This window comes from Pedobacter psychrophilus (assembly GCF_001652725.1).
GTDB lineage: Bacteria > Bacteroidota > Bacteroidia > Sphingobacteriales > Sphingobacteriaceae > Pseudopedobacter > Pseudopedobacter psychrophilus.
Genome location: NZ_LWHJ01000022.1, coordinates 692,059 through 749,729, shown reverse-complemented (window position 1 = coordinate 749,729; position 57,671 = coordinate 692,059). Strand labels below are relative to the sequence as shown.

The 57,671-nt window shown below is 32.4% G+C and carries 51 protein-coding genes and 2 tRNA genes (1 of these 53 running past the window's edge); 14 read left to right on the top strand and 39 right to left on the bottom strand.

Annotation, left to right across the window (positions count from 1 at the left end):
• Positions 1-71 precede the first annotated feature (71 nt).
• From A5893_RS08155 to A5893_RS08130, 6 genes are all read right to left on the bottom strand, one after another.
• A complete protein-coding gene (locus A5893_RS08155) occupies positions 72-674 on the bottom strand; it encodes a lipoprotein signal peptidase (RefSeq protein ID WP_068822039.1) in 603 nt (200 codons plus the stop codon).
• Complete coding sequence (locus tag A5893_RS08150; protein WP_068822038.1) at positions 674-1,060, bottom strand: TraR/DksA family transcriptional regulator; 387 nt, start codon at positions 1,058-1,060, stop codon at positions 674-676. Before A5893_RS08150 ends, A5893_RS08155 begins: the two co-directional genes overlap by 1 nt.
• Positions 1,061-1,062: 2 nt before the next feature.
• Entirely contained in the window at positions 1,063-4,488 is a 3,426-nt protein-coding gene (gene ileS / locus A5893_RS08145; RefSeq protein ID WP_068822037.1) for an isoleucine--tRNA ligase, read from the bottom strand.
• Positions 4,489-4,681: 193 nt separating this feature from the next.
• Complete coding sequence (locus A5893_RS08140; protein ID WP_068822036.1) at positions 4,682-6,715, bottom strand: S9 family peptidase; 2,034 nt, start codon at positions 6,713-6,715, stop codon at positions 4,682-4,684.
• 45 nt (positions 6,716-6,760) lie between these two features.
• Complete coding sequence (locus A5893_RS08135; RefSeq protein WP_068822035.1) at positions 6,761-7,126, bottom strand: VOC family protein; 366 nt, start codon at positions 7,124-7,126, stop codon at positions 6,761-6,763.
• Positions 7,127-7,149: 23 nt separating this feature from the next.
• Positions 7,150-7,827, bottom strand: a complete 678-nt coding sequence (locus A5893_RS08130) for a C40 family peptidase (RefSeq protein WP_068822034.1) — start codon at positions 7,825-7,827, stop codon at positions 7,150-7,152.
• Positions 7,828-8,145: 318 nt separating this feature from the next.
• Here A5893_RS08130 and guaA point away from each other — a divergent pair, with 318 nt between their 5' ends.
• From guaA to A5893_RS08115, 3 genes are all read left to right on the top strand, one after another.
• The gene (guaA, locus tag A5893_RS08125) at positions 8,146-9,678 is read left to right on the top strand and encodes a glutamine-hydrolyzing GMP synthase (RefSeq protein WP_068822033.1); all 1,533 of its coding nucleotides are present in this window, start codon (positions 8,146-8,148) and stop codon (positions 9,676-9,678) included.
• 159 nt (positions 9,679-9,837) lie between these two features.
• Complete coding sequence (locus tag A5893_RS08120) at positions 9,838-11,088, top strand: ABC transporter substrate-binding protein (RefSeq protein ID WP_068822032.1); 1,251 nt, start codon at positions 9,838-9,840, stop codon at positions 11,086-11,088.
• Positions 11,089-11,090: 2 nt separating this feature from the next.
• Positions 11,091-12,254, top strand: coding sequence for an RsmB/NOP family class I SAM-dependent RNA methyltransferase (locus A5893_RS08115; RefSeq protein ID WP_068822031.1), 1,164 nt, complete (start codon positions 11,091-11,093; stop codon positions 12,252-12,254).
• Here the strand turns inward: A5893_RS08115 and A5893_RS08110 are convergent.
• The 3 genes from A5893_RS08110 to A5893_RS08100 form a co-directional block, all read right to left on the bottom strand.
• A complete protein-coding gene (locus A5893_RS08110; protein WP_068822030.1) occupies positions 12,244-12,894 on the bottom strand; it encodes a nucleotidyl transferase AbiEii/AbiGii toxin family protein in 651 nt (216 codons plus the stop codon). The genes A5893_RS08115 and A5893_RS08110 overlap by 11 nt on opposite strands.
• Position 12,895: 1 nt before the next feature.
• Positions 12,896-13,399, bottom strand: a complete 504-nt coding sequence (locus A5893_RS08105; RefSeq protein ID WP_068822029.1) for a helix-turn-helix transcriptional regulator — start codon at positions 13,397-13,399, stop codon at positions 12,896-12,898.
• Positions 13,400-13,526: 127 nt separating this feature from the next.
• Positions 13,527-13,600, bottom strand: a tRNA-His gene (locus A5893_RS08100).
• Positions 13,601-13,750: 150 nt separating this feature from the next.
• Between A5893_RS08100 and rnhA the strand changes: the two genes are divergently transcribed.
• Positions 13,751-14,221, top strand: coding sequence for a ribonuclease HI (rnhA, locus tag A5893_RS08095; RefSeq protein ID WP_068822028.1), 471 nt, complete (start codon positions 13,751-13,753; stop codon positions 14,219-14,221).
• Here rnhA and fbp read toward each other — a convergent pair.
• From fbp to A5893_RS08055, 8 genes are all read right to left on the bottom strand, one after another.
• Positions 14,218-15,237 carry a class 1 fructose-bisphosphatase gene (gene fbp / locus A5893_RS08090; protein ID WP_068822027.1) on the bottom strand — a complete coding sequence of 340 codons (1,020 nt, stop codon included), beginning with the start codon at positions 15,235-15,237 and terminating at the stop codon, positions 14,218-14,220. The two genes, rnhA and fbp, sit on opposite strands and share 4 nt — an antisense overlap.
• 27 nt (positions 15,238-15,264) lie before the next feature.
• Complete coding sequence (locus A5893_RS08085) at positions 15,265-15,759, bottom strand: metallophosphoesterase family protein (protein WP_068822026.1); 495 nt, start codon at positions 15,757-15,759, stop codon at positions 15,265-15,267.
• Positions 15,759-16,421 (bottom strand): tRNA1(Val) (adenine(37)-N6)-methyltransferase, encoded by a 663-nt coding sequence (locus tag A5893_RS08080; RefSeq protein ID WP_232456824.1) that lies wholly within the window; start codon positions 16,419-16,421, stop codon positions 15,759-15,761. The genes A5893_RS08085 and A5893_RS08080 overlap by 1 nt, the downstream gene beginning before the upstream one ends.
• A 296-nt stretch (positions 16,422-16,717) precedes the next feature.
• On the bottom strand, positions 16,718-17,116 hold the full coding sequence (locus A5893_RS08075) for a hypothetical protein (RefSeq protein WP_157687526.1): 399 nt from the start codon (positions 17,114-17,116) through the stop codon (positions 16,718-16,720).
• A 171-nt stretch (positions 17,117-17,287) separates the two neighbouring features.
• A complete protein-coding gene (locus A5893_RS08070) occupies positions 17,288-17,689 on the bottom strand; it encodes a hypothetical protein (RefSeq protein ID WP_068822023.1) in 402 nt (133 codons plus the stop codon).
• 93 nt (positions 17,690-17,782) lie between these two features.
• Positions 17,783-18,508 carry a polyprenol monophosphomannose synthase gene (locus tag A5893_RS08065; protein ID WP_068822022.1) on the bottom strand — a complete coding sequence of 242 codons (726 nt, stop codon included), beginning with the start codon at positions 18,506-18,508 and terminating at the stop codon, positions 17,783-17,785.
• A gap of 33 nt (positions 18,509-18,541) precedes the next feature.
• Positions 18,542-20,101: a peptide MFS transporter gene (locus A5893_RS08060; protein ID WP_082911369.1), complete on the bottom strand. Its 1,560-nt coding sequence runs from the start codon at positions 20,099-20,101 to the stop codon at positions 18,542-18,544.
• A 12-nt stretch (positions 20,102-20,113) separates the two neighbouring features.
• The gene (locus tag A5893_RS08055; RefSeq protein WP_068822021.1) at positions 20,114-21,493 is read right to left on the bottom strand and encodes a peptide MFS transporter; all 1,380 of its coding nucleotides are present in this window, start codon (positions 21,491-21,493) and stop codon (positions 20,114-20,116) included.
• A 157-nt stretch (positions 21,494-21,650) separates the two neighbouring features.
• Between A5893_RS08055 and A5893_RS08050 the strand changes: the two genes are divergently transcribed.
• The gene (locus tag A5893_RS08050; protein ID WP_068822020.1) at positions 21,651-22,013 is read left to right on the top strand and encodes a hypothetical protein; all 363 of its coding nucleotides are present in this window, start codon (positions 21,651-21,653) and stop codon (positions 22,011-22,013) included.
• On the opposite strand, the gene A5893_RS08045 is transcribed toward A5893_RS08050, so the two are convergent.
• Both A5893_RS08045 and A5893_RS08040 read right to left on the bottom strand, forming a co-directional pair.
• Complete coding sequence (locus A5893_RS08045; RefSeq protein WP_068822019.1) at positions 22,014-22,925, bottom strand: hypothetical protein; 912 nt, start codon at positions 22,923-22,925, stop codon at positions 22,014-22,016. It lies immediately after the preceding gene.
• An 8-nt stretch (positions 22,926-22,933) separates the two neighbouring features.
• Positions 22,934-24,112 carry an acetyl-CoA C-acyltransferase gene (locus A5893_RS08040; protein ID WP_068822018.1) on the bottom strand — a complete coding sequence of 393 codons (1,179 nt, stop codon included), beginning with the start codon at positions 24,110-24,112 and terminating at the stop codon, positions 22,934-22,936.
• Between the two features lie 281 nt (positions 24,113-24,393).
• On the opposite strand from A5893_RS08040, the gene A5893_RS08035 reads away from it, so the two are divergent.
• The gene (locus tag A5893_RS08035; RefSeq protein ID WP_082911378.1) at positions 24,394-26,403 is read left to right on the top strand and encodes an HD family phosphohydrolase; all 2,010 of its coding nucleotides are present in this window, start codon (positions 24,394-24,396) and stop codon (positions 26,401-26,403) included.
• An 88-nt stretch (positions 26,404-26,491) separates the two neighbouring features.
• Positions 26,492-26,578: transfer RNA gene (locus A5893_RS08030), tRNA-Ser, on the top strand.
• Positions 26,579-27,057: 479 nt separating this feature from the next.
• Here the strand turns inward: A5893_RS08030 and A5893_RS08025 are convergent.
• The 19 genes from A5893_RS08025 to A5893_RS07935 form a co-directional block, all read right to left on the bottom strand.
• Entirely contained in the window at positions 27,058-28,221 is a 1,164-nt protein-coding gene (locus tag A5893_RS08025) for an alginate lyase family protein (RefSeq protein ID WP_068822016.1), read from the bottom strand.
• Positions 28,222-28,360: 139 nt separating this feature from the next.
• Positions 28,361-30,208: a RagB/SusD family nutrient uptake outer membrane protein gene (locus A5893_RS08020; protein ID WP_068822015.1), complete on the bottom strand. Its 1,848-nt coding sequence runs from the start codon at positions 30,206-30,208 to the stop codon at positions 28,361-28,363.
• Positions 30,209-30,223: 15 nt separating this feature from the next.
• A complete protein-coding gene (locus A5893_RS08015; RefSeq protein ID WP_232456823.1) occupies positions 30,224-33,436 on the bottom strand; it encodes a SusC/RagA family TonB-linked outer membrane protein in 3,213 nt (1,070 codons plus the stop codon).
• A 28-nt stretch (positions 33,437-33,464) separates the two neighbouring features.
• Positions 33,465-34,715 carry a glycoside hydrolase family 88 protein gene (locus tag A5893_RS08010; RefSeq protein ID WP_068822014.1) on the bottom strand — a complete coding sequence of 417 codons (1,251 nt, stop codon included), beginning with the start codon at positions 34,713-34,715 and terminating at the stop codon, positions 33,465-33,467.
• 47 nt (positions 34,716-34,762) lie between these two features.
• Entirely contained in the window at positions 34,763-35,329 is a 567-nt protein-coding gene (locus A5893_RS08005) for a DUF5017 domain-containing protein (protein WP_068822013.1), read from the bottom strand.
• A 12-nt stretch (positions 35,330-35,341) separates the two neighbouring features.
• Entirely contained in the window at positions 35,342-36,820 is a 1,479-nt protein-coding gene (locus A5893_RS08000) for a T9SS type A sorting domain-containing protein (protein WP_068822012.1), read from the bottom strand.
• Between the two features lie 260 nt (positions 36,821-37,080).
• Positions 37,081-38,136, bottom strand: coding sequence for a T9SS type A sorting domain-containing protein (locus tag A5893_RS07995; protein WP_082911368.1), 1,056 nt, complete (start codon positions 38,134-38,136; stop codon positions 37,081-37,083).
• Positions 38,060-38,617: a polysaccharide lyase family 8 super-sandwich domain-containing protein gene (locus A5893_RS07990; protein WP_068822010.1), complete on the bottom strand. Its 558-nt coding sequence runs from the start codon at positions 38,615-38,617 to the stop codon at positions 38,060-38,062. The genes A5893_RS07995 and A5893_RS07990 overlap by 77 nt, the downstream gene beginning before the upstream one ends.
• Before the next feature lie 9 nt (positions 38,618-38,626).
• On the bottom strand, positions 38,627-40,255 hold the full coding sequence (locus A5893_RS07985; protein ID WP_068822009.1) for a chondroitinase family polysaccharide lyase: 1,629 nt from the start codon (positions 40,253-40,255) through the stop codon (positions 38,627-38,629).
• Positions 40,256-40,423: 168 nt separating this feature from the next.
• A complete protein-coding gene (locus A5893_RS07980) occupies positions 40,424-42,145 on the bottom strand; it encodes a hypothetical protein (RefSeq protein WP_068822008.1) in 1,722 nt (573 codons plus the stop codon).
• A gap of 54 nt (positions 42,146-42,199) precedes the next feature.
• Complete coding sequence (locus A5893_RS07975; RefSeq protein WP_157687524.1) at positions 42,200-43,687, bottom strand: polysaccharide lyase 6 family protein; 1,488 nt, start codon at positions 43,685-43,687, stop codon at positions 42,200-42,202.
• Positions 43,688-43,694: 7 nt separating this feature from the next.
• Positions 43,695-44,579, bottom strand: a complete 885-nt coding sequence (locus A5893_RS07970; protein WP_068822006.1) for an alpha/beta hydrolase — start codon at positions 44,577-44,579, stop codon at positions 43,695-43,697.
• Between the two features lie 132 nt (positions 44,580-44,711).
• On the bottom strand, positions 44,712-44,972 hold the full coding sequence (locus A5893_RS07965) for a helix-turn-helix domain-containing protein (RefSeq protein WP_068822005.1): 261 nt from the start codon (positions 44,970-44,972) through the stop codon (positions 44,712-44,714).
• A 1-nt stretch (position 44,973) separates the two neighbouring features.
• Positions 44,974-48,792 (bottom strand): hybrid sensor histidine kinase/response regulator, encoded by a 3,819-nt coding sequence (locus tag A5893_RS07960; RefSeq protein ID WP_157687523.1) that lies wholly within the window; start codon positions 48,790-48,792, stop codon positions 44,974-44,976.
• A gap of 346 nt (positions 48,793-49,138) precedes the next feature.
• A complete protein-coding gene (locus A5893_RS07955; protein ID WP_068822003.1) occupies positions 49,139-49,354 on the bottom strand; it encodes a hypothetical protein in 216 nt (71 codons plus the stop codon).
• A gap of 16 nt (positions 49,355-49,370) precedes the next feature.
• Entirely contained in the window at positions 49,371-49,751 is a 381-nt protein-coding gene (locus tag A5893_RS07950; RefSeq protein ID WP_068822002.1) for a DoxX family protein, read from the bottom strand.
• 53 nt (positions 49,752-49,804) lie between these two features.
• Entirely contained in the window at positions 49,805-50,209 is a 405-nt protein-coding gene (locus A5893_RS07945; protein WP_068822001.1) for a VOC family protein, read from the bottom strand.
• Between the two features lies 1 nt (position 50,210).
• On the bottom strand, positions 50,211-50,633 hold the full coding sequence (locus A5893_RS07940) for an SRPBCC domain-containing protein (RefSeq protein ID WP_068822000.1): 423 nt from the start codon (positions 50,631-50,633) through the stop codon (positions 50,211-50,213).
• A gap of 76 nt (positions 50,634-50,709) precedes the next feature.
• On the bottom strand, positions 50,710-51,132 hold the full coding sequence (locus tag A5893_RS07935) for an SRPBCC family protein (RefSeq protein WP_068821999.1): 423 nt from the start codon (positions 51,130-51,132) through the stop codon (positions 50,710-50,712).
• A gap of 105 nt (positions 51,133-51,237) precedes the next feature.
• On the opposite strand from A5893_RS07935, the gene A5893_RS07930 reads away from it, so the two are divergent.
• Complete coding sequence (locus A5893_RS07930; RefSeq protein ID WP_068821998.1) at positions 51,238-52,233, top strand: GlxA family transcriptional regulator; 996 nt, start codon at positions 51,238-51,240, stop codon at positions 52,231-52,233.
• A 10-nt stretch (positions 52,234-52,243) separates the two neighbouring features.
• On the opposite strand, the gene A5893_RS07925 is transcribed toward A5893_RS07930, so the two are convergent.
• On the bottom strand, positions 52,244-53,344 hold the full coding sequence (locus A5893_RS07925; RefSeq protein ID WP_068821997.1) for a DUF5700 domain-containing putative Zn-dependent protease: 1,101 nt from the start codon (positions 53,342-53,344) through the stop codon (positions 52,244-52,246).
• Positions 53,345-53,502: 158 nt separating this feature from the next.
• On the opposite strand from A5893_RS07925, the gene A5893_RS07920 reads away from it, so the two are divergent.
• The 6 genes in view from A5893_RS07920 to A5893_RS07895 are tightly spaced (at most 59 nt apart) and all read left to right on the top strand, a layout consistent with a single transcriptional unit that may run on beyond the window.
• On the top strand, positions 53,503-54,189 hold the full coding sequence (locus A5893_RS07920; RefSeq protein WP_068821996.1) for a VIT1/CCC1 transporter family protein: 687 nt from the start codon (positions 53,503-53,505) through the stop codon (positions 54,187-54,189).
• A gap of 59 nt (positions 54,190-54,248) precedes the next feature.
• A complete protein-coding gene (locus A5893_RS07915) occupies positions 54,249-54,842 on the top strand; it encodes a 2,3-bisphosphoglycerate-dependent phosphoglycerate mutase (protein ID WP_068821995.1) in 594 nt (197 codons plus the stop codon).
• Complete coding sequence (locus A5893_RS07910) at positions 54,839-55,168, top strand: hypothetical protein (RefSeq protein WP_068821994.1); 330 nt, start codon at positions 54,839-54,841, stop codon at positions 55,166-55,168. Before A5893_RS07915 ends, A5893_RS07910 begins: the two co-directional genes overlap by 4 nt.
• A gap of 48 nt (positions 55,169-55,216) precedes the next feature.
• Complete coding sequence (locus A5893_RS07905; protein ID WP_068821993.1) at positions 55,217-56,176, top strand: CvpA family protein; 960 nt, start codon at positions 55,217-55,219, stop codon at positions 56,174-56,176.
• A 47-nt stretch (positions 56,177-56,223) separates the two neighbouring features.
• Positions 56,224-57,243 carry a patatin-like phospholipase family protein gene (locus A5893_RS07900; RefSeq protein ID WP_068821992.1) on the top strand — a complete coding sequence of 340 codons (1,020 nt, stop codon included), beginning with the start codon at positions 56,224-56,226 and terminating at the stop codon, positions 57,241-57,243.
• Positions 57,243-57,671: the 5' portion of a class I SAM-dependent methyltransferase gene (locus tag A5893_RS07895; RefSeq protein ID WP_068821991.1), read on the top strand. It continues 264 nt past the right edge of the window; only the first 429 of its 693 coding nucleotides appear in the window; the start codon lies at positions 57,243-57,245; its stop codon lies beyond the right edge, outside the window. The genes A5893_RS07900 and A5893_RS07895 overlap by 1 nt, the downstream gene beginning before the upstream one ends.

Genomic DNA, 57,671 nt, shown 5'->3' with positions numbered 1-57,671 from the left:
ACTAATGAAATAAAAAAAGGCGTTCCAAAATATCTTAGAGCGCCATTTTAAATTATTTCAGTAAGGTTTATTTACTCTTCTACAACTTCGCTATTTATAGAGGGTTGCTCTTTAACTTCCTCTTTAAAATATCTTTTTTGATAAAGTAAAATACAAACTACACCAATAGAAATTGCAGAATCAGCAATATTAAAAACCGGTCTAAAAAATATATATTCTTCACCTCCCCAAATTGGAAACCATGTTGGAAAGTGGCCTTGTAACAACGGAAAATAGAACATATCTACTACCCTACCATGAAATATTGATGCGTAGTCATAAATTTTACCATAAAAAACAGAATCTATAATATTGCCCAATGCGCCAGCAAAAATAAATGCCACATTCATAATTAAACCTCTATGATATTTATTTTTTATCAGGTAGATTAAGCCATAACCAATCCCGGCAACTGCTAAAATCCTAAAAAGAGACAAGGCTAATTTTCCTGCTTCACCGCCAAATTCCATCCCAAAAGCCATCCCGTTATTTTCGGTAAAATGGATGATGGCAAAGTTTTTAATCAAGTGAAATTCTTGTCCGATAAACATATTAGTTTTAACCCAGGTTTTTAGAGCTTGGTCGGCTAATAAGATGATCAGAATAGCAATTATTGGTTTATTATAACCCTTCATTAATTTTGCTTTAATTTTGCTTCCATGCTTAAAGTAGCATGAGGAACGGCTCTTAAGCGCTCTTTTTGGATTAATTTACCAGTCTCTCTACAAATTCCGTAGGTTTTATTTTCTATTCTTACCAATGCAGACTCTAAATTATCAATAAATTTTTTCTGTCTTGATGCTAATTGATTAATAGACTCTTTCTCTAAAGTAGCAGAACCATCTTCTAAAGTTTTGTAGGTACCAGCAGTATCATCAGTCCCGTTTTTATTTGGACTGCTCAAAGAACTTGTTAAATTATTCAATTCCTCTTTTGCACTATTTAATTTATCGGTAATTAATTCTTTAAACTCTTGTAATTCTTGATCTGAGTAACGCGTTTTAGTATTAGTATTTTCCATGTTTAATCTTTTAAAATTGTAATATTAATGTTGGTATCTTCTATTTCAATTGAAGTTTCTGAATCGATTTTCTCCTGTAATAACAAAGAGTTAGCCAGTATTTCGGCGCAAATATAAGTTAAATTATTATTCACTGCTTTGGCAATTAATTGGTTGTTTTCTAATGTGACTTTAATTTTGTCAGTAACTTCAAAACCAAGCTCTTTCCTTAAGTTTTGAATACGATTTACTACCTCTCTGGCTAATCCTTCTTCTTTTAAACTTAATGAAATATTAACATCTAGTGCAACAGTCAATTTCCCTAAATTGGTCACTTGCCAGCCTGGTACGTCCTCAGCAATAATCTCAACATCTTCTAATAAAATATCGTAGCCATCAATTTGTGTACTTTCGTTTTGCTCTAATTCTGAAATTTGGTTATCATTCATAGAAGCAATTTTATCAGCCACAGACTTCATATCCTTACCTAGTTTTTTACCTAAAGATTTAAAATTTGGCTTTATTTTCTTTTTGATGATTCCCGCAGTATCGTTAATATATTCTATTTCCTTGATGTTAGTTTCTGATAAGATCAGCTCTTTAACTTTATCAACTTTATCTTGAAAAGCATTATCCAATACCGGCAATAATATTTTACTTAAAGGCTGACGAACATTGATACTCACTTTTTTGCGAAGTGAGAGTACCATTGAAGATATATCCTGAGCCAATTGCATTCTTTCCTCTAAATCTTTATTCACCAAATCGGAATGGTAAACAGGGAAATCTGCCAAATGCACTGATTCAAAATTGTCTTTATTTGTTATCGAGTTTAAATCGTTAAACAACCTATCAGAAAAGAAAGGTGCAATTGGCGACATTAACTTACTTATCGTGATTAAACAAGTATATAAAGTTTGGTATGCCGATATTTTATCCTCGGTATAATCTCCTTTCCAAAAACGGCGGCGACATAATCTTACATACCAATTGCTTAAATGCTCATCTACAAAATTTTGGATTGCCCTTGCCGCTTTTGTAGGTTCAAAATCGTTATAAAAAGCATCAACATCTTGTGATAATGTATTCAGCAAAGAAATTATCCATTGGTCAATTTCTGGTCTTTCGGCTAAATCAATATCCGCTTCTTGATAAGTAAACTTATCGATATTGGCATAAAGCGTAAAGAATGCATAAGTATTATAAAGCGTACCAAAAAACTTCCTACGCACTTCATCCAACCCATCGGTGTTAAACTTTAAATTATCCCAAGGAGAAGCATTACTTATTAAATACCAACGTGTTGCATCAGCACCATACTGTTCTATCGTAGCAAAAGGATCAACACCATTGCCTAAACGTTTAGACATTTTATTGCCGTTTTTATCTAACACCAATCCGTTAGAAATTACATTTTTGAAGGCAACTCCTTTATTATGGTTTTTCTCGTTTACTTCCTTAATTTCATCGCTAGTTTCGCTCAACATTGTGGCAATGGCATGTAAAGTAAAAAACCAACCACGAGTTTGGTCCACTCCTTCTGCAATAAAATCTGCAGGATAAGAGTTTTCAAATTCCTCTTTATTTTCGAAAGGATAATGCCATTGGGCATAAGGCATGGCACCACTATCAAACCAAACATCAATCAGGTCTAATTCTCTTTGCATTTTTTTGCCTTTCGGCGATATTAAAACAATATCATCCACATAAGGGCGATGTAAGTCTAATTTTGAAGTACCGAATGATTGAATGATTGAATTCATTTTAGAAACCTCTTCCTCAGATAGTTTACCGCTATTCAATCCTTCTATCATTTTATCATTCAGTTCTTGGATTGAACCTATGCATTGTTCTTCTGCACCATCTTCCGTTCTCCAAATTGGCAAAGGAGTTCCCCAATATCTTGATCTTGATAAATTCCAATCCACTAAATTTTCCAACCAATTTCCAAAACGACCCGTTCCGGTACTTTCTGGTTTCCAATTGATGGTTTTATTGAGTGCTACTAATTTATCTTTAACAGCTGTAGTTTTGATGAACCAACTATCTAAAGGATAATATAAAATTGGCTTATCGGTACGCCAACAATGTGGGTAACTGTGTTCGTATTTTTTTACATCAAAGGCTTTATTTTCTTCCTTCAACATGATGGCAATTAAAACATCAGTCGGTTTAAAATCTTTATCCGCCCTTATTTCATCGCTATAATATTCTTCTTTTACATATTTACCTGCAAAATCCGTCACTTCATCCACAAACTTTCCTTGCTTATTTACCAAAGGATGCTCATTTCCATTTTCATCACGCACCATCACAGACGGAACGCCAGCTTCTTTGGCAACCCTAAAATCGTCCGCACCAAAAATAGAAGCCGTATGTACAATTCCGGTTCCATCTTCTGTTGTCACAAAATCAGCTGGAATTACCCTGAAAGCATTTTTTTGCAAATTTTCATTGGTTACATAAGGCATCAATTGCTGATAGCGCAAACCTAATAAATCAACACCTTTGAATTCAGCAGTTAATTCCCAGGGGATTAATTTATCACCACCAACATAATTCTGGAAAGAAGCATTTTCAGCTTCCTTTTTAAAATATTTGCCTACTAAATCTTTAGCTAAAACCACAGAAATTGGCAAAAAGGTATATTGATTAAATGTCTTGATTTTTACGTAGTCGATGTTTTCCCCAACTGCCAAAGCACAATTAGAAGGTAAAGTCCAGGGAGTTGTTGTCCATGCGATGATACTCGTATTTTCTTCTGGAGCATCAAAAAGCAAAGGCATTAACGGATGCAATTGCTCTGGACTTATTTTAAATTGAGCTACAATGGAAGTATCCTTCACATCGCGGTAAGTTCCAGGTTGATTTAATTCATGAGAACTTAAACCTGTACCGGCTGCGGGAGAATAAGGTTGAACGGTATAACCTTTGTATAAAAATCCTTTTTGGTAAAGTTGCTTTAAAATCCACCAAAGCGATTCTATATATTCATTTTTATAGGTAATGTATGGGTCTTCCAAATCTACCCAATAACCCATTTTTTCAGTTAAATCGTTCCAAACATCTGTATAACGCATCACCTCTTTACGGCAAGCATCGTTATATTCATGTACAGAAATCTTTTTACCGATGTCTTCTTTAGTGATGCCCAAAGATTTTTCTACAGCCAGTTCGATAGGTAAACCGTGAGTATCCCAACCGCCTTTACGTTTAACCTGAAAGCCTTTTAAGGTTTTATAGCGACAAAAAATATCTTTAATGGTACGAGCCATCACATGATGAATCCCCGGCATCCCGTTAGCAGATGGCGGACCTTCATAAAATGTATATGGCTTATTAGACGGACGGTTTTGGATACTTTTCTCAAATATTTGATCTTTTTTCCAATCCGCTAAAACGTCTTTACCTATTTGCGATAAATTTAATTGCTTATATTCTTTATACATCAGCTGTTCTCTCTCAAATTTAAGGTTGCAAATTTACGGATTTGTAATGGAAATTTTAGTGAAATTTTAAGGTTTTAATTGAGCGAATTGGGAAAATTTTGGTGTAGCTTAAAGAATAGAAATTATCATAATAAAAAAGGATGATACGCTAAAAATATCATCCTTCTTCAATATAAACAATTTAGAAATTTTTCTACAAAGTCTCTTTTAACCAGCTAAAAAATTCCCTTTGCCAAACAATTCCGTTTTGTCCAGATAAAACCCAATGATTTTCTTCTGTAAGGTAAAGCAATTTGCTTTTAATTCCCTGCAATTGTGCTGCTTGGAAAGCTTCTAAACCTTGTTCTACTGGAACTCTATAATCTCTGCCACCCTGCACTATCATTATTGGCGTATTCCATTTATTGACAAAATTCACAGGATTAAAATCTTGATAAGATTTAGGTGCATTAGCAGCCCAAAACGGACCACCAATATCATGATTGGCAAAAAATAATTCTTCGGTTGTGCCATACCAACTTCTTAAATCAAACAAACCATCATGTGCTATAAAGGTCTTAAACCTATTTTCATGAATTCCGGCTAGCATATAAACCGAATAACCTCCATAACTTGCACCTACACAACCCAATCTATCTTTATCTACGTAAGGTTCTTTGGCCAATGCATCAATTGCAGAAAGGTAATCTTTTATGGCTTGTCCGCCCCAATCTCCGCTAATTTCCTTGTTCCATTCTACTCCATGTCCCGGCATTCCTCTTCTATTTGGTGCAACAACAATATAACCTTGTGCAGCCATCAATTGGAAATTCCATCTTACCGAATAAAATTGGGAAAGTGCAGATTGCGGACCTCCCTGGCAATATAAGAGCGTTGGATATTTTTTTGCCGGGTCAAATCCCGGAGGATAAATTACCCAAGTCAACATATCTTTGCCATCTGTGGTTTTAATGGTTTTCGCTTCAACTTCGCTCATTGCAATATCGGCGTAAGCTGCTTTATTAACTGTTGTGAGTTCTGTTAAAGTTCCTGTTTTTAAATCTACTTTAAATAACTCTGCCGAATGATTCATATCGGTTCTAGAAACTACCATAGTATTGCCAACTTGACCAACGATACCGTTAATATCCCATCTTCCGCTAGTTAACATCTTTATATTTTTTCCAGTAGTTTGGCTTAAATCATTACCTAAACTAATCTCAAAAATCTGTTCGGTTCCGTCTTTTACTGCTAAAAAATAGATTTTAGATTTATCTGCACTCCAAACGAAACTGTTTACAGTTTCATCCCAATCTTTGGTTAAATTATAGCATTGGTTTAGTTTATAATCATAAATCCTGATGTCGTTTTTATCGGTTTCATAACCATCTTCAGCCATACTTGTCCAAGCTAAACGAGAACCATCATAATTGTAAGCAGGTTGTGTATCATAACCTACCATTCCGTCAGTTAGATTTACGGTAATCTGATGCCCAATTTCATATCGAAAAATATCTGTATTGGTACTTTGGGCATAATCCTTACCGTATTTTTTCTTGGTTACATAAACAATGCTCTTACTATCCGGCGACCAAATCACGTCTTCCAAGCCACCTGATGGCTTTTGCGGACAATCATAAGGTTCATCTTTCATAATATCAGTTTCTGTACCTATTTTGCCATTTTCATAAGCTGCAAAAAAAACATGAGAGAATTTTCCATCTTCCCAAGTATCCCAATGGCGATAATTTAAATCTTCATAAACGTAAGCATCAGATTTTGGCAAATCTTTGTATTTATCACTCGCTATATTTTTTACGATAGCAACATCTTTAGTGTATAAAATATATTTGCCATCCGGCGATATTCGCACATTTTCTAGACCATCTTTAAAGTTTGTCAACTGTTTTGCACCAGTTCCATCGGCATTCATTTCCCAAAGTTGACCTTTATAAGAGTAAGTGGCTCTTCCGGTTTTTTCATCCACTTTTACCACAGATTCGCTACCTAAAGAATTGGTGATTTGTTTAGAAGCACCACCTAAAAGCGGAATAGAATAAAGATTTCTTTCAGATTTATTGCTTGCTAATTCAAAGTTTGAAACGCCGTAAATCACAGATTTTTTATCAGCTGATATAGTTTCGCCACTTACTCTACCTAATTTCCAAAGCATTTCTGGAGTTAGGTTTTTTTGAGCAAAAATTGGAGTTGTGAAAAGCAATAAACTATAGACGAGGATTTTTTTCATGATATATTATTGAGGTTATAATTTAATTGATAATGTAATTTTTAATTATGTTTTTAGTTTGAAGTGGGGATTATAAATTAGTCCGATAACATTTCCAAAAGGGTCTTTCACAGTTGCAGTCATTAATTCGCCGCCAACATTGTAAGGTTTTTCATTTTCTGTTGCTCCCAATTCAATCAAATGGTCGTAAGTTTCTTGAATTTTATCAACTCCCCAGTAAGCAACTACACTTTCCGCTTTATCAGTCGTTGGGTTTTCTTCTGGCTGTAATCCTAATTCGTAACCCCTGATATCAAATCCAACATAATATGGTTCATCAAAATATGGAGTTGTTTCAAATGCTTTTGAATACCAATCTTTTGCTTTATTGATATCTCCAACTTTATAAATGGCAGTTCTTAATCCTAACATATTTCGTTTTTTTTATTTAATAATCAATTAATTACTCTTCTAAATCCAATCAGTCTTTTTTGATAGTAGCTGTTCATTTTTGTGATTGTAACACCTTTAACTTTTCCTGAGGTACAATGGATAAACTCAATAGGTTGCCCTTTTCCAGAAATAACAATTCCTAAATTACTTACTACCTTTTTAACGGAATCAGTTTTAGAAAACAAGATGATATCACCTTCTGCAACATCGGCGAAAGCCACATTTGTACCAACAGCAATGTAAGCGGCGCTATATCTTGGTGTTATGATCTTAAAATTATCAAAAACATAATTTACAAATCCCGAATTATCGAAACCTTTAGATGGATCTTTAGAACCTGTTACATAAGGTTTGCCAATTAAGTTTTTGGCAAAATCAACTACTTTTTGTTGATTGATTGTAGGTTTAATTAAAGGTTTAGAAACTAAAGAATCTTTTTTAACTATTGCAGTATTGCTAATTAAAGAGTCTTTTTTGACAGCAATTAAAGTAGAATCTGGTTTTAGACTATCAATAGTTTTTGCTGTGGTATCTTTTTTAATAAGGATAAATCTTTTTGCTGTGTCTACAATACTCTGTTTTGCAGCAATTTTATTTTTTCTGTGATTAGATGGATTGCAAGCTGAAATGGAAACGCATACAACAATTATAAAATTGAATTTGGTTTTGTAAAATTTCATTAAATGATATATCTAATATTTTAAAATAGTTATAAATTATTTGATGATAATCCACCCCCAACCCCCGCCATCGGGTTACATCTATATTAGTGTTATAATAATTATTACTTTATTTTTTGCGTTAACGATAGTAGCGGCATCCTTTTTTTGCTTTTTAAAATATCATGCAAATTGCAAAAAAAGATACAGCGGATAGCGTGTTAAAACGCCTAAATAATATAAAAACCTTTTGTTATCAACTAATTTAAAGCTATAAAACAATTTTTATCTTATTTCTAAATTTATCTCCAGCCCTTTGGTAAATTTTTATCTTTGCAAATGCAAGAGAAAATCCTGATCCTAGATTTTGGTTCGCAATATACCCAATTGATTGCAAGAAGGGTACGTGAGCTAAATGTTTATTGTGAAATCCATCCCTATAATAAAGTTCCAGAAATTGATGAATTAACCAAGGGAGTAATTTTATCTGGAAGTCCTTCATCTGTAAGAATGGAAGGCGCACCACAAATAGATTTTAAACAATTTCATGGCAAACTACCCTTATTGGGCGTTTGTTACGGAGCACAATATATAGCACAACACTCTGGCGGCAACGTTGCCCCTTCAGAAATTAGAGAATACGGAAGGGCAAATCTAGAATATATCCACACCAATAATCCTTTAATGAAAGAGTTGCCAACTCGCTCTCAGGTTTGGATGTCGCATGGAGATACAATTAAAGATATTCCGGCAGATTTTGAGATTATTGCCAGTACGGATAGCGTAAAAGTTGCAGCATTCCAGATAAAAAATAGCCAGACTTATGGCATCCAGTTTCATCTAGAAGTTACCCATTCTACAGATGGCAAGCAGTTGTTGCAAAACTTTTTGATAGATATTTGCGGTTGTGTACAAGATTGGACTCCTTTTGCTTTCGCCGAAGAATCTATAGATGCTTTAAAAGAGCAGTTAAAGGATGATAAAGTGGTTTTAGGATTGTCTGGAGGCGTAGATTCTTCTGTGGCAGCCTTACTTTTACACCAGGCTGTTGGGAAAAATTTGCATTGCATTTTTGTGGATAATGGTTTATTACGAAAAGATGAGTTTGCATCCGTTTTAAGTTCTTATAAAGATCTAGGTTTAAATGTTAAAGGTGTAGATGCCAAGCAAAGATTTTATGATGCTTTAGCAGGATTATCTGACCCAGAACTAAAAAGGAAAGCCATTGGAAGGGTTTTTATAGAAGTATTTGATGATGAGGCTCATCAGATTTCTGATGTAAAGTGGTTGGCACAAGGGACTATTTATCCGGATGTAATTGAGTCTGTTTCTGTAAATGGTGGACCTTCGGCAACTATAAAATCGCACCATAATGTTGGGGGTTTGCCCGATTATATGAAGCTCAAAATTGTAGAACCATTAAAATCTTTGTTTAAAGATGAGGTACGCAGGGTTGGAAAAGCTTTAGGTTTACCCGATGATATTTTAGGTCGTCATCCTTTCCCTGGTCCGGGTTTGGCCATCAGGATTTTAGGAGATGTTACCCCAGAAAAAGTAGATATCTTACAACAAGCCGATTATATTTATGTGAAGAATTTAAAAGATTCTGGCTGGTATGATAAAGTTTGGCAAGCCGGAGCGATTTATTTACCCATACAATCAGTTGGGGTAATGGGCGATGAACGTACTTACGAAAACGTGGTTGCGCTTAGGGCGGTAAGCTCTGTTGATGGCATGACGGCAGATTGGAGCCATTTACCATACGATTTATTAGCCAAAATTTCTAACGAAATCATTAATAATATAAAAGGAATCAACAGAGTAGTTTATGACATAAGCTCAAAACCACCAGCGACTATTGAGTGGGAATAAAAATAGTTTTAATCCCGTCATGTCGACGTTAGGAGAAATCTCATTAAGGTTTCATTCTAACTGACAAATGATGTTTCCTTTTTAGATAATCGTTAGTACAAAAAACATAATCCTCAAAATAAGGCGTAATTTTTGGTTACGATATATTTATTTGTTAAAATGAAATTTAGAATCGTAATTATATTAGCAATAGGAATGTTTTTGGGTGCTTGTTCGCCAAAAACAACGCCTGTTCAAAAAAAACCAATACCTTCAGAAACTCCCGATATTCCTCGACAAGAAAATCCTAAAACAGAAAAACCTATAGAAGAAAAACCAAAAATCATTAAAGAAGAAAAACCAGAAATGGTTATTTCTATGATTTTACCTTTCGATTTGTATAACTTCAATTATAAAACAGCTAGTTTAAATGATTTAGATAAAGCAGAGATTGCTATCGATATCTTTCAAGGATTTAAAATGGGGATTGATTCTGTTGCAAAAAATAATGGGAATATCAATTTTAAACTTCAGATTTTTGATTCTAAGGATGATCCCACCTCTTTAGGAGCTTTAGCTTCAAGGGCAACTATAAAAAACTCAGATTTAATTATTGGTCCTGTATTTCCAAGTGGGATTAAAGCTTTTTCTGTTTATAGTAAAAACATGAAGAAGCCAATGGTATCTCCTTTAGCAGCAAGTGATCCGATAATTTTCAATAATCCTTATTTAATTTCCGTTAATAATTCCTTAGATCAACATGCTTTTACAGCCGCTGCTTTCATCAAAAAAGAATTAAATCCTAAAAAAGTTTTGATTATTAGAAGCGGACAGGCAGACGAATATAAATATGTAGTTCCTTTTAAAAAAGGAATGGACAGTTTAGGGAAAGGCATACAAGTTTCCGAAATTGGGATCAAAGCAGTTGGCTACCCTAATGTATATAAATCGCTTAACCCTGTTGGATTAAACGTTATTGTGTTGCCGTCAACGGATCGGGTTTTTCTAATTACGTTACTAAATGAATTAGATAAACTGACTTCAAACTTTCAAATAGCAATTGTTGGACATCCCGGATGGGAGAAAGCCACATTTTTAGATGCAGATTTATTAGAGCGACTAAATACTTATATCACCTCTTCTTACCAAATAGAAAAAAACTCATCCAGAAGTGAAAATTTCATCAAATATTACCGTTCTAAATTTCAATTAAACCCTAGTGAATATGCTTATAAAGGTTTTGATATTGGTTATTATTTTGGAAAATTGATGGATAGACAAGGTAAAAATTTTATGGAAAATCTAACTAAAAACACTTTCGATGGTATTCATAATGATTTCCATTTTGTTAAGAATGCAAAATACGGCTACTCTAATATAAGCTTAATGGTGATGAAATATCAGTTTGGAAAACTAGAGAAAGTAGATTAGACATGAAGGCAATCCATCAACTATCAACTTTCCAAAACATCCTTTCTCAATATCCTCAAGAAGAACCTTTAAATCGTTTTTTAGCTGTTTATTACAAACAAAATAAACAAATGGGTTCTCGCGATAGAAAAATTGCAAGCCGACTAGTTTACAATTATTTTAGATTGGGCAATATACTTTCAGATTTGCCAAAAGAAGATCGTTTAACCATTGCAGAATTTTTATGCAATTCTATTCCCAATTCTTTTTTAGCACATTTTAATTCTGAATGGAATGCAAAAACTGAATTGCCTTTAAAAGAGAAAGTTGAAATTATAAAAACTGAATATCCAGGTTTTAACTTAGCTGATGTTTTTCCATTCCATCAGCATTTATCACCAGAAGTTGATCAGGAAGAATTTTATCTATCTTCTTTTATCCAGCCAGATTTATTTATCCGTATTAAAAAAGGAGAAGAAAAGCAAATTCAAAAGGTTTTGGCTTCCGCCGATGTTAATTACACTTTAATAGATCAACAAACGATAGCTTTCCTCAACGGTACAAAACTAGAGGAAATTCTCCCCGATAAGGGAAATTACGAAATACAGGATTTATCATCACAAAAAGTTGGCGAATATTTTATGCCCGATAAATGGGATAAATGGTGGGATTGCTGTGCAGCATCTGGTGGTAAATCTTTAATGCTTCATGATCAGCAACCTGATATTAAATTGCTTGTTAGTGATAACAGGGAATCCATTTTAGAAAATTTACAACATCGTTTTGCGCTAGCAGGAATTAGAGGATATCAACGAAAAGTTTTGGATTTAACACAAAACAATAATCAGGTTCTACATGATTATGCGTTTGATGGAATCATTTTAGACGCTCCTTGCAGTGGTTCTGGCACTTGGGGGCGTACTCCAGAAATGATCGCTCAATTTGCAGAATATAAAATCAAATTTTATAGCGAATTACAATTTAAAATTGCTGCCAATGTGATACCATATCTTAAAGTTGGTAAACCTTTAATTTACATTACCTGCTCTGTTTTTAAAGAAGAGAATGAGGAAAAAGTTGCCAAACTTTGTAAAGAATTTGACTTAGAAATAGAAAGTGAGAAATTGATAAAAGGTTACCATATTAAAGCGGATACACTTTTTGTAGCAAGGTTAATTAAGAAATAGAAAGTTTTACTGCTTCTTCAAAATCTTCTTTAATAAATATCCATTCTTTATTTTTTAAACAGATGGGAGTTAAATCATTCTCGGCTTCATTAAAATTTGTAAAATTTTTTCTAATCAAATCTTTATCATGAGTCCATTCAAATCTTTGACGATGTAATTCAATCATTTTATCAATATCGTATTTAGATAAAACCTCATGTAAATCCCAAAAATCTTTCTTCCTTCCCCCTCTTTGTATGATATCTACTTTCATAGCTATAATTTCCTCTAAACTTGCTATTCTTAATCCGTCATCTTCAATTGAATTTTGAAAAAACGGATCCATTGAATAATAAATATCAAGTTTTACTACCTCATTCGCAGATTTGCCAACAAGATAAGATTTGCCAAGTCCTGGATTTCCTCCAAAGTCACCAAATACATAAGAAAATCTTTTTTTTAGCATTGCATCAATTTTATCAAAATTTATTGAGCCATAATTAGCATCTGTAAAAAGATCTATGTCAACGGACATTCTATGCCCAAGATGTAAACTCATCCCTGTTCCACCCACTAACCTAAATTCATTTAGTTCCTCCGCTTTCATTAAAGAAACCAGCGTATCTCTCAAAAGTGTTTCTACTGTATTCCAATAAAACATTTTAACTTATATTAAGATGTTGAAGGACTTTTAAAGATTTTTCTATGGTATCAAATCCAATAGTTTCTTTAACTTTTTTCAATCCATAAAATTTTATGATTTCGGCTTTTTCAATTTCGTTTCCTCGTTCAAAAACTCTTTTTATTATTGTTTTAAACTGTTTATCCCAATTTATTTTATCAAAATCAGTATCCCAAAATAGAGCTTTTCTAAATAATGAAAGATTTGGAGAATTTAAGTTTTCTATTTTTAGCTTTTCCTTTTGTATCTCATAATAAGCTTGCAAAACAAACATTGTCCCTTCTGAAAGATTCAATGCTTTATCAATTTTAAGGGATAGACCCGAAGTAATACCACGCCTTCCTTTAGTTATTTCGTTTAAAGTTTGCGGATATTCTTCCAAAATAAGAGCAAATGGAGCTTTTCTTAACTTTCTTTTTTTGAGTTCTCTTTCTAAAATAATTCCTGGGTGAATTCCTTTATATTTTTCTATCAGAGTTTCCATTATCAAATATAAACAAATTTGTTTATAAAATTTTTAGTTATAAATTATAGTAAGTTTTAGATGGATTTAAAATTTAAGCATAAAAAAAGCCTTTCTAAAAATTTAGAAAGGCTTTTAAAATTTAAAGGGCGGACGATGGGGCTCGAACCCACGACCCCCGGCACCACAAACCAGTGCTCTAACCAACTGAGCTACGACCGCCATTTGTTTTAGTGGAGTGCAAAAATAAGTTATTAATCAAACTATGCAAACTTTTAATTTCTTTTTTATTGCTCATAATCGTATTTATTTGATTTCATGAGCAATACAAATTAATAGTTCCCAAAATTGCCTAAATTTTTATATTCGTAAATGATTTCAATTTTTACGGATGGTGCAGCAAGTGGTAACCCAGGACCTGGAGGTTATGGTGTGATTTTAAAATCGGGAGATCATTATAAAGAAATATCCGAAGGATTTAGGCATACCACCAATAATAGAATGGAATTGATGGCTGTTTGTGTTGGACTGGAAAGCATAAAAAAAATCAATCAAGAAATTACCGTTTTCTCTGATTCTAAATATGTTATCGATTCTATTGAAAAAAAATGGGTTTTTGGTTGGGTAAAAAAAGGTTTTGCTGGCAAAAAAAATAAGGACCTTTGGTTAAGATATTTGCAATCCCATAAAATACATCAAGTAAAATTTGTTTGGGTTAAAGGTCATGCTGGCCATCCAGAAAACGAAAGATGCGATGAACTTGCGGTCATCGCATCTAAAGGGAAAAATTTAAATATCGATAGTGTTTTTGAAATGGAAAATAAATCTCAAAAATTGCTTTAAACAGTTTTAGAAATCTCTCTTGGCGAATATTCTGCCATAAATTCTTCGGCTTTTAACACCATATCTTCCGATCCTATAAAAATAGATTCTCTTTGGTGTATTTCTGTGACTTCTATATCTAAAATCCGATCATAACCATTTGTAGCCCTACCTCCTGCTTGTTCAATAATAAAAGCTAGAGGGTTACACTCGTAAACCAATCTTAACTTTCCATGTGGTGCGCTTGCCGTAGTTGGATAAATATAAATACCACCTTTTATTAAATTACGGTGCAAATCTGCTACCATAGAACCAATATATCTGGAAGTGTAAGGGCGTAATGTTGCATCATCTTCTACCTGGCAATATTTAATATATTTTTTTACTCCTTCAGGGAAATGAACATAATTCCCTTCATTCATACTGTAAATAATTCCGCTTTTTGGAACTTTTATTTCAGGATGCGACAAACAAAATTCGCCAATAGATGGGTCTAAAGTAAATCCGTTTACACCTTTACCCGTTGTATAAACCAACATAGTTGATGAACCATAAACAATATATCCAGCCGCAACTTGCTCTGTTCCTTTCTGTAAAATATCTTCTAACTGACCAGGACCTTCTTTAGATTTTCTCCTATAAATAGAAAAAGTTGTTCCTACGGCAACGTTAACATCAATATTTGATGAACCATCTAAAGGATCAATTGCAACTGCATATTTAGCATTTTTAGAAACCGTTTGGTTTAATAAAACCACTTCCTCATTTTCTTCGGAAGCTACCAAACAGCATTCGCCACCAGAACTTAGTGCTGATATAAATTGCTCATTTGCATAAACATCCAAAATCTTTTGTGCTTCTCCTTGTACATTTATACTCCCAACCTCACCTAATTTATCGGTTAAGCCAGCTTTATTTATTTCTCTATTTACCACCTTGGCGGCGATACCTATGTCTCGTAAAAGTCTTGATAATTCGCCTTTGGCATACGGAAAATCCGCTTGTTTCTCAATAATAAATTGTCCTAATGTTTTCAAATGATTTTACTTAGTGTAATTAATACGCTATCTATCAGCTAATTCTATGGCCTCTAATGTATGTATTTTTTTTTCGGATATGCAAAATCTTATCAATGTTCTTGTTTTATGCCAGCCATGTTTTCCCGCTGCACCGGGGTTTATATGCAAACATTGTATTTTCTTATCATAAATTACTTTTAAAATATGCGAATGCCCGGATATAAAAAGTTGTGGTGGCTTAGTGTAGATTTCTGCTTTAACTTTTGGGGCGTATTTATCTGGGTAACCACCAATATGAGTTATCCAAACATCAACATCTTCACAATTAAATCTTAAATTTTCTGGGTAAACTTGTCTGATATCAGCTCCATCAATATTTCCATAAACGCCTTTAAGCGGTTTAAAAGCAGCTAATTTATCGGCAAGTTCTAAAGTCCCGAAATCGCCAGCATGCCAAATCTCATCACTATCATCAAAATATTTAAAAACTGCATCGTCTAAATAACTATGAGTATCAGATATTAAACCTATTTTTTTCATTAAAATATGGTAAAAAAGTTTTTGAGTAACGCTTGATATTGTAATGAATATACGCTTTGAGAAGAGTAGATACAAAAATCCTCGAAAATTAATTCTAAAGGTTTTTCATCACTAAAGCTGATGATATGCCTAATGTGGGCCTTATCTGGATATGATTTTATCTTGATGCAATTGATAGGAAATAGATGATAAGAAGGAGCTAAATTTTGAAGCATCAAAGAAATATCTATAGGTACAATTAAAGTCAAATTCCCAGAAGGGTTTAAATGGTTTTTTGCTTTTGATATTAAATCGATAAAAAATTGCTCGTTGGTGTGTTTAGAAATATTATTATTTGCCTTCGGCGATTTTAATGCGTTTAAAAAATAAGGCGGATTAGAAACAATTAAATCATATTTTTTTGATGGATTTAGATCGAAATATTCTAAAAAACTATGATGATGAGCTTTTAATTGTTGATGAAATAAAGAATTTTCGAAATTCTGATTTGCTTTCTCAAAAGCTAAATGATCAATATCTATGGCATCAATTAGAATATCATGAGAACGTTGCGCCAACATTAAAGCGATAACACCTGTGCCAGTGCCTATATCCAAAACCGATTTCACATTTTCTAAATTTGCAGATGCACCCAATAAAACGCCATCCGTATTAATTTTCATCGGGCAGTTTTCTTGATCTATTACAAATTGTTTGAAATGGAAGAGGGACATTGGATTTTTTTTGAAGGATTTGTGTTTAACGGTTTGCAGGTTTAAGAATTTGCGGAATTACTTGCAGAACCTTTGTCAACCTGAGATGAAGATAGTAAAAAGAGGTGAAGAAATTTAAAGCAGTCGCCCCGCAATTTTTTAAACCTGTTGTTAGCTGTAGGTTTTTATTAGTCGATTAAAAAGTAAATTAAATATGTTGAAATTTAAAAGTGATATAGAAGAAATTAAATTTTACAACGTAGCAACTATGATTGTTTTATGTATTTTATTAATTCTAAAAGTCCTAAACCAATTCCAATGAATAAACTTATTCTTGCAAACCATTTAGTATATGGATATTCTTTTAATAGTTTTTTTGCTAATTCAAGGTCGGTTTTTGATTTTTCAAAGTCTAAGATTTCTCTTTCAGATTTTAATTTTAGACTTTCTTTTTCGATTTCTAAATGTTTAATCCATCCGCCTTCATTAATAACTTCATTACCAAATTTGGTCGGAGCAAAAATTAAAGAGTTGTCGTATGGTTTGTATATTAACTTAAGTTCAGTCATTAAATATATTATTGAACTCCTTTTTTCCTCAGGCATAATATATTCATTGGAAGAAGAAATTTTTTTTAATAATTCGTCAACATCTTTATCGTTCATTGTAAAGAGATTTAGTTGGGTTAAACTTACAGCTAACGTTTTGCTAATTTGCGCAGAAATGGCATTGCTTGCAAAACCATTGTCGCATTGCACTAAATTAAGTAAATAACTGATGAATTAACGTAAACCACTGTCAGCCATTTTTGTGCAAATTTGCTGTTAGCTGTAGTTTTATTTAATGCTTAACTCTAATTGATTTGCAAATAAAGAAATTTTTGAGTCGTTAGTTTCAAACTTAAATTTGTTTTCTTCAATTCTTAAACCATAAATATTTCCCCAATCTTTTTCGCTTTCAGAGTCAATTGAAGGTTTAAAGTCCTTCAAACTAATAATTCCGTTCAATTGTTCGACTTCTTTAAATTTTATTTGTCCTTTTTTGTAACAAGTCCATTCATTTTCTTTCGGTTTACTGTAATATTTGCTTTCTGGCCAAATACTAAATTCCAAGTCGATTATTAATAGAGATTTATTTTCAAAATATTCAATTCCTAAAAGCCAACTATCTTCGAGGTCAATTCCTTTTATATGAATTTTTCCATTTTCGGAAATTATTGTGTCTTCTGGCAGTTCCATAAAAATTACAGCTAACTTGTATATATCGGGGGTTTAATAACTGATTATTAACACTAAAATCACAAAATCAGATTTAAAAAATCACTCCCTCCCCTACTTATAATTTCTAAACCAGCTATTTATTTTAAGTTGTATTACCCCTAAAAAAGCTTCTTTAAAAATACCGGAACTCATTTTAGAGGTTCCTTCGGTACGATCTGTAAAAATAATGGGGACTTCTACTACTTTAAAACCATGTTTAATAGCAGTAAATTTCATTTCTATCTGAAAAGCGTAACCTACAAATTTAACTTTATCAAAATTTATGGTTTCTAACACTCTTTTTTTGTAGCATTTAAATCCTGCGGTTGCATCTTGAATGTCAATTCCTGTAATAAAGCGTACATAAACAGAAGCAAAATACGACATTAAAACTCTGCCCATTGGCCAGTTTACAACATTTACTCCTTTAATATATCTAGAACCTATGGAAACATCTGCACCTTCTACACATGCACTTCTTAGACGAATTAAATCTTCTGGATTATGAGAAAAATCGGCATCCATCTCAAAAATGTAATCATAATCATGGGCTAAAGCCCATTTAAAACCATGGATGTAAGCAGTACCTAAACCTAATTTTCCCTTTCTTTCTTCAATAAATAAATGGCCGTTATATTCCCCCTGCAATTGTTTCACTATTTGCGCAGTTCCATCGGGCGAACCATCATCAATTATTAAAATATGGAAAAGATGGGGCAAAGAAAAAACCTTACGAATGATTTTTTCGATGTTTTCTTTTTCGTTGTAAGTGGGGATGATGACTAAGCTATCGGGCAAAATGGTGATTTTTATTAGCCAAAATTACAATTATTAATGAATACCATGCATCCACTTGTTTAATTTTGGAGTAAGTAATAAAAGTAATATCGCAAAACCGCCAACTACAAACACTCCCCAAATTAAATAAGTGTTGGTATAATTAACTAAAGTTTGTTGTGGTGATAAAGTCTGCGAACCTCCTTTTGATGCGGTTAATGTACCTATAACGCCAGCTAATTTATTTCCCAAAGAAATGGATAAAAACCAGGCGCCCATTACAAAACCAACTATTTTAGCAGGAGAAAGTTTTGTAATCATTGATAATCCGACTGGAGATAAACACAACTCGCCCACGGTTACCAAGAAATAAAGTACTGCTAAAAAAGCCATTGGAACCAAACCTTGAGCATTTGCAAAAAACTTTCCTCCTAAAACTATCACTAAGAATCCTGCTGCCAGGAAAAATAAGCCCAAGAAAAACTTCATTGGCGTACGAGGTTCTTTTCCTTTTTTATTTAAGGTAATCCAAATCCAGGAAAATAAGGGTGCTAAAACCATGATAAAGAAAGGATTAAAACTTGTGAATAACGAAGAAGGAATTTCACTGCCGCTAATTATCCTATCAATATTTCTATCTGCAAAAAGTGTTAAAGAACCACCCGCTTGTTCAAATAAAGCCCAAAATATGGCGTGGAAAAAAAACAATACAATTACCACTAACAAACGGTGGCCAGCAACTTTATCTGGGTTTCTTAATGCCTCATAAAGTAGATATCCAATAATGATGATACTGATTATCAACATCAAAGTACTCATCAATTCGTTTTGATCCAATAAAAATGCACAGATAGGAATCATGATCAATGTTCCGATGAAAACCACAGCATCCCAACTTAAACCCAATGGCTTTTTAGTTTTAAACTCAATAACATCAGGCTTTAAGCCAGTATCTTTCCCCAGAATTTTACCGCTTAGTAAAAAGACTGCAACACCTAAAGCCATCCCAATACCTGCTAAGCCAAAACCATAGTGCCAGTTAATTTGCTGACCAACGTATCCACAAGTTAAAGTAGCTAAGAAAGAACCAATGTTTACACCCATATAAAAAATGGTAAAAGCACCATCCTTACGTGGATCATTCATTTCATAAAAAGTACCTAAATAGCTAGAAATATTAGGTTTAAAATAAGCGTTACCAACTATAATTAAAGCTAATGATGCAAAAAACAAAAGGTTGCTCCCTTCAAATGCTAGCATAAAATGTCCTAGCATCATCAATATCCCACCAAAAACAATTGCTTTTTTAAATCCGAAAATCTTATCGGCAATAAGCCCTCCAATTACAGGAAAAAGATAAACCATAGCAGTATAAGAACCATAAATGCTTAAAGCTTTTACATCAGCACCTTGCATTCCTTTAAAAAGCACATTTACCATATAAAGGGTAAGCAAAGCTCTCATGCCATAATAGCTGAAGCGCTCCCACATTTCTGCAAAGAAAAGCACAAATAACGCTTTAGGATGCGTTTTTTTATTTGTAAGAATAACTATAGGAACCCAAATTAATACAAAAATCCACCCTATAATTAGGGTGTACATTGCTATATCCATAGATAATAAATTTTATTGAACTTCTATTTGTTCTGTATTTTTTAATGGATTTTTCATAGTTTCTTCACTAAAATCCTCCGCCCCATGAGCGAGTCTTTTTAGTGGTTTTAAAAATAATAAAACCAAAATCCCGAAGATGGTACAAAAAATAGCGATGCCTGTAAATATCTCCAATTCGCCTGCTGTTTGAGACCATTCGCCAACCCAACCTGCTACATAATTACCCATTCCGGTTGCTGCAAAATAAGCTCCCATCATTAAGGAAGCATATTTTAAAGGTGCTAGTTTGGTAACATAAGAAAGCGCAACTGGAGAAGCACAAAGCTCGCCAACGGTATGAAATAAATAAGCTAGAATTAACCAATACATTGCAGAAGAACCATTTTCTTGATATTGCATGGATGCAGCGGTCATGAATAAAAATCCCCATCCCATTATGATGATACCAATAGACATTTTTAGAATTGATGAAGCTTCTTTTCCTTTTTTCTTTCTGTTGTACCAAAAAGCAGCTATGGTTGTGCCTAATGTAATAATGAAAAATGAGTTAACCGATTGAAACCAAGGAGCAGGAACCTCGAAATGAATAAAATCTAAAACTCGATCGGTTTTTTCACTCGCATATAAATTCATTAAACCGCCGGCTTGTTCAAACGCTCCCCAAAAAACGATTATCATTACAAAAGATAAAAACATCACAATCATCCTGTCTTTTTCTATTTTGGTTAACGGTTTATTTACTGCTAAACGTTCTGCTTCTGGTAATTGCTTTGTTGCTTCTCCTATCCCAACTAAATATTTTTGTCCGTATAAAAACACCAGTTGACCAATTGCCATTCCAATTCCGGCTAAACCAAAACCAAAATGCCATCCGTAATTAACACCTACCGAGCCTACTAAAACCCCTGCTATTAAAGCCCCAACATTAATTCCAATGTAAAAAATCGTAAATCCCTTATCTCGTCTATCATCGCCAGCTGCATATAAACCACCTACCATTGTAGAGATATTTGGCTTTAAACATCCAACACCGGCAATAATTAATGCAATACCTAAATAAAATGCCCATTCTGCTTGTACTGCTAAAATACCATGGCCAGCTACTAAAAGCCAACCTCCTAGCATCACTGTTTTCTTTTGTCCTAATAGTTTATCTGCTAAAATACCACCCGGAATAGAAGCTATGTAAACCAATGCAGTATAAATTCCATATAGACTTAAAGCTTCTACTTTTGTCCACCCAAAACCTGGATTTATATCTGTTGTAGAGGCTACTAAAAACAAGACTAACAAGGCTCTCATGCCATAATAACTAAATCTTTCCCATAACTCTGTAAAAAACAGGATGTAAAGACCTACGGGATGGCCAAAAAGCTCTTTTCGATTTTCCATATGATTATTTAATGTATATGATTTTTATTTGGGATTAAATTCAAGTATAATTAAATTTTTTAAAAGATAACGTTTGAGGGATGTTTTTAACATAAAAAATTTGATATGCAACATTTGTAAAAAAAGATAGTTAAAAGTTATCATCTAAGCCTTTACCATGAGTTTCAAAAAAACATTACTTTCTATCTTATTTTTTATTCCGTTTCTATCTTTTGCACAAGTTGAAAAACCTGCTAAGACTTCAGAAATTTTAGTTAAAGAATTTAGAATAGAAGCTAAAAATATGGATGAACTTAAAAATTTTAATTGGGAAATGATTCCTGAAATGTTTAAGACAAATTACAAAACAGATAGCATTACGCTTTCTGTTTCTTATGCTAATAAAGATAACGTCTCAAAATCTAGCTCGAAAGTGATTAAATTCAATTACAAAATCAGTGGTAAAACAGAGGATATCTCTAAGTTGATATCAGCATCTAAAAGCGCTGTAAATAATTTTACCAGTGCAGTAAAAGATTAATTACTGTTTTTCTTTTATAACTGGCATTGTATTCTGACTATCCTTTGCAGGATCAATAAAAAGTTCATCGCTTATTTCAGGTTGATTTTTAAGCTTTAAATTTTCTTGATAAACCCATTTGCCAGATTTAAATTTATAGCCATCATATGAAGCATCTGGAGCATATAAATCTGTCATCCCTTTTAATTGGTCTGATGGTGCTACTAAATGATCAAAAACAATCAGTTTATCATTTTTAACATATTTAAGCATCATATCTGCATCTTTTGTATAATCGAAAATTACCCTAGCATGAAAATCGTTTGGTTTTTTAGTGTCTTCTAATACATGATTTCCGAATAAAGGAGTTCCACTATTAAATGATAAAGTTTCTAAAACTTTTGCATTAGATTGCAGCGTTTTCCCTTTCCATCCAAATAAAATATAATACGGATTTTTGATTCCTAAAACCGGCAAAATTTGATAATACACAGAACCGTACCACTGGTTTGTTTGTAAAGTAGTATCGGCAATGTTTGTGGTTAATTTTAAATTTTGAGTGTTGTCTACCAAAGGATAAAGCTCTAATTTTTGAGGATTATTAACTTGTATTGCACCATAATAACGATAATCGCCATTATCTAATTGAGTAAACCACGAGAAAATCCTAAACTTATTATCGTCAGATTTTTTGATTGATATGAAACTAGAAAGCTGATTATATGGATTTGAAAATGAGTTCTTTTCTTTTAAGGAATTCACAAACATTCTTATGAAATCATAGTTCGCCCTGATTCTGTTTGTTTCTATAGAATCACTTGTAAATTGGGTTCCTAATATTTTTAATGAATCTTCTGCCAAAGAAATTTTATTCTGCGAAAAGCAGAAAAAAGATTGAGCTGTAAGAAAAACCAACAATAAAAATTGCTTCATAAAATGTATTAACGCATATTTTCTATTACAATTGCACTTGCACCACCGCCTCCATTACAGATGCCAGCAACGCCTAATTTAGCATTATTTTGGTTTAAAACGTTTATTAAAGTTACGATGATTCTTGCGCCAGAAGCACCAAGAGGATGTCCCAAAGAAACCGCACCACCATTTACGTTTACCCTATCAACACTTAAATTTAGTTCTTTATTATTTGCTAAAGAAACCACCGAAAAAGCTTCGTTTATTTCATAAAAATCTATTTGGTCTGATTTCAATTGTGCTTTATTTAAAGCTAATGGAATTGCTTTTGATGGTGCTGTGGTAAACCATTCAGGCGCTTGCTGAGCATCGGCGAAAGCCAAAATTTTAGCTAAAGGTTTTATTCCTAATTCTTCTGCTTTTTCTTTACTCATTAAAACCAAAGCCGCTGCACCATCATTTAAACTGGATGCATTGGCGGCGGTAACTGTTCCATCCTTTTTAAAAACAGGACGTAAACTCACTATCTTATCAAATTTAACATTAGCTGGCTCTTCATCTTCAGTAATTTGTGTGATGTTACCTTTTTTATCTTTCAATTCTAAAGCAACAATCTCTTCTTTAAATTTTCCTTCTGTTATTGCTTTTTGAGAACGTTTATAAGATTCAATAGCGTAGGCATCCTGTTCTTCACGAGATATGTGGCAATCAGTAGCACAAAGTTCTGCAGCAGAACCCATGTGATAATCGTTATAAACATCCCATAAACCATCTTTAATTAAACCATCGGTCAATTGTCCGTGACCTAGTTTATATCCGTTTCTGGCTTTATCTAAATAATAAGGGACATTGCTCATACTTTCCATCCCACCAGCAACAATAATATCTTTATCGCCTATGGCAATACTTTGAGCAGCCAACATCACGGCTTTCATTCCGCTTGCACAAACCTTATTAATTGTTGTATTTGGAACATCAGGCAAACCTGCAAATTTAGCCGCTTGTGTTGCCGGAGCTTGACCTAAATTAGCAGACAGTACGTTTCCCATTAAAACTTCTTGCACATCAGCAGGTTTAATTCCTGCTTTTTCAACCGCAGCTTTTATAGCAAATCCGCCTAATTGTGTTGCTGTAAATGAGGCTAAACTTCCACCGAAACTGCCAATAGGAGTTCTTACTGCTGCTACTATATATACTTCTTTCATAAAGTTTTTGTAAAAATGTTTATTAACTGGATTTGCAAAATAATCATTTTTGACAAGTGATTGGTCAATAGAATGTTTTTATCATTGAAAATTTTGCTAAATAGCATAATGCTATGAACTAATAATTGATAATCGTAAAATAATATCTGAATGAAACCACCTGTATATCATTAAATAAATTGTTTTAAATTTGAACAAAATAAAACAGCTTGGCCAACATCAATAAAAATTCCCATAAGATTATCTACAGAAAATATACATCTGTAATAAAGTATGTTTTGATGGCTTTGAGTATCATCATCATCACTGCTGTTTTACCAAAACAAACCAAATTTAAATATGAATTTGAAAAAGGAAATGTTTGGTTACATGATGATTTAGTTTCTCCTTACAATTATCCAATTAGAAAAACTATTGAAGAGATTAAGGATGATAAAGAAAGTATTTTAAAATCTATTTTACCTGTTTATGAAATTGATAACCAAGTTTTACAAAATCAGGCAGATCAATACAGGGCTGATTTTGAGGCAAAATGGAAAAATGCAGGATTAAAAGATGATGCAAACAAAGTATTAAATTTTGATACTGGTTTTCAAATCCTCCAAAATATTTATCAAAAAGGAGTCATCGGTTTAAACAAAAAATATCAGAGAGATGGCGCCCAATATGTTATTTCGCTTTTAAAGAATAATTATGAAACTCAAGTTAGTACTGCAAGTTTATATACACAAGCATCTGCAACTTTAGAGGCTGGACAGGAATTAATCAATAAAAGAAATATTGAAGCCGATATTATTTTAGGAATTATTAAAGACAGGATATCTCCTAATGTTATTTATAACGAACGTTTAACAGACAAAATTGAACAACAAGCTATAGAAAATCTATCCTCTACAAGGGGAATGGTGCAAAAAGGCGAACTAATTGTTGCTAAAGATGCAAGTATTGACGAAGATACTTACCAGAAATTAGAGTCGTTAAGACTCTCTTATGAAGATAGTGCCACAAGACCAAACGATAGAAAATTAACATTAGTTGGCCAGTTTTTATTGGTATCAACTATACTATCATTGTTAATGTCGTTCTTGTTTTTATTTAGAAAGGATATTTTTGCGGATAACCGACAAATTTCTTTAATCCTGATTGTTTTTACAGGAATGTTGGTTTTTTTATCTTTATGTATAAAATTTAAACTCCCTAGTCTTTATTACATTCCGTATTGTATTGTTCCTATAATTATTAGAATTTTATTTGATACCAGATTAGCCATGAACATCCATTTGTTGGTGGTGCTCATTGCGAGTTTCTTTTTACCTAATAGTTTTGAGTTTGCTTTTTTACAGATTACAGCTGGGATGGTTGCCATTTACAGTATTAAAAACCTGGTGAGAAGAGAGCAATTCCTTCTTTCTGCCTTGATGATTTTGCTCAATTATTTTGTTACCTATCTGGGGATTTCTTTGATTAGAGAAGGAACAATTGATGCTATAGAATGGATAAAGTTTTTGCCTTTTTTATTTAGTGTGCTATTATCGCTTTTAGCCTATCCTCTAATTTATTTGTTTGAGAAGCTTTTTGGAATTACATCTGATATTACACTGATAGAATTAACAAATACCAATTCTAGCATATTAAGAGAATTGGCTTTTAAAGCTCCAGGCACATTTCAGCATTCTTTACAAGTTGCCAATTTAGCAGAAGCAGCAATTTTTAAAATTGGTGGTAACGGCTTATTGGTTAGAGCCGGAGCTTTATATCACGATATTGGTAAAATGGATAATCCTCAGTTTTTTATAGAAAATCAGAATAAAGGGTTAAATCCGCATGATAAATTACCTTATGAAGAAAGTGCCCAAATTATTATTAAACATGTTTTAAATGGGATTGAAATGGCAAGAAGACATAATTTGCCAGAAGTAATAGTAGATTTTATCAGAACACATCATGGTAATACACGGGTTGATTATTTTTATCAATCGTTTTTGAAAAATTTCCCTGAGAAGATAGTAGATGAAAATACTTTTCGATATCCCGGTCCTATTCCTTTTACCAAAGAAACAGCGGTATTGATGCTGGCAGATTCTGTTGAAGCAGCATCTAGAAGTTTAAAAGAACCGGATGCAGAAAGCATAAATACTTTGGTAGAACGTATTATTGAATATAAATTAGAGCAAAACCAATTAAATGATAGCAATATTACACTGAAAGAAATTGAGACTATCAAGCTGATATTTAAGACAATGCTGATGGGTATTTATCATGTAAGGATAGATTACTTGAAACAGAATTAAAATTTCTTTTTGTAGATATAAGCGGAATGCTATATTTGCAACCTCTTAAAGACATAGCTTTTATAAAACAGCATATTTTTAAGATATTGGAGAGATGCCTGAGTGGCCGAAAGGAACAGTTTGCTAAACTGTCGTACTGGCAACGGTACCGAGGGTTCGAATCCCTCTCTCTCCGCTGATATGATTATCAAAACACAACAAAAGCCTGCAAATCAAATGATTGCAGGCTTTTTGTTTTGGAAGCTTGTGTAAAATATGCAAATATTCTAACTCAGGTTATTAGGTAAACCACTTAAATTATTTACAGAAACCAGTCGCTGGACAAGTTAATGGAAAAACTGATTTTACTTCGCTAAGAACTCAATCTTATAAAGTCATAATTTCAATCAGGCAATTAAAAAATTAAACAGTTTTGCGGAAATGCCAGTTGTTCAATATTGGAAAAAAGCGATGGTTATTTCTAGAAATGAATCGGAACACTGCATAAAAAAAATTAAGGATAGGATGAATAATTATGCTGTTTTATGGTCGCAAAAATTATTAGCGGAAAAAGTTTAAGAAAGGTGCTACTATTCAATTATTATTTTCAAAAAAACATTAAAAAGTGAAACAGAAATCATTTACAAGATTAATGTTTCACTCTGAAACTAGGATTTACTGAAGAGGAACGAGACGATGTGTATAAGTTGTAAAACCAAGGAACGTATTGTCAATAGTTGCGCCATAAGGATCCTGTAAGCCTCTTAAATACCCAGTAGTAGCATTGGCATAATAACGATGAGCTAATTCAACGCTGGGATAAACCCTTTCTTTGCTACAACTATCACAAGGATTTTGATCTTTGAATGCCTGTTGCATAAAAGTAAAACCTTTCATTAATCTTTCTGTCCTATTGGTAAAAACTTCATTATTTCCCTGTATCCTATCAATTTCTGCGGCATAAGTTAAACCTGTAAGCGAGAATTGAAAATGGCCACAATCACCTCTTGAACAGAGTTCAGGCATATTTCCGTTAGAATCAATCACAGATACTATACTGTCTTGAATGATTTGTACTCCGCTGTCATAAACACTTCTGTTATCGAAATACACTCCAATTGCCATTTTTGCGTATCCAGCAGAAATTGCCCAATTTTGTTGATGACCAGAACCAACCACCTTATTTATATAATTATTTTTCAAAATGTTTAAAAATGATACAAATTGAGCTTGATTGGCTGTTGGCCAGTTCGCCGTATTTCCATTAACTGTATAATGCTTTATAATTTCGGCAGCTGCGGCAAAGCTTGGCGCCACCCATGAAGCTTCTAAATACGCTTGGCTAACACTAGTTCCGGATGCTGGAAGATATTTTTGGAAATTACTTGCCCAGCCATCTAATATAAACTTCGCATTGGTAGCATATTGACTGCTACCTGTTTTTGCCCAACGTAAGGCATAAGCATAAGCTAAAATTGCATTTTCTCTTATTTGAATTTCTGTAGGGGTTGTACCAGCCGCCTTAGCATAAACTATACTAGGAAAGCTAGTCGGCATACTACTATTATCTACGTAAGCGACTAAAGTGCTACTATACCAACTAAATCTGTCACTATTAGGATTATTTGCTTCTGTTCGGATAAAATCTAATGACTCCTTTGTATTTAATATTCCGGGATGAACAAATGCGCCAGAAGATGCTATTGATAAACTTTTATCAGCGTTTTGTGGATTAGCGTTATTAATTGATTTATCACTGCTTTTTATGCAACCAATTACACAAAGAGCTGGCAATAGTACGGTGATTATTAACCGAATCGCTTTTTTTGATTGTTTCATAATTTTAATTTTTTATTATTAATGCCTGATTTTATTAGTTTGGATTATAGATTGATTTAAAAAATAATAGGAAGTATTAATTATGCTTCCTATTATTTAAAATGTTTAAAATATTATTTGATTTGTGATACCTCTAATATTACCAATCAGTATTTTGAGTTAGTTTAGAATTTAACGTAAATTCTAATGCTGGAATTGGGAAGAGCACATCACGACTGGTTGCATTTTTATAGGCCAAAGAAGTAGCTACACGCCCTTGATAGGTTCCAATAGCGGCAACGGGCGCTAATGTATTAACAGTAATTTCCATATTTTTCATTGTTTCAAGGAAAATGCCCCAACGTACTAAGTCCAATTTTCTGAAACCTTCAAAACATAACTCTCTAGATCTTTCGTCTTTTAATGCATTAAAAAAAGCAAATTTATCTAAACTAGGTGTAAGGTTTGCATCTGAAGGATTAATTGCAATAATTGTAGCTGTTGCTGTAGCACCGGTTCCTGTTGTTCCTTCAAAAGTGATTGTAGGAACAGCTCCATAAAATGCACCTGGAGAAGAAATAGTTATGGTAGTAACTTTACCACCTGATACAGTAGCGTATGCAGTAGCAGAATTATTTATTCCCCCAGGTAGTGAACCTGAAGAAATTTTCACTAATGGTACTGTAGTATATCCAGAACCTCCGTTGGTAATAGCTATAGTGGCTACCTTATTTCCGGTACCTAAAGCTCTTCGTCTCACCATATTTATAGCATCATAGGCATCAGTTGTTGGACTACCGTTCACTTGGTTTTCTGCTTCGGCAAACATTAAGAGTACATCTGCATAGCGTAATAATGGCCAATTTGTATTACCGAAATTTTTAACCTGAGGTTTAGGTTGATAATCTCTACGCCATTTAGCAATAGGCCTACCCCAAACAAAGGTATTAGCATACGGAATAATTGGCCTTGCCCCTTGTGACGCTGTATAAGAAAATGGTCCAATCGCCCAATCTCTTCTCAAATCGCTACTATTAAAAGAATTAAACAAAGTACCTGTTGATGCGTAAGTACCTTGCATAAAACCTACATTATCTGTAGCATCAGTTGCATTATTTATAACTCCAATTGTAGATCCAAATCTCTCATACTCTCTTGATGTACCAGTATTAGTTCCAAAAAATTCAACTTCCCACATGCTTTCGTTTAAATCGTATCTATCAGCACTGTGGTTAATAAAAATCTGACGATAATCTGGATTTAATGAGTGCTTATTTGACTTCATACATTTTAATGCCCAATCTCTAGCTTGAGGATAATAAGTGGCGTCATTTAATCTTCCAGCGGCATATAAACAAACCCTAGCTAATATACCTTCAGCAGTAGTTTTTGATACTCTACCTGGATTACCTAAAGTAGTAACATCATACACTAAACCTTCCGCAGTAGTCATATCTTTAATTATAAATTTATAAATATCAGCCTGTGGAGTACGTTCTACATCTGTATTTTCAGGTGATTTTGTTGTATTTAATACAAGTGGGACATCACCCCAATAACTCACTAAAACAAAGTAATAATAGGCTCTCATAAACATTGCTTCACCTTTTATTGCATTTTTCACTACTACTGAACCTTCGGCTTTATCTATATTCTCTAATAAAGCATTTGCTCTGCCAATGCCACTATATATGGTTTGCCAACAACCTATATATCTACTATAAGCCGCATCAGTATTATATAAAGGTGTCGTTATTGCGGTTGAAGACCTGTACCACTCTTCATCGTTTGATCCAGGAGCTTCTATTGATAAAAATCGGGAATAAGTATGCTCATTAATATTACCCATTTCAGAATATACTGCCATAAGTGCAGTAGTAAGCTGAGTTTCGTTGGTATAATAAGTTTCTGGAGCTAAAAAATCAGTTGGGGCTGTATCTAAAAATTTTTCACAAGATGTTGCTAATGTGACGATAGCAAATATGGCAATAAAAATATATCTTTTCATAATTGTATTTTTTAGTTATAAGGAAAGATTTAGTCCAAAAGTATAAACCTTGGCCCGTGGGTAAGCCGAATAATCAACTCCAGGAGTTAATGCTGAATTATAAACAGAAACTTCTGGATCATTACCTGAATAATTAGTAATTGTAAATAAGTTTTGCGCAGAAAAATAAACCCTTAAGCTCTTTAGTTGAGCATATTTAACAAATTTACTTGGTAATGTATATCCCATATTTAGTGTTTTAAACCGAATAAATGAACCATCTTCAATAATTCTGTCTGAGTAAACAGATGGACCTTGTCCTCCAGCTCTAAAATATTCATTATTCGGATTGGTAGGTGTCCACCGATTTTCGTAACTAGCATATTGATTTGAACTGCCAGTTGATCCACCTTCCAATAATAAACGATTTACATTTAATAGTTTACCCCCATAAGAATATTGTAGAAAAACATTAATATCGAAATTTTTAAAACTTACGCTATTAGAAAATCCACCACTAAACTTAGGCAAAGGTGTACCTAGAATTGTTCTATCGTCATTATCAACTATACCATTTCCTGTTATATCTTTATACTTTATATCTCCTGGTTTTATAGTTGAACGTGTAGCCCCATTATTTGGAACCTCTGCTTTTAGAACATATACGCCGGGAGAAGTTTCGTCAAAATCGCTATATTGATAATTTCCATCATGAATAAATCCATAGAATTGGGCAACCGGTTGGCCAACAATAGCTATAAATGAAGGTGTACTTGCAGTAGCGAATCCGGTATTAAATCTGGTTGTACTTTGTAACTCGTTTTGACCATTAGTTAATCCCAAAATCTTATTGCGATTAAAGCTGATGTTGAAATTTGTGTTCCATTTGAAGTTATCTTTATCAATGTTAATAGTACCTAAAGTAAGCTCTAAACCTTTATTTTCTATACTTCCTATGTTTTTAAATGCTTTTGAATAACCTGTTGTAGCTGGTAAAAGTGCATTCAATAAAAGATCTCTTGTTTTCTTAATATACAAATCTGCAGTTAAAGTTATGCGTTGATTAAGAAAACCCACATCTAAACCTAAATCTGTTTCGGTAGTTGTTTCCCACTTTAGATTAGCATTACCTAAATCCGATGGATAAGCACCACCTGTAACCACCCCACCAGGACTGTAATAATCCTCTATTGTTTGTTGCAAAGCAGAAAAATAAGCAAAATCAGAAACTCTATTATTTCCAATATTTCCGTAACTAATTCTAATTTTAGCATCAGATAAAGGTTTAATATTTTTTATTAATTTTTCTTCGCTGATATGCCAAGCAAAAGCTCCAGAAGGGAAATATCCCCATCTGTTATTGGAAGAGAATTTAGAAGATCCATCCGCTCTAAAATTTGCTGTAAATAAATATTTTGATTTATAGTTATAATTGAATCTGCTTAAATAAGACAATAAATTATTACGAGAGTCCGCAGAAGTAATAAGATTAGGCGTTCCTTCATCTAAGCCACTTATACCTAGTGATTCATTAGGAATAAAGTTAGCAGATGCGCCATAAACAAAAGAAGTATTACTTTGAGCAGTAAAACCTAATAAGGCATCAAAATTATGACCAGATTTTAGCTTTTTCTTAAAGGTTAGTGTATTTTCGTTTACATAATTATCTAAACTGGTATTAGTTAAACTACCATTTACCCCTCTAGAACCTAATGGACTTTTAATGTTACCTGTAACTGTTTGAGAATTGTTAAATCTTGCACTTTCATTCCTACTGCTATTTAAACCACCTGTAATTTTAAGAGTAAAACCTTTAAGGAAACTATATTGTAAATAAGTATTAGCAGTTAGTTGACTATTTTTTCTAGTGTTAAGTTCATTATTTGCAGATAATATTGGATTCCATTGGTAGTTAGTATTGCTTACAACATCAAGATCTTGAGCATCAGTAAGTAAATCATCTAAAGATTGGGACCCACTTGCCAATGGTCTGTAAGTCCAGGCTCTTACTAATAAATTAAATGCTGTATTACCACCCCCACTAACTTGAGTTCCATTTGTAGAAAGATTGCTATAATTAGTATTTATACCAACTTTAAATTGTTTCCCTAAGTTTTGATCGAGTACAATTCTACCTTGATAGCGCTTAAAATCTGAATTAATGATAGTACCTTGTTGATTTAAAATATTACCTGATATAGAATATTTAGTTTCGTTATTTCCACCACGTACAGATAGGTTGTGGTTTTGCATAGGAGCCCCACGAAAAAGTTCTTTTTGCCAATCAATACTTGGTTCATTACGATAGTCTTCTATTGTTTTACCATTAGATAAAAAGGCAGTAGTTGCTAATGTAGGATTAATCTCGAACTGATACTTTACGTATTCATAACCATCCATTACCTTAATGTTAGAGGTATTATTTTGAATACCATAATAACCATCATAAGCTACCACAGGCGCACCAACTTTACCTTTTTTTGTAGTTACAATAATTACCCCATTTGCACCTCTAGAACCATAAATTGCAGTTGACGAAGCATCTTTTAAAACTTCAATAGACTCTATATCTGCAGGGTTTAAAGAGTTATTATTATAATTTTCTATAGGGAAACCATCAATTACATATAATGGCGAATTATCTTGAGTAACGGAGTTACCTCCTCTAATAACGATGTTTGGTGCTTCGCCTGGTTGCCCACTTGGAGAAGTTACTTCTACACCAGCAATCCTACCTGCTAAAGCATCATCAAAAGATTTAACAGGTGCTTTGTTAAGTTCACTAACATCTACAGACCCCACCGAACCTGTTAAGTCTTTTCTCTGTACAGTACCGTAACCAATTACTACTACCTCATTTAAGGATTTTGATTCACTCTGTAAGGTCACATTAACAACAATACTTTTAGTTAGGGTAACCTGCTTTTTTTGAAAACCCAAAAAGCTAAATTCCAAAATATTTGCTTTTTCGCCTGAGGGTATGGTTAACCCGTACTCTCCGTTTACGTTAGTTGTTGTGCTAATTTTTGTTCCAAGCAAAACAATACTTACTCCTGGCAAAGTCTCCCCTTCACTATCAACAACTTTCCCTGTAATTACTCTATCAGCCATTTTAGATGTTCTCTCAATATTTAAAACGTCTATTGCAAAAGCTTTAAAGTTGGGGATAGAAAAGACCATCATCATTAATAAAGTAAAAATGGATTGTCTTATTTTAAAATCTAAATTTCTAAATTTTTGTTTTATCATGATTTATAATTTTGGTTTATATTTTGGTTTAAAACTTTGTGATTTTATTGTACCTTAACATTGCTTCTAAAAAATAATAATCTGCATAAATGAGTGGAACATTTACTTCAGAATCCTTTTGCATATTCCCAACACTATGCTTTAATAAAAAATGATTATTTGTGCCAGGATTAGCTAAATAATTGTCACTAGATAAGCTAACTAACATGCCTGCTGCTTCGGTTACATATTTAGTTTTAAGTTTAGCATCACTATAGGTGCTCAATTCTAATAAGGCAGACGCCATAATTGCAGCTGCAGAAGCGTCACGGGGTACTGGCTGGTATTTTAAAACGTCAAAATTCCATTCGGGTTTATAACCTGCTTGGCCAACATTAAAATCCCAATATGGAATTTTATCTTCTGGTAAATTAGGGCTATTAAGATAAAAGTTTGCCATTTTTTGTGCGGTAACTAAAAACCTTTGGTCCTTAGTTTCGCGATAAACAGTAGTAAAACCATAAACTGCCCAAGCCTGTCCTCTGGCCCAAAGCGAGTTATCAGAAAACCCTTGTACCGTTTTTCGATCTAAAACCCGACCCGTATTTTCATCATAATTTACCATGTGGTACGAACTATAATCTGGCCTAACATGATTGCGCATGGCGGTTTCGGAATGCTTAATTGCAATGTTTCTGTAAATAGGATTTTTTGTTTGTTTAGAAGCAAAAAATAATAATTCCAAATTCATCATATTATCAATAATGACAGGAAATTTCCAAGTCTGTTTGCCATCTGGAGAGGTTCTTTCCTTCCATGATTTAATAGATTCAACTTTAGGAGAGTATCTGCTAATTAATGATTTTGCAGACTGAATTAAAACAGGGATAAGCGTAGAGTCATTAGTAAGTTTAAAGGCATTACCATAACTGTTATACATCATAAAACCTAAATCATGATGTGTATTATTAAATTGGTTTTTTTCTAAAGACTTTGTCCATTTCATTGCGCTTTTTTTCCAAAAACTATCTTGTGTATATTCATACATATACCATAAGCTCCCTGGCCAAAAGCCCCCTGTCCAATCACTTATAGGAACAAACTTAAGTTTGCCATCTATATCTGTTGTTCGGGGATAAAAAGCTAAATTTTTGGATGATTCCAGCATCCCTTTATATTGAATGGCTGCAGTATCAAAAACATGATCAATGGGTGGATTAATTTCCTTTTCATTATTTGAGAATGAAAGTAAAATCACAACTAAAAAACTGATAATAAAATATTTATATCCAGAGATCATTTATATTAGATTATAACTTTTATTTAAAATTTGTTATTGTTAGAAATTTAAGGCTTGGGTAATTGCCCATCCTTCAGATTTAATTTTACTGGCATTGGGTCTAAATACCACTCCTCCAACTGCAGATGCAAACCAACCTGTTCCACTATTATTTGTGGAACTGTTAACCAATTTAATTTCTGAATATCCATGTCCCCTATTTTTACATCCTTAATAAACCAGGTTCTTTGTGGATTATCTTCATGAGCCGCACCATCATATTTAAAAGCAATATAAAATGGCTTTCCTTTTTTAACTAAACCAGAAACATCTATAGGCCCTGAATTTTCAAATATATCATTAGATGATAGTTTAACTTTTGGTGCTACATTTTCCCAAGTTGCCTTCCTAACGTTTTCTTCGTTATAGTTGCCATCAAAATCACTTGAGATTAATACGCTCATCTGATTTTTTTGCTTTCCATATTTTACACTCGATGAAAAAGAGAGTTCATGTTTACCGTCTTGTTGGTAAATTTTAATTTTTCCAGAATTATGCGTGTTATTAATTTCTCTTTTTTGAGGAGATAAATAGCCAATAGCCAGGACAGCTGATAAGATTACAACTAATTTCATGTTTTAAAATTTTTAGTTTATTGTGATTTTTTTAACAAGTTGGGTTCCATTTACAACTAATTTACCAATGTAAACTCCCTTATTTAAAGCATTGTTAGCAATTTGAAAAGTGTTATTACCGCTTTCTAACTTTTTATTAAATTGATCAATCGTTCTCCCCAATATATCAGTTAAAGTAAATGAAACATTAGATGAGTTAGTGATATTAACATTAGCCATTAAAAATTTATCGTTATTTTGATAAAGGACAAACTCATCATCTTTTAGACTCATTTTCACTGTTTTAATTTCTGACAATGAAGACTTACCATCAAAATCTACTTGGCGTAATTGGTAATAATTAACTCCGGTTTGTGGGTTTTTATCTATAAAATTATAGTTTATTACACCATTAGAATTCCCATTTCCTTTTACTTCACCTATCTTAACAGCCAGAGGCTGATCATCTGTAAATCTTAAAATATCAAAATGAGAATTATTTTGTTCTGATAAGGTTTGCCATTTTATAAGTGCATTACCATTTTCTGTTGTAGCATTAAAAGCAGTTAATGATACAGGTAAAGTAGACATCGCTAATTGCATACTAATTTTACTTAATGTTAGAGTGCCATCGTTACTTGCAACAGAACTAGTTTGACTATTATTACCTGTAACTACCATAGAATTAATTGCAGTGCTTATAGCTAGTTCATTTGCTGGGAAATTAAAATCGCCTGTGGCTTTTTCTACACGTACTCCATTAGCCCACAAATGATAGTTACGAGTAGGTACTGTATAATCTACGCCTCCTCTTTTATAAGTTTGGCTAGTTGAAGTATTATTACACATTAATTCTAATGCGTAATTAGCACTTCTATTAAACTGAGTAGAAAGAGCACTACTATAAGCTATTGTAGATCCTGCATCTGGCTTTATCCTATATGATAGGTCCATTTTTGTTGCATCGGTAGCATTAATGGTAAACTTAAGAACAGCAAAAAGTTCTGGTGATGAGGTAGTACCCGAAGCACCAATTCCAGTACCGTTATTAAAAAGAGAAGTAGTTGTAGTAGAATAACCAGATGCTAAAGTCCAATCTGCCCTTGTTGCTACATTATTTTCAAAATTTACAGTTGTGAAAATAGTTGTTAATGCAGTAGCTCCTGTTGCATTATACAAAGAAAATTTCCCTACTGTACCTGCACTGGAGGCTTTAAATTGGAGACTATCTGATTTGCTGTTGTTTAATAATGTAAAACTTGGAGTTCCTGTAGAACCAGTACTAACCCTTGCATTTCCTGATATGGGTTTAGGTAAAAAGCCTGCGGTAGATGTTGAAGAAATTGAAGATACAGAAGAACCAGAAAAAGTATTACCAGCATTTCCTGTTTCAGTACCAAAATTATAGACCCAATTATAATTACTACCGGTTGTGATAGTCCAGGTAGCTTGTTGCCCAGATACGGCAAAAACACAAAAAAATAAAAGGGTGCTTAGTAAAATCTGTTTCATAATATGATTTTTAAATTAAATAATTGGTTACAAGATTTATGTGGCAACAATCGCTTTTATAGAATGGCTACTACATTATTATATTAAACTTGAGGGGAGGCATAACGCCCAACTTACACACTTATTAATATAATTGGTTGCAATAAAATTAGAGGAATTACATATGGGATGTAAGGGAGAAATGTATTATATTTACATGCTTAATGTATTAAAATATGTCTCTCCCTTATATTTAGCCCCCATTTTAATGATTATCAACATTATTCAATAATCAGTTTTGCTTTTTGATTATCAACATTTAAAATGTAGAAACCAGGTTTTAATGATTTTGTATCTATCACCATTTGATTGGTCCCTACCTTAGCCAATTGACTTAATTTTAAAGAAATTTGACCAATTGAATTAACCAAAGTAATATCTACAGTTTTAGATTTTGGCGAATAATAATTCACAATAACTTGTTCTGATGCTGGGTTTGGATAAATTTCAAGATTTGGTAAAGCTTTTGGATTTAAATCAGATAGTACAATATCTTTAATCAATTTAACTTGGGTATAATTTCCTTGGTTTAAAACAAAGTCTAATTTATAACCTTCTACAGTATTATTATAGCTTACCGTATTTCCACTAAACGGAGACGAGCTTTCTAAAAAGCGTAATCCTTTGGTTAATGTTACACTCACATTTGATGGCGCAGCGTTCCAATCTACCGATGGTTCAGAGACATTAACAGTATTCAAATCAGGATTTGTAATTCTAACAATTAAGGTGTCTTTTACCTCTTTGGTAATTATTAAGCATGGCTTTGTTACTTTTTCTATGTATCCAATCTTAATTACAGAATCGCCTTCAAAAAAAGAATAAGCTGAAGTATTACTAGGTTTATATATTACTGCATGATATTTAAGGTTATTAGCTAATACCTCATAAACTTTACCTTGATTAACAGAATCTGCTAAAGCTTGCATTTTAGCGGGTGTTGTAGCTGGTACAACTACGTATTGATAAGTTGCATTATTAGGATTTGAGCCATGGTTTATCCATGCTTTACTGGCATTTGCAGATGCGGTATTTGTTGGTGTATTACTGGTATTAATTGGCGTAGCTTGTAAACCTCTAAATAATTGAACTTGATTATTCCCTGTTGGGATAAAAAAGCCTGTTGTTTGTCCGTTAACAATCCAATTAGAACCTGATGTAGGTAAATTGGTGTTACCATTTGAAGTAACCGGATTTGAATTATTTATATAAACTTGGGTTTGTTGATGAATGGATAGATTGGAAGAGATTTGTAGCCACATTACCACCACTACCATTTATTTTACTTCCTAAACAAACAAAAATAGAATCGAAAGCAAAAATAGATTTTCTAAATGTTAAGTTATTAGAGGTATATCTACCACCAGCATCCTGAACAAAATCCATAGCAAAAATACCATCTTTACCTGCTGATAATGCTCCTGCAAAACTTAAACCTTGATATTCCTCTTTTGTACTATTTGAAGGTGGACGTAAGTTGGCATAATCTGAAAGATGCACAGAAGTAGTTCCTGGCATTACATTCCAATCCCAACCATCTCCACCAGATATATAGCCTGTTGCGTCCGAAGTTTCATAAAGTATATCTAGTGCTCCATAGCCCTGGTATCTTCCGTAACGATTGGCATTTGCATAAATTTCTGTCCCAAACATTTTGTTTGTTAAACCTTTGGCTATGGCAACCCAGTTTTTACTTCGCTTTATGCCCAACTGCCCATAATTAAACTGATGAAAACCATCTAAATTAACCACTGGCACCCCGGTATACTATGTTGTTTTGTAAAAATAGTTGTAAAGAGACGCTGCCTCTGGTTCAATAGATTGATTTATGATATCCCCACCAACTATAACTAAATTTCTAAAATCAGAAACTTTTACCACAGACGATTGGTTGAAAGGAAATCTCCCAGAGGTAGAATTTGCTCTAACTAACCCTTTGTTCAGTTCCAAAAACATTACTTTAACTGCTTTTAACATGTAATTGTAGGCTTCTAAAGAAATTTTAAAAGGTGTAGCTCTTAAGTTGTACGCATGTTCAATCCATGTTGCATAAGAATACATATAGTGGAAATACTTAGATTGATGATGAAAACCTAAACCATCAGGCTTTAAACCATCTCTTCCACCATCTCCAGGTTCAATCACCTGTGTCATAAATCGGTCTATACATTTTAAATCTCTTGCAATTTCTGTATTATCATTACTTAATAAAGTCAGTTTAATAATATATTCCAACTTAAGATGTATAAAATCCATGTTATTTCTAACTAGATACTGATTGCGATATATCTTGTTATATTCGTTAGACCACTTTAACATTTTAATTAAATCTCCTTTTACAGTAGCATCTGTAATCAAAGGCACTACTCCCAGGAAATTATCATTAAATGACCTTACATTAGTGTAGCTATTAGTAACCATTACGTTTCTACCTCCTTCAGCAACTCCCTGATCAATTAAGTATTTTGTAAACAAGGTTAGTGTGTCTAAATCGCTTTGAGCATTGCTGTAAAAGTATTTTCTTGCAAAAATGTTGCAATATTTAGAAAATTTAACCAAGCTGTCCTGATCGCTATCACTTAATAATCCTCTTGTGTAATATAGTGTACCACTACTTAAACTAGGTCCACAATATTTGTAATAGGCTCTTGCTTCCGATAATTCTATTGCCGTAACATTTGTTAACGTAGTATTGTATCTTCCTTTAATTGTATTGATACCTGATAATTCAGTAGAATTTGGGGTTATTAGTGCAATATCAGGTGTATTTAACCAGCTACTTAAAGGTTGCCCCCCTGCCAAAGAAGATGTTATTTGAAATTGTGAATTATCTAATAACATGTGAGTACCGGGATAACGGCTGTCCGTATCGCCCACCCAATCAATTTGATCTAACCAAATTTGCCTGCTTCCTGTAGTGCCAGACTTTTTCTTAAATATAAATTTAACTGTAGATAGGTCAAAGCCAGGTAAAGCATTTCCACCGCCATAATCGGTAACCAGGTTTCGATGGTATTCTCGCCAACCCACAAAATTTAACACGATATTTCCAGTCCTTTTTACAGCACCAGAGCCGTCTAAAAATTGCACTATTAATGTATCTGAAGCACTATTGGTGTTTGTGTAAATATAAAAATGAGTACCACTAGTACTAGCATTACCAGTTTGTGATGTAGTTATACCTAAATTACTAGCAGTTAATGTTTGATTGCTTGTAGGTGTCCATTTTAAAGCATTTGTACCGCTCTTAAAGCGTGTAGTACTTAGCGCCAAATTCCCTGTACCCGATGTAGTTGTCCAATTACTTGGTACTACAGTTATGCCATCAAAAGTGATTTGAGCTTTTAAATACCGCGTACTACAAAGTAACATTAGAAAAAGTAATGCTTTCTTCATTTTAATTTAATTTTGGTTTAATTGGTTTTTTAAATGATTTAAGCTTTGGGAAAAGCTTAAATCATTATCCAATTTTACTAAAACATAAAATCAAAACATCATGATGATTGTATCACAAAAAAGGGTCTAATGTGTTAATTAATAATTTTACAACAAATCTTTAAATAATTAGTCTTTTACCAGCTCATTACTTTTTAGTCTTTCATTTAATTGTTGTAAATACAAAGATTTAGGAACCATATGTTTCTCATCACTAAAAATAAATCCATCTCCAACAGTTGGTAAACTGTTATATTTAAAATTGCTATTAGATATTTTATTCAGTTTCATCACTCGTTCTTCAATAGATGAATTAGTACTCCATTTATCTTTTAACGCAACTGTACCAAAAGAAAAATTTTGTGCTGTAGGTGGTTTCATTACAACAGCAAGTGGTGTAATGCAATTCCATAAAACCATTTGTGCACCAGCCCAACCATGTCCTGATCCAAAAGCCCCTCTGTTAGATAAGCTAAAACCTGCATCTGGTCCAGAAAGTGAGCAATTATCAAAAAGGGTTCCTGTAGCCCATCTTTGGTGGGGTTCTGAATTAGCATGGCATAATTCTGCTTTGTTATTTACAAAAGCATTTGGACCAGCAACTTGAGCACCCATCACAAAATCATGTCTTCCGTTTCTGGCGTAACAATTATAAACTAAACATTGTTGTCCGCTGATTGTATAGGCATAACGCCTTCCTCCAGTTATTATACTTACCGGATCTAAAAAACTACAATTTTGTATAGTAATAAGCCTACTTTTAGCACCGCATACAAATCCAAAAGAGAATACCTTCGTTTTTACATTATCAACCCAGCTATTTTCTGCGTTTATAAATTCTAAACCAGTCCAGCCATGTTCTTCATCAGCAAAATAGGTATTTAAATCCTTGTCTTTTTCTACAACATTTACATTAAATACAGAGGTTAAAGATAAATTTGCAATGCCAACCTGAGCTAATCTTTTATTGTATTTGTATTTATAAACTAAACCCCCTCCAAATTCTTTTTGCAAAGCGTTAGTAAGTGGAATATCAACAGTTATTACATTTTTATCAATGCCTGTAATTTTACGTTCAAATTTCAGATTCTTTGATCCCGGCTCCCATTGAACTGTTGTGTTATATCTTTTTTTATCGTCACTTACTTTACCATTTTTTTGATAATCTGCTACTTGATCTGCACTTAATTCACTTATTGGTCGCCAGTTGTCTTCTAGTTTATCCATACCAATAAAAGATATCCACTCAGCTGTACTTGGTCTTTCAACTATTATAGCGTCACCCACTTTAAAGCAGGATGCATCATTAAGCAATAATTTATTTGTACCAGATGGCACATAATCTGCAACAACTTGCCTCTTGGTTTTATTATCCATTTTGGCGCTTTCTTGTTCTCCTATTTTTATAAGGGTATATTGTTTAGCGGTGGTAGCAATTAAAATGGTATTTCTAGCTTCTCCTTTTTCGCCTATTAAAGCCACACCAGAGTTCTTAATCACGAGACTTTCAGATAAATTATATTTACCTGCCCTTAACAAGAGAGCACCCCTTATTCCATTTTCATCAGCTTTAAGTTTCCCTATACTGTCTAATGCAGTTTGTATGTTAATGGTATTATCACCAGGTAAAGGGCTTAAGATTTTAACAACTTTAGGGAAGTTGATTTTAACACCTCCACCCATATAACCGCTGTATGAAAAATCAGGAATAATATCTCCTTTTTTTGTATAGGGCTGATAAACCAGTTTATCTGTTTTGTTATCTATAAATAAAATACTTTTTTGTGCTTGTGCAAAGGCAGGCCATGTGAAAGCTAATAGAGCAAAGAGTTTAAATATATAATTCTTCATTTCATTTTTAATTTATAAGAAACTTATCTTATTAGGATTCAAATTTATTTTAGGCTAGTTAGTGGTTTTTGGCTTATACCATTGAGGACCGCAATTATCAGCATTTGGCAATTTCACCTCCTCTATTTTTTCAGGATATTCAAAGGCACCTATTAAACCTTGCTTTCTTGGTATTTGAAGAATATCTTTTTCTACATATGTAGGAAGTTTTCCAATAAGCCTGCTATAAGGCAAATTAAACAAACCATTAGACTTATTAAAAACTGGATTTAAAATTATTTTATCATTGAATAATATTTTACTTTCTAGTACAACAAGATTATTAATTATAAATAACTTACTTATATCCTGAGGCGGTGTACTCCATTCTTCACTCTTTGGAGAATAGATTAAATTATTACATACATTGATTTGTTTTGGTAATACAACAAGCGCTTTATCAGCTTGAATAGTCCCAAAATTGAAGGGTAGAGCACAATTTACAAATGTATTATTAGCAATTTCCACATCTTTTACTGGCTCATTTTGTAAAAGTGTTGGGTTTAAATGCCCTGCAATTAAAGCAATTGAAGCTGTATAAGCTGTATTACCAGCTACTTTATAAAAAAGATTGTTGTAAACTTTATGTCCAATAAAATGAATTTTTACTCCACTTGATTCTTCTTTATTGTTTGCAAGAAAATAATTTCCATAAACTATATTTCTTTCCCCATGCCTTAAAGAAACACCACCAGCACATTCATAAAAATTATTACCTCTTATAATATTATCACTCGACTTAACTGAAATAATTTCATTTTCTCCGTCGCAATGCTCAAAATAATTGTCTTCAACTAGAGTATTAGAACTCAACATTTGCACTTCTCCACGGGCAATTCGAATAATTTCACCGCCGTTATCATTATAAGGCAGTCTTTTTGCGAAGTAATTGTGGTTTATACTATGGAAATTTTTATCTCCTTTATCGGCATCAATTTCCACGCTTAAAACTACTCCTAAATCTGTTTTCCCTTCAAAATAACAATATTCAACCGTATTATATCTACCATATAAATCAACCCATTGTTTCCTTATTTTTTTATCTGGATTATTAAAATCAACAATAGCACAGTTGCTTAAAACCGAATATGAGGCATAATTTCCACCATCATCTTTAAACTCTATGGCATTTTTACCAATTGGCTCACCAGAAGTAAAAAGCAAGTCTGAAACTTTTAAGTAGCTACCTGATAATTGTAGAGAAGATTTGCCACAAATAATAGTTTTACTTGGTATTGCTGCCCTCAATTGTATTAACTGGTTTTTATCTCCGTTTGCTTTAAATATCAATTTTACATTTTCCCAGCGGCCTTCTGCCATAATTATCTGATCGCCAGCTTTTACACTTGTTACTGCTTTATTAAACTGAGGCAGGTTAGCTACATAATAATCTTTAGCTAAAATAATTTGAGAATTGAACAGTAAGAAAGAAATTAAAACACCTTTAATAAATGTATTTCTTTTACAATGAGCTATAGAGCCGCAAGTCTTAAAAAATATCATAGTATTATTATAAAACATTGTTCAAAAACAAAACAATCTCACTAATTTTTTCTTTGGCAATTAAATTATACTGTGCATGCCCTTTGTCTTTTAAAATCTGTAATTGAGTGTCTTTAGATCCAATCGCAGCCATTCTTTCTTTTAATGCATAAGCATAAGCTACATTTATAGTATTATCAATATCGCCATGATAAATTAAAATTGGAGGTGCATTTTTTGAAATTACCTTTGCATCTTCTAAACCGCCCCATAAGCTTACAACTGCCTTTATAGGTAATACTTTTTGTTTAGAAACATAAGCTACATGCAAGGCTGTCATTGCGCCAGCTGAACCACCACTAATTGCTATTTTATCTGTATTAAAACCAAACATTTTGGCATTATCTTTTATCCATTGTAAGGCAAAAATGGCATCTTCGGATGCGTTATTAATGGCTTCGTTTAATACTGGGTGAAATGATCCGTTAGCGGGTAAACCCTTAGACATATTGCCCGAACAGGATGCACCACTTACTTTTTTATATTTTAAAGTTAAACGATAATTAATAGAAACTACTGCAAAGCCTTGTTTAGTAATTTTAGAACAAAAATCTGTTAATCCTTTATCACCTCCGGTAAATCCGCCACCATGTATAAAAATAAAAACAGGTAGTGATGTTTTGCTTGCATCATTTTGTGGTAAATATAAATCAAGAATTCTATCACTGGTAGAATCAAGAGCAATTGCAGGAATGGTACCGTACCTAATATCTTGAATTAAGGTTATTTTATCAATATTTTTTTGTTTTTGAACAGGTGGCACATAAGTATTTTTGGTAATTTCTTGTGCTGTAACTTTAAAAAATAGGAAAGTAAAAAAAAATAAAAACAGTGAACTCTGTAAATTACGCATATGTTTAATAATTGGTAAATTAAAAATTAGGAGATTTAAAATCTATCAAATTTAACCAGACTTTGAGTTTACAGTCTTGTTAATTGTATCATTTTATGGTGTCATTTGTATTAAAGAATTATAACCAGCTTACTAGTTATTAAATTGTTTCGCAAACTCTGTTGGGTTAAAGCCAAACTCTTCCTTAAAACATTTTCTAAAATAATTTACATCTTGAAAACCTACCATATATGCTACTTCATTAATATACATTTTTTTCTGTTGTAACAATTGCGAAGCTCTTTGTAAACGAATGTATCTGATAAACTCTACCGGACTTTTTGCTGTTAAAGCTTTTAGTTTTTTATAAAGATTCCCCCTAGTCATCCCAACATAGGTACTTATATCCTCCACACTAAGAGTTTCTAAGGCTATATTCTTCTATGTATTTAATTATACGCTCTATAAAAACATCATCAAAACTAGAAATAAGAGTATTTGTAGGTTCTAACAAAACTTGTTTTTGAAACCTTGATTGCATTTTTTGCCGATTCAATATCAGGCTCCATACCTTAACCTCTAATAGGTCTAAATTAAAAGGCTTTGATATGTATTCATCGGCTCCGTTTTCTAAACCTTGAAGTTTAAATAAAAGCGGACTTCTTGCAGTTAATAAAACAATAGGGATATGACTGGTATTTATATTTTCTTTTAAAAGTTTACATAACTCAACTCCATCCATTTCAGGCATCATTACATCGCTAATAATAACTTCTGGAATATTTTTTAAAGCTTCTTCATATCCAATTCTACCATTTTCTGCAATGTAAACTTCAAACTCAGATTTAAAATGATTTACCAAAAAATTGCGAACGTCAATATTATCTTCTACTATCAACATTGACAACTTCTCTACGCCATGATTTGATTTTATCTTATTTTGTAAATCTTCAAAATTTCTTTGCCTATTTAATTTATAGTCTTTATAATTATTAATATTTTCTGTTTGAAGATAATTATCGGCAATTTCAGATTTTTGTAGGTGGCTATTCCCTAATGGAAGTTTAACCTTAAAACAAGTGAAGCCATTAACACCGTTAGAAGATGGAGTACTTTCTACACTAATTTCGCCATGATGAAGATCTACTAACTCTTTAGCAAAAGCTAATCCTATACCAGTACCAGATATATTATTAAGCATACTATCTTCATGTTTTAAAGCTGTAAAGATGGTTGGTATCCTTTCTGAAGAAATACCGCTACCATTATCAGTAATACTTATTAATACTGTTTGCTCTAAATGTAATTTCTCAACTTTTACGTTTATTTCACCATACTCTGGAGTATATTTTATAGCATTAGAAAGTATATTATAAATTACCTTCTCCATTTTATCCCTATCAAACCATGTTTCTACACTTTCTTCAGAAGAGGAAAAAGATAAATCGATATTTTTTTCTTTTGAAAGATTAGAAGAAATTACTACAATTTCTTTCAGAAATCTTACCATGTTACCTTTTGCTGCTTTAAGATTAGTTTGGGCTGCATCAAAGCCTCTAACATCTAATAATTGATCAATCAGATTGAGTAATCTCTGTCCACTTTTATTCATAATATTTAAGTGATCATACCAAACTGGGTTATTTTCATGTGCTGATAAAAGCTTTTGTAAGGGAGCTAATATCATGGTAATAGGTGTTTTAATCTCATGAGAGATTTTTATAAAGAAGCTTAATTTTTGCTCGGCTAACTCTCGCTCTTGCTTGGCAACGTATTGTTCATAAGTTATTTTACTTTTTAGGCGTTCTTTATATTTTGTGTAAGAATAAAATAAGTATAAGAGAAGTAAGAAAATGACTGCATAAATGGTGTAAGCCCACCAAGTTTTATACCATGGCGGAAGAACCTTAATAATTAATGTCCTTGATTTTTCTGTCCAGACACCACTATTGTTGGCTGCTTTTACTTTAAATGTATAAGTTCCGGGATTTAGGTTGGTATAGGTTGCCTGGCGTTGGTCATTTACATAATGCCAGGTATCATTAGCAAAACCTTCAAGTATAAAAGCATATTTATTCTTATCGGGATGTACATAATTTAATAAAGAAAATTTAATAGTAAAAGAGGCTTTGTCGTATGGTAAAACTATTTCTTCAGTCTCATCAATAGATTTTTCTAGAATATTATTTTCTCCAATGGTTACAGACCTCCCTAATATTGAAAGCTCAGTAAATATAATGTTTGGCTTATTATTGTTAACAGAAAGTTGATTTGGGAAAAACGTACTTAAACCATTAATACCTCCAAAAAAAAGTTCGTTCCCTAATCCACGAAATACAGAATTAGACAAAAACTGGTTACTTTGTAAACCATCTTCTACAGTATAATTAACAATTTTTAAGTCCTCAAATTTTAAAGGATTAGGGGTTATTTTAGTTTTTACTTTAAAAAGCCCACCATTTGTACTTAACCATAAAGCTCCTGATTGATCTTCTATTATTGCGTTAATGGTATTGTTAAACAATCCATTACTTTTATTTAAGGTTAAAAATTGTTTCGATACTGAGTCGTAATAATTAAGCCCTCCACCATCAGTACCTATCCATAATCTCCCTTTACTATCTTTGTATAAACAAAGAATATTATTACTACTTAAGCTACTTGGGTTTTTCTTGTTATAAACATAACTAGTTATTTTACCTGTTTTGTAGTCAAGATAATTCAATCCTGCTCCCCTATTTCCTATCCATAAACCATTTTTATCACTCTTTAAAGCAGTTATTATATTTGAGTTTAAATAATCTTTCTTATTAGTTTGATTATTATAAAATTTTATTTTTTGCCCATTCTTAAATAAGTATAACCCTCCAAAATTTGTACCTATCCATAACCCATAATTACTATCTTCAAATACATATTGATGTATAAAAGCGGGTAGGTTAAAATTATTGATAAAATTAAACGGCTCAAATAAGTGGCTATTTTTATTAAATTTTAATACTCCACCCCCTGTACTTAACCACAGTATATTCCTATCTTCTGCATCTTGATGAATAGTTTTTACAGTATTAAAAATACTATGATCTTTTCCGTATTTATAGACTGCAATGGTGTTTAATTTTCTATTCCAATAATTTAAACCTCCGCCATCAGTTGCCAACCAAACATTCTTATCTGGTTCTTCAAATATGCTATTTACCTCCTTATTTGATAATTTTGAAACGTCTTCTTTTGCATGTCCTTTGTAAGAAAAATTCTCCTGGAAATTATAAACCAGATTAATACCACCTGAATAGGTACCTAGCCATATATTTCCTTTTTTATCTTTAAACAAAGATCGGATGGAAGCTTGACTTAATGAGATTTGTGAATCTTCATCTTTTTTATAAGTATAATTTTTTATGCCATTACTAAAAGGATTAAGGATGCTTAATCCAAATTTAGTCCCAATCCATATTTCTCGTTCATTAACAATTAAAATGTCTCTTATTGTATTAGACAGTAATCCATTTTTTACTGAATAATAATCAATTTCTTTGTTACTCTTATAATGTAAAACCCCATCTGCTTCAGTAGCTAACCAAAAAGAACCATCTTTTTGATATTTTACAGTTCTTATCCAAGAATTTTTAACAGCTTGTTGTAAATTTGGATATGGAGAAACTAACTTTCTTTTACTGATATCATAAAATAATAAACCAGCAAATTTGCCAATCCATAATAGATTGCCTTTATCTATGTAAAGAGATTGTACTCGCGAATCTCCGTTTTGGGAATTTTTAAAAGCTAAATCTTTAATTTTACCAATTGAAGGATCTAAATATTTAACACCTTCATCAGTCCCTAACCAGATAATTCCGTTTGTATCTTCTACAATACTTGAGACAGCATAAGATTTATTTCTTTCATTTGGGAACGACTTAAATTCTTCTAAATCTCTATCAAATAAATTTAAGCCCGAAGTAGTCCCAACCCAAAGTTTTTGTTTTTTATCCTCAAAAATTGCGTTTACTTTATTATCGCTTAAACTTTTTGGATTTCTTCCATCATTTCTATAAATCTCAAAATTATAGCCATCATATTTATTCAATCCATCCCAAGTGCCTATCCATATTAAACCTTTATGATCTTGAAAAATAGTAGTTACTGTATTTTGCGAAAGACCATTATCAATAGTGAGGTGCTTAAATTTTATATCACCAGCAAATAGAATTTTTGCTGAAAGTAATATCAATAAGATAAAGATTGTATTTGATTTTGGTAAAAACAAAATTGGTTATTATATTTTTTTAAACTTAAATATATTTTTTTAAAAAAATCAGCATTAATATTCTATGAAATAGAAGATTTTAAAACTCAATAAGTCATTTGCCTTTACTATTTTAATTAAAAACCTAAGCTAGATTTTTAATATCCTAACTATTCTTTTTAAAAATGATGCTGCTGTATTTAAATTAAAAATTATTTAAGGTCAAGCTTTTTTAACTATGATATAAAAAAAATCAACAATTAATTTTTACCTCAAATATTGACCAACATTTAAGCTAAAATCGTATGACAAACTCAAACAACTTAAATCCCTAATCATCCAATAACTCACACCACTTCCCTTTTTCTGAAAATAATCTTTGAATGGTTTTCACACAAATTGATTCTGTTTTAATCCTAAGAATTTTATCACAATCATCCAGATCAAAGTTGATTTGAGCTGAAGGAAATAATAGCATCAACTCAAATACGAAACTGTTTGCTATTAATGAATCCACAATATTTGTTTTAAAAACCTCAACCTTCATATTCTTATTTCCTCAATTATATTGATACAGGATATGGGTTTAACTTGTGATAATAAATATAAGAGATTGCTAAAATAACCACGAAAATTAAAGGGAAAAATGTTTGAGTGTTAGTAATTCCATCAACAGCAGCATGAGAGATAGATGCGAAAATAAAATCAAAGGTAAAACCGGCATAAGCCCACTCTTTAATTCTCGCTTTAAACGCTGGAATTATTAAAATCAATGTTCCACAAACCTTAAAAACTATAAGTGCTATGCCAAAATAAGCTGGATATCCCAAATGTTTAATTCCTTCTTTTGCCAATTCTGTATTTGCTGTTAAAGCCGGCATTACGCCCTCAAATAAAAAGATGATGGTTGTGGTAACCCAATAAATAATTTTTTCTTTTTTCATAATTTTAAAACTTAGTTCTGATTTTTAGCTGATATTTAAACTCACTATTTAAATTATCCCTGATAGTGCAAAAGCCACCTATTGCCATATTGATCCGTTAAATCTCCAAAAGTGGCGCCCCAAAAAGTTTTCTCTAATGGGTGATCTTTTAAACCTTTTTCCGAAAGTTTATGATACATTTCATGTACCTGATACTCAAATTCACAATTTAATAGTAGGGAAACATTGTTACCATTATTTAATCCGTTTTCATTCACCATATCAGACGCCATTATTTTAAGATTTCCTGCAATCAGACTACTATGTAAAATAGCATTTTTCATCTCTTTAGGCATTTGCTCAGCTAACGGCGATTCTCCAATGGTTTGGAACTCTAAATTACCACCCAAACATTCCTGATAAAAACACATTGCTTCTTTACAGTTTCCATTAAATGTGAGATAGGTATTTATTTCCATATTAAGATTCTGATATTTCTTTTACTATTTGTAATGAGTTAGGGAACGTTTTTTCAAAAAAATCGGCAAATTCCTCATTAGAATCTACTGAAATTAATAAATCTGTTTTACCATCTTCATCAAAAAGTTGATATTGCTCAATTGCTTCACTCCAATCACCTTTTAACTTTTCCCCTTTTTTAAGCTCTCCCAAATGTTTAAACTTCATTTCAGAAGGCTTGTCCAATTTTTCAATTAAACTATACATGCCGTTTTCATCTTTATCTAAAAACAAAATCTCACTTCCTTCTTTCCAATCACTTTTTGCGTGTGAAGTTTCAGAAAAAATACTTGTCCACCTGCGGTAGTTTGCATCTGCCCACAACGCATCCCAAACTTTTTCTCTATCAGCATTTATGCTGATTTTAAATTCTAACTTTTTCATTCTGATTAAATTTATGATTTAACATTAAAACTTTGTGTTTCGCAAAATCAAATACAAATTGTTGATTTTCATTTATTTAAATAAATGATTTTTCTGCGTAACTTTTAAAATTATTTAAAATAGTTTGCCAGCCGATCTGTTGCATCTCAATAGAATTTTCATTCTCAGCATCAAAAATTTCAGTAATTTGAGTGCTATTTCCATTACCTTCAAAAAGTATTTCTACTTTTCTTTCATCACCAAGTGTGTATGCAATTTTCTTAAACTCTTCAACTTCATCATAAATTCCGCAAAAGTCAAACCCGAAACTACCGTCTTTTGCCTCCATCCTTGAAGAAAATTTTCCCCCAACAATCAAATCATTTTCTGCAGATGGAGTATGCCAATCCTCAGAAGCGAAATTCCAATTAATTATGTGCTTAGGATTTGTCCATAATTCCCAAACCTTTTCTATTGGTAAATCAATAATATTTCCTATAGTTATTTTTGTTGTTTCCATTTTATTCTATATAGCATTCAAATGTATAAGGATAAATTAATTTTATCTCTGTGAAAAAACGACAATAGAAGGGCGTATTGCGACAAGTTTTTGTATCTTTAATTTATGAAAAGAGTCAGTATACTTGTTCCTCAAACAGCAATAATAGAAGCTGTTGCCGACCCACATTATATGTTTAATGCTGTTAATCAGTTTTTAAAGATTTCTGGAAAGGAACCTTTATTTGAGATTAATTTAGTTGCATTAGAAAAAGAGGTTAAATTGAATGGTAGCCTTTTTACTGTCCATATTAATCAATTATTAAAAGATGTAATGTCAACAGATTTAATAATTATCCCTGCAATAAGTGGCGATATTTCATCTGCAATTGAATTAAACAAAGAATTATTACCGTGGATTGTGAAGCAACATGAGCAAGGTGCAGAAGTAGCTTCATTGTGCGTGGGAGCTTTTATTTTAGCTTCCACAGGTTTGCTAAAAGGTAAAAAATGCTCTACCCATTGGAATTCTGCAAACGAATTTAGAACAATGTTTCCTGATGTTAAGCTAGTAGATGGAAGTATCATCACCGAAGAAAATCGCATTTACTCTAGTGGAGGGGCAAACTCTTACTGGCAATTATTACTGCATTTGGTAGAGAAATATACAAACCGTGAAACTGCAATTCTGGCTTCAAAATATTTTGCGATAGATATTGACAGAGAAAGTCAAAATGCTTTCGCGATGTTTAAAGGACAAAAAAATCATAAAGATGAAGAAATAAAAAAAGTGCAACAGTATATTGAACAAAATATTGAAGACAAACTAAATGTTGAGGATTTAGCAAATGGAGCTGCTTTGGGCAGAAGAAGTTTAGAAAGAAGGTTTAAATTGGCTACAAATAATTCTGTTTTAGAATATATACAGAGAGTTAAAATTGAAGCCGCTAAACAAAGTTTTGAGAACAGCAGAAAAAATATAAGTGAAGTAATGTTTGATGTTGGCTATACCGATACAAAAACTTTTAGATCACTTTTTAAGAAGATAACAGGCTTAACACCAATTGAGTATAGAAATAAGTATAACAAGCTAGAAATAGCAGTTACAGAAATGGTTAATTAATATTTTTGATCTATTTATATTTCCAATATTTATTTTCCATCAATTTTATGTAAGCAATCGCTTCATCGCTAAAAACATGTGGCTTTTCCTTATCTTTTTTAGCGGCTTTATTGTATAGGTAAATAAACTCAAATGGATTTTGGATATTTTGCATTAATCTCTTTTTATAACCTTGCCTAACTACAATATCAGTCATATAATAACCGGGGCAATGCCCGCTAGTCCACCTCACTAAATTTCTATAATCCTTTTCGGTTTTAAATATTTTGCCTTCTGATTTTTGCATCTCTATCAAGTTGATATCCACTTGTGCAACTATACTATCTGCCTGAAAAAGCTCAAAATCTTTATAACTCATTCCCATTGGCAATTCACCCTGGTATTCAATATTTACTACCTTATCAATCATATCAGCAGTTCCCTCGTTTAAAGTTGCATTTATAAAATATATAATGCCTAAATCTTGCTCATCTATTTTAGGGAATGTGATAGGCTTTCTTAATACATGATGCATCTCATGCCCTAAAAGCCCTCCCATTTTTAATTTATCTTGATTATATAAAGTCCATAACGTTGTTATAACAATTCCATCGCCTGCAATGGCATCATTTTCTATCCCTAAAAAGTGAATATCTATTTTGCCATCCTTATTTTGCAATTTTTTGGGTAGCCACTCAAAAGAATTTTTATAAATTAAAGGAATATAAGAAGGGTTAATTAGTTGATTTTGAAAAGCTTTTAATTCTTTCTCATATTTTTTATAAACATAAACCTTGTAGGTGAGCCAATATGAAGATGGATCTTTATCAATTGCTACCACTCTTTTAGCCAAAATATTTTCATTTTTAGACATATAAACCAACTGTATGGTTTTTCTTAATCGTTCTAGATAATCATTATCAAAACCTTGGTTTTGTACATAAATTTTATTTGGTTCTATATCTAAAAAATTTTTCCAGGTTATTAAAGAAAGAGAATCACCGCTTTTAAGAGGCTCAATTAATTTCCAATAGGCATCTAAAGGGGCAAAATCTATAGTCTGGGCTTTTGAAACAATTTTGATGTTAAGTAAACAAACAAAAATTATAACTCCTTTAATTAATTTTTTCATGAGATTTCATAATATTTAATTGCAATGATACAATTGTTTTGAATTAGAAAAAACTTCAATTTTAAAATTTTATGCAAACTTTATAAGCTTTTAATCATACTAAATATGAATTTCATTATACTATTTGATTTATAGTTTTTAATGTTCAGTTTTAAACAATGTTACACCCAGAAAAACATTTTACAGCTTCAGAAATAGTTCGTGATGTAATTATCGGAATGTCTGATGGCTTAACAGTCCCGTTTGCGCTTACTGCTGGCTTAAGCGGAGTTTTACATTCAAATAGTTTTATTATCACTGCAGGTATTGCAGAAATTGTTGCAGGTTCTATAGCTATGGGATTAGGTGGTTTTTTATCTGCAAAAACTGAATTGGAACATTATCAAACAGAATTAGATAGGGAATATGCGGAGGTAGAAAGAATTCCAGACCAGGAAAAAGAAGAGGTTAAAGAAGTTTTTGCAACTTATGGATTAAGTGAATCTTTACAAACTGAAATTGCAGAACAACTAAGCTTAAATAAAAAACTTTGGGTAGAGTTTATGATGCGTTTTGAATTAGGTATGGAAAAACCAAATCCTAAACGAGCTAAACAAAGTGCTTTAAACATAGGGATCTCTTATGTATTAGGTGGATTTATTCCGCTTTTAGCTTATTTTTTTACTGATACGCCAGAAGAAGGCTTAATGATTTCTGCAGTAATAACCATTATTGCATTATTTATATTTGGTTATATAAAAACAAAACTAACCGGACAAAAACCATTAGAGGGAGCTTTAAAAACTGTTTTAATTGGTGCTTTGGCAGCTGGCGCTGCTTTTGGAATTGCAAAATTGATCACTTAAATACAATGTCTAGATTCATTTATTATAATTTTTAATTTCATAGTTTTCAAAAAAATTTAATGGATAATAAATTGATTTTAGTTCGCCATGGACAGTCTGTTTGGAACCTCGAAAATAAATTTACAGGTCAAAAAGATGTGGAGTTAAGTCCTAAAGGAGAAGAAGAGGCAAAAGACGCAGGAGAACTATTAAAATCTACTTGTATTGATAAGGTATATACATCAACATTAATTAGAGCAAAGCATACATATGAAATTATTAAAAAGATTAGTGGTTTAGAAAAAATCCCTGTTGTAGAAAACAAGGCTCTAAACGAAAGAAAATACGGTGATTTAGAAGGTTTAAACAAATTTGATACTATAAAAGAGTTTGGAATTGAGCAAGTTCAAATTTGGCGTCGCTCTTTTGATGTTCGGCCGCCTAATGGAGAAAGTTTAAAAGATACTTATGATAGAGTTGTTCCTTATTTTAATTCTCATATAAAAAAAGATTTAGATAAAGGCTTAAATATATTGATTGTAGCACATGGCAATAGTTTAAGGGCTTTAATAATGTATTTAGAAAATATCTCTAAAGAAGAAATTATGGAAAGAGAAATTGCAACCGGGGTTCCTTTAATTTATAATTGGCCAATAAAGATTGTGAATAAATGATAGACCATAATAAGGTAGCAGATAGAGAAGCTATAATTTGGAGTTATCAGATTATTGGTATCAATCCAGAGGAAGAAGGTGATGCTATTAATTTAGAAAAAGTTCTGGCAGATTATCTCGATAATCTTGTGGTGCAAGATTTGAATCTACTTTTTTCTATATTATATCGCATTGATATTTCTCAAGAAAAAGCAGTTTCTGAACTATCAAAGAACTCAGAAAAAGAAACAGCAGGTGAAACTTTAGCAAGATTAGTTATTCAAAGGCAAAAAGAGAAGTTATATTATCGTAATCTGTATAAAATAAATCCCTCCAAAAATCTATAATCCTTAAGTTAAACCATTATTTGGATTGTTTTTTGTAAAGCATCCAGCATGTTAAATTATGTTGATTTTATTCTAATAGCAATTCTGCTATTGGCTGTTTACCAAAGTTATAGAAGAGGCTTTATTTTAGGAGCATTAGAGTTATTGGCTTTGGTAGCGAGTATATTTGCTGCTTTTTTAACCTATTTATACATTGCCACTTTCTTAGATGATCATTATCAAATTGAAGAAAGGTGGCTATTTCCACTTTCTTTTTTTATAGCAATTATTATAGCTCGGCTAATTATAGGTGCTATCATCTATAAACTCGTAAAAAATATTTCCAATAAAACACATCAAAGTCCGTTAAACAAAGTAATGGGCATTTTTCCTGGTATGATTAGAGGTCTTTTTTATTCGGCATTAATAGCCCTAATATTTTTGTTTTTGCCACTATGGCCAAGCCTGATATCAACAACCAGAAATAGTAAAATTGCAAACTTCTTAAGTCAGGAAATAGAAAATCTAGACAATCATATCTCTCCTGATATTAGTAACCAGGTAAAAAAATCTATCAGTAAACTTACCATAGAACCCGAATCAGATGATACTATATTTCTTCATTTCACAGTAAAAAACGCAAAAGCAAATGAGAATTTTGAAAATCATCTATACGTATTGGTTAATCAGGAAAGAAAAAAAGCTGGAGTTCCTCTTTTAGAAAGAGACACCGCTTTACGAAATGTGGCTAGAGAACATTCTGATGATATGTTTAAAAAAGGCTATTTCTCTCACATCAACCTAGAAAATGAAACACCTTTTGATCGTATTAAACAACATCAGATCAAATATTTAACTGCTGGAGAAAATCTGGCTTTGGCACAAACCGTAGACATTGCCCATACTGGTTTAATGAATTCTCCAGGACATAAAAAAAATATCCTTAACCCAAAATTTAGAAAAATTGGAATAGGAATTTTGGATGGTGGCATAAATGGAGTAATGGTAACTCAAAATTTTACTAATTAAAAGATTCGCAGTTTAACAAACTTATATTTTATCATTACTTTAGAAAAATGAATACCATTTTATCTATTGACGGTGGTGGAATAAAAGGAATAATCCCCGGAATGGTTTTGGTGGAGATGGAGAAGCGTTTAAAAGAAAAAACCGGAAATCCCGAAGCTTACATTGCAGAGTATTTTGATTTTTTTGCTGGCACCAGCACCGGTGGTATTTTAACTTGTTTATTACTTTGCCCTTCAAAAGACGATCCTAAAAAACCTAGATTTTCTGCCCAGGAAGCTTTAAACTTATACGTAGCAAACGGGCCAAAAATATTTTATAGTAAAGGTGTTAAAAGGTTTTTTGCAGATATTGGCTGGACAACAGAAAAATACGACGCTAAAGTATTTGAGAAACTATTGTTAGATTATTTTGGCGATGTTAAATTAAGTCAACTTATAAAGCCTTGTATCATTACTGCCTACAACATCGAGTTAAGGAAAGCCCATTTCTTTAGACAAAAAGTAGCAGCTACACGTGGCGATAGCCGTGATTTTTATGTAAAAGATGTTTGCAGGGCCACTTCGGCAGCTCCAACATATTTTAGTGTGGCAGAAATTCGTTCTTTAGCGGGTGTAAGATATCCTTTATTAGATGGTGGTATTTTTGCAACTAATCCCTCATTAAGTGCCTTTGTAGAAATCAAAAAAAATCCGGAAGAATTAATTCCTACTGATGTCTATATTTTGTCCTTAGGTACTGGAGCATCAAAAAAATCTTATGATAGTGATGAATTAAAAGATACAAAAGCTCTTTTTGTTGTTCCAGCTTTATTAGATATGATGATGAGCGGAGCTACCGAAACCAGCCATTTTTATATGAAACAAATCTTTAGTTTTTTGGGTATTTCTGATCATTACTTAAGGCTAGAACCCAGAAATTTGCAAAGTGTTGATGAAAGATTGGATGCCGCATCTCCTAAAAACATTAATAAACTAATTGCATTAGCAGATAGGATGATTAGCCAGCAAACACAAGTAATAGATTTAGTAATTGATAATCTCATCAAACTTAAAACAAAAGAATTATAATGAAACACGATATCTATGGCGATTTTTTAAGAGATTATCAAGCCGGAAATCATGATGTAGAAGTGCTATTAAATAATAATTATACCATTGCCGAAGATTTTCCTGTTGATGCATTTTTTAGGGAAGATGAAGACCTTAACGATATTGAAGTGTTTGCGTTAAACCTCTGCGAAGGAGAAATTTTGGATATTGGTGCAGGAGCTGGGGTTCACAGTTTAATTTTACAAAGAAATAATTTTGATGTAACCGCTTTAGAGATTTCTGCCGGAGCATGTGAAGTAATGAAACAGAGGGGATTGAAAAAAATAATCCATATTAATGTGATGGATTATGAAGAAAAAAAATACGATACACTTTTAATGATGATGAACGGAATTGGTTTTTGTGGATATGTTGATGAGCTTAAAAACTTTTTATTTCATGCAAAA

Coding starts and splice junctions, on each gene's coding strand:
- A5893_RS08155 (WP_068822039.1), bottom strand. CDS start 674: ATGAAGGGTTATAATAAACCAATAATTGCTATTCTGATCATCTTATTA.
- A5893_RS08150 (WP_068822038.1), bottom strand. CDS start 1,060: ATGGAAAATACTAATACTAAAACGCGTTACTCAGATCAAGAATTACAA.
- ileS (WP_068822037.1), bottom strand. CDS start 4,488: ATGTATAAAGAATATAAGCAATTAAATTTATCGCAAATAGGTAAAGAC.
- A5893_RS08140 (WP_068822036.1), bottom strand. CDS start 6,715: ATGAAAAAAATCCTCGTCTATAGTTTATTGCTTTTCACAACTCCAATT.
- A5893_RS08135 (WP_068822035.1), bottom strand. CDS start 7,126: ATGTTAGGATTAAGAACTGCCATTTATAAAGTTGGAGATATCAATAAA.
- A5893_RS08130 (WP_068822034.1), bottom strand. CDS start 7,827: ATGAAATTTTACAAAACCAAATTCAATTTTATAATTGTTGTATGCGTT.
- guaA (WP_068822033.1), top strand. CDS start 8,146: ATGCAAGAGAAAATCCTGATCCTAGATTTTGGTTCGCAATATACCCAA.
- A5893_RS08120 (WP_068822032.1), top strand. CDS start 9,838: ATGAAATTTAGAATCGTAATTATATTAGCAATAGGAATGTTTTTGGGT.
- A5893_RS08115 (WP_068822031.1), top strand. CDS start 11,091: ATGAAGGCAATCCATCAACTATCAACTTTCCAAAACATCCTTTCTCAA.
- A5893_RS08110 (WP_068822030.1), bottom strand. CDS start 12,894: ATGTTTTATTGGAATACAGTAGAAACACTTTTGAGAGATACGCTGGTT.
- A5893_RS08105 (WP_068822029.1), bottom strand. CDS start 13,399: ATGGAAACTCTGATAGAAAAATATAAAGGAATTCACCCAGGAATTATT.
- rnhA (WP_068822028.1), top strand. CDS start 13,751: ATGATTTCAATTTTTACGGATGGTGCAGCAAGTGGTAACCCAGGACCT.
- A5893_RS08085 (WP_068822026.1), bottom strand. CDS start 15,759: ATGAAAAAAATAGGTTTAATATCTGATACTCATAGTTATTTAGACGAT.
- A5893_RS08080 (WP_232456824.1), bottom strand. CDS start 16,421: ATGAAAATTAATACGGATGGCGTTTTATTGGGTGCATCTGCAAATTTA.
- A5893_RS08075 (WP_157687526.1), bottom strand. CDS start 17,116: ATGAACGATAAAGATGTTGACGAATTATTAAAAAAAATTTCTTCTTCC.
- A5893_RS08070 (WP_068822023.1), bottom strand. CDS start 17,689: ATGGAACTGCCAGAAGACACAATAATTTCCGAAAATGGAAAAATTCAT.
- A5893_RS08060 (WP_082911369.1), bottom strand. CDS start 20,101: ATGGATATAGCAATGTACACCCTAATTATAGGGTGGATTTTTGTATTA.
- A5893_RS08055 (WP_068822021.1), bottom strand. CDS start 21,493: ATGGAAAATCGAAAAGAGCTTTTTGGCCATCCCGTAGGTCTTTACATC.
- A5893_RS08050 (WP_068822020.1), top strand. CDS start 21,651: ATGAGTTTCAAAAAAACATTACTTTCTATCTTATTTTTTATTCCGTTT.
- A5893_RS08045 (WP_068822019.1), bottom strand. CDS start 22,925: ATGAAGCAATTTTTATTGTTGGTTTTTCTTACAGCTCAATCTTTTTTC.
- A5893_RS08040 (WP_068822018.1), bottom strand. CDS start 24,112: ATGAAAGAAGTATATATAGTAGCAGCAGTAAGAACTCCTATTGGCAGT.
- A5893_RS08035 (WP_082911378.1), top strand. CDS start 24,394: ATGGCTTTGAGTATCATCATCATCACTGCTGTTTTACCAAAACAAACC.
- A5893_RS08025 (WP_068822016.1), bottom strand. CDS start 28,221: ATGAAACAATCAAAAAAAGCGATTCGGTTAATAATCACCGTACTATTG.
- A5893_RS08020 (WP_068822015.1), bottom strand. CDS start 30,208: ATGAAAAGATATATTTTTATTGCCATATTTGCTATCGTCACATTAGCA.
- A5893_RS08015 (WP_232456823.1), bottom strand. CDS start 33,436: ATGATAAAACAAAAATTTAGAAATTTAGATTTTAAAATAAGACAATCC.
- A5893_RS08010 (WP_068822014.1), bottom strand. CDS start 34,715: ATGATCTCTGGATATAAATATTTTATTATCAGTTTTTTAGTTGTGATT.
- A5893_RS08005 (WP_068822013.1), bottom strand. CDS start 35,329: ATGAAATTAGTTGTAATCTTATCAGCTGTCCTGGCTATTGGCTATTTA.
- A5893_RS08000 (WP_068822012.1), bottom strand. CDS start 36,820: ATGAAACAGATTTTACTAAGCACCCTTTTATTTTTTTGTGTTTTTGCC.
- A5893_RS07995 (WP_082911368.1), bottom strand. CDS start 38,136: ATGGTAGTGGTGGTAATGTGGCTACAAATCTCTTCCAATCTATCCATT.
- A5893_RS07985 (WP_068822009.1), bottom strand. CDS start 40,255: ATGAAGAAAGCATTACTTTTTCTAATGTTACTTTGTAGTACGCGGTAT.
- A5893_RS07980 (WP_068822008.1), bottom strand. CDS start 42,145: ATGAAGAATTATATATTTAAACTCTTTGCTCTATTAGCTTTCACATGG.
- A5893_RS07975 (WP_157687524.1), bottom strand. CDS start 43,687: ATGATATTTTTTAAGACTTGCGGCTCTATAGCTCATTGTAAAAGAAAT.
- A5893_RS07970 (WP_068822006.1), bottom strand. CDS start 44,579: ATGCGTAATTTACAGAGTTCACTGTTTTTATTTTTTTTTACTTTCCTA.
- A5893_RS07955 (WP_068822003.1), bottom strand. CDS start 49,354: ATGAAGGTTGAGGTTTTTAAAACAAATATTGTGGATTCATTAATAGCA.
- A5893_RS07950 (WP_068822002.1), bottom strand. CDS start 49,751: ATGAAAAAAGAAAAAATTATTTATTGGGTTACCACAACCATCATCTTT.
- A5893_RS07945 (WP_068822001.1), bottom strand. CDS start 50,209: ATGGAAATAAATACCTATCTCACATTTAATGGAAACTGTAAAGAAGCA.
- A5893_RS07940 (WP_068822000.1), bottom strand. CDS start 50,633: ATGAAAAAGTTAGAATTTAAAATCAGCATAAATGCTGATAGAGAAAAA.
- A5893_RS07935 (WP_068821999.1), bottom strand. CDS start 51,132: ATGGAAACAACAAAAATAACTATAGGAAATATTATTGATTTACCAATA.
- A5893_RS07930 (WP_068821998.1), top strand. CDS start 51,238: ATGAAAAGAGTCAGTATACTTGTTCCTCAAACAGCAATAATAGAAGCT.
- A5893_RS07925 (WP_068821997.1), bottom strand. CDS start 53,344: ATGAAAAAATTAATTAAAGGAGTTATAATTTTTGTTTGTTTACTTAAC.
- A5893_RS07920 (WP_068821996.1), top strand. CDS start 53,503: ATGTTACACCCAGAAAAACATTTTACAGCTTCAGAAATAGTTCGTGAT.
- A5893_RS07915 (WP_068821995.1), top strand. CDS start 54,249: ATGGATAATAAATTGATTTTAGTTCGCCATGGACAGTCTGTTTGGAAC.
- A5893_RS07910 (WP_068821994.1), top strand. CDS start 54,839: ATGATAGACCATAATAAGGTAGCAGATAGAGAAGCTATAATTTGGAGT.
- A5893_RS07905 (WP_068821993.1), top strand. CDS start 55,217: ATGTTAAATTATGTTGATTTTATTCTAATAGCAATTCTGCTATTGGCT.
- A5893_RS07900 (WP_068821992.1), top strand. CDS start 56,224: ATGAATACCATTTTATCTATTGACGGTGGTGGAATAAAAGGAATAATC.